At 71.5% G+C, this 49606-nt stretch carries 58 protein-coding genes and 1 pseudogene; 29 read left to right on the top strand and 30 right to left on the bottom strand.

What is annotated here, in order from left to right:
• From CKO43_RS10750 to CKO43_RS10720, 7 genes and pseudogenes are all read right to left on the bottom strand, one after another.
• Positions 1–394: pseudogene (locus CKO43_RS10750) on the bottom strand (alpha/beta hydrolase); the annotation flags it as partial.
• A 103-nt stretch (positions 395–497) separates the two neighbouring features.
• On the bottom strand, positions 498–833 hold the full coding sequence (locus CKO43_RS10745; RefSeq protein ID WP_200230435.1) for a YnfA family protein: 336 nt from the start codon (positions 831–833) through the stop codon (positions 498–500).
• 100 nt (positions 834–933) lie between these two features.
• Positions 934–1401, bottom strand: coding sequence for a GNAT family N-acetyltransferase (locus CKO43_RS10740; protein ID WP_200378625.1), 468 nt, complete (start codon positions 1399–1401; stop codon positions 934–936).
• 12 nt (positions 1402–1413) lie between these two features.
• The gene (locus tag CKO43_RS10735; protein ID WP_200230431.1) at positions 1414–1827 is read right to left on the bottom strand and encodes a GNAT family N-acetyltransferase; all 414 of its coding nucleotides are present in this window, start codon (positions 1825–1827) and stop codon (positions 1414–1416) included.
• Between the two features lie 9 nt (positions 1828–1836).
• Positions 1837–2472, bottom strand: a complete 636-nt coding sequence (locus tag CKO43_RS10730; protein WP_200378624.1) for a glutathione S-transferase family protein — start codon at positions 2470–2472, stop codon at positions 1837–1839.
• A gap of 120 nt (positions 2473–2592) precedes the next feature.
• Positions 2593–3291, bottom strand: coding sequence for an HAD family hydrolase (locus CKO43_RS10725; RefSeq protein ID WP_200378623.1), 699 nt, complete (start codon positions 3289–3291; stop codon positions 2593–2595).
• A complete protein-coding gene (locus CKO43_RS10720; RefSeq protein WP_200378622.1) occupies positions 3288–3860 on the bottom strand; it encodes a GNAT family N-acetyltransferase in 573 nt (190 codons plus the stop codon). Before CKO43_RS10720 ends, CKO43_RS10725 begins: the two co-directional genes overlap by 4 nt.
• Before the next feature lie 182 nt (positions 3861–4042).
• Here CKO43_RS10720 and CKO43_RS10715 point away from each other — a divergent pair, with 182 nt between their 5' ends.
• From CKO43_RS10715 to CKO43_RS10705, 3 genes are all read left to right on the top strand, one after another.
• Positions 4043–4855: an ABC transporter substrate-binding protein gene (locus tag CKO43_RS10715; protein ID WP_200378621.1), complete on the top strand. Its 813-nt coding sequence runs from the start codon at positions 4043–4045 to the stop codon at positions 4853–4855.
• Between the two features lie 92 nt (positions 4856–4947).
• Positions 4948–5706, top strand: coding sequence for an amino acid ABC transporter permease (locus tag CKO43_RS10710; RefSeq protein WP_200378620.1), 759 nt, complete (start codon positions 4948–4950; stop codon positions 5704–5706).
• Positions 5707–5710: 4 nt separating this feature from the next.
• Complete coding sequence (locus tag CKO43_RS10705) at positions 5711–6433, top strand: amino acid ABC transporter permease (RefSeq protein ID WP_200378619.1); 723 nt, start codon at positions 5711–5713, stop codon at positions 6431–6433.
• Positions 6434–6725: 292 nt separating this feature from the next.
• Here CKO43_RS10705 and CKO43_RS10700 read toward each other — a convergent pair whose 3' ends face one another.
• Positions 6726–7229 (bottom strand): cupin domain-containing protein, encoded by a 504-nt coding sequence (locus CKO43_RS10700; protein ID WP_200378618.1) that lies wholly within the window; start codon positions 7227–7229, stop codon positions 6726–6728.
• A 63-nt stretch (positions 7230–7292) separates the two neighbouring features.
• The gene (locus tag CKO43_RS10695; RefSeq protein WP_200378617.1) at positions 7293–7748 is read right to left on the bottom strand and encodes a DUF2721 domain-containing protein; all 456 of its coding nucleotides are present in this window, start codon (positions 7746–7748) and stop codon (positions 7293–7295) included.
• A 156-nt stretch (positions 7749–7904) separates the two neighbouring features.
• Here CKO43_RS10695 and CKO43_RS10690 point away from each other — a divergent pair, with 156 nt between their 5' ends.
• The 4 genes from CKO43_RS10690 to CKO43_RS10675 all read left to right on the top strand — a co-directional run bounded on the left by CKO43_RS10690 (position 7905) and on the right by CKO43_RS10675 (position 13013).
• On the top strand, positions 7905–11081 hold the full coding sequence (locus CKO43_RS10690) for an error-prone DNA polymerase (RefSeq protein WP_200378616.1): 3177 nt from the start codon (positions 7905–7907) through the stop codon (positions 11079–11081).
• Between the two features lie 84 nt (positions 11082–11165).
• Positions 11166–11873 carry an esterase gene (gene ypfH, locus CKO43_RS10685; RefSeq protein WP_200378615.1) on the top strand — a complete coding sequence of 236 codons (708 nt, stop codon included), beginning with the start codon at positions 11166–11168 and terminating at the stop codon, positions 11871–11873.
• A 7-nt stretch (positions 11874–11880) separates the two neighbouring features.
• The gene (yaaA, locus tag CKO43_RS10680) at positions 11881–12666 is read left to right on the top strand and encodes a peroxide stress protein YaaA (protein ID WP_200378614.1); all 786 of its coding nucleotides are present in this window, start codon (positions 11881–11883) and stop codon (positions 12664–12666) included.
• A 32-nt stretch (positions 12667–12698) separates the two neighbouring features.
• Positions 12699–13013: an ExbD/TolR family protein gene (locus CKO43_RS10675; RefSeq protein WP_200230415.1), complete on the top strand. Its 315-nt coding sequence runs from the start codon at positions 12699–12701 to the stop codon at positions 13011–13013.
• Position 13014: 1 nt separating this feature from the next.
• Here CKO43_RS10675 and CKO43_RS10670 read toward each other — a convergent pair whose 3' ends face one another.
• Positions 13015–13851, bottom strand: coding sequence for an endo alpha-1,4 polygalactosaminidase (locus tag CKO43_RS10670; protein ID WP_200378613.1), 837 nt, complete (start codon positions 13849–13851; stop codon positions 13015–13017).
• 164 nt (positions 13852–14015) lie between these two features.
• On the opposite strand from CKO43_RS10670, the gene CKO43_RS10665 reads away from it, so the two are divergent.
• Positions 14016–14858 carry a 2OG-Fe(II) oxygenase gene (locus CKO43_RS10665; RefSeq protein ID WP_200378612.1) on the top strand — a complete coding sequence of 281 codons (843 nt, stop codon included), beginning with the start codon at positions 14016–14018 and terminating at the stop codon, positions 14856–14858.
• 1 nt (position 14859) lies between these two features.
• Here the strand turns inward: CKO43_RS10665 and CKO43_RS10660 are convergent, their stop codons facing one another.
• From CKO43_RS10660 to CKO43_RS10600, 13 genes are all read right to left on the bottom strand, one after another.
• On the bottom strand, positions 14860–16131 hold the full coding sequence (locus tag CKO43_RS10660) for a DUF4010 domain-containing protein (RefSeq protein ID WP_200230408.1): 1272 nt from the start codon (positions 16129–16131) through the stop codon (positions 14860–14862).
• Between the two features lie 10 nt (positions 16132–16141).
• A complete protein-coding gene (locus tag CKO43_RS10655) occupies positions 16142–17497 on the bottom strand; it encodes an MBL fold metallo-hydrolase RNA specificity domain-containing protein (protein WP_200378611.1) in 1356 nt (451 codons plus the stop codon).
• 17 nt (positions 17498–17514) lie between these two features.
• Positions 17515–18198 (bottom strand): NAD(P)H-binding protein, encoded by a 684-nt coding sequence (locus CKO43_RS10650; protein ID WP_200378610.1) that lies wholly within the window; start codon positions 18196–18198, stop codon positions 17515–17517.
• 104 nt (positions 18199–18302) lie between these two features.
• On the bottom strand, positions 18303–20117 hold the full coding sequence (locus tag CKO43_RS10645) for an aminopeptidase P family protein (protein ID WP_200378609.1): 1815 nt from the start codon (positions 20115–20117) through the stop codon (positions 18303–18305).
• 92 nt (positions 20118–20209) lie between these two features.
• Positions 20210–20767: a zinc metalloprotease gene (locus tag CKO43_RS10640; protein ID WP_346014412.1), complete on the bottom strand. Its 558-nt coding sequence runs from the start codon at positions 20765–20767 to the stop codon at positions 20210–20212.
• Positions 20768–20899: 132 nt separating this feature from the next.
• A complete protein-coding gene (gene kynA, locus CKO43_RS10635) occupies positions 20900–21754 on the bottom strand; it encodes a tryptophan 2,3-dioxygenase (protein WP_200228073.1) in 855 nt (284 codons plus the stop codon).
• Positions 21754–23013 (bottom strand): kynureninase, encoded by a 1260-nt coding sequence (gene kynU / locus CKO43_RS10630; RefSeq protein ID WP_200228074.1) that lies wholly within the window; start codon positions 23011–23013, stop codon positions 21754–21756. Before kynU ends, kynA begins: the two co-directional genes overlap by 1 nt.
• Entirely contained in the window at positions 23010–23645 is a 636-nt protein-coding gene (kynB, locus tag CKO43_RS10625; protein WP_200228075.1) for an arylformamidase, read from the bottom strand. The genes kynU and kynB overlap by 4 nt, the downstream gene beginning before the upstream one ends.
• Positions 23642–23986, bottom strand: coding sequence for a YkgJ family cysteine cluster protein (locus CKO43_RS10620; protein WP_200378608.1), 345 nt, complete (start codon positions 23984–23986; stop codon positions 23642–23644). Before CKO43_RS10620 ends, kynB begins: the two co-directional genes overlap by 4 nt.
• Positions 23987–24041: 55 nt before the next feature.
• Positions 24042–25490, bottom strand: a complete 1449-nt coding sequence (locus CKO43_RS10615; RefSeq protein ID WP_200228077.1) for a serine/threonine protein kinase — start codon at positions 25488–25490, stop codon at positions 24042–24044.
• Entirely contained in the window at positions 25480–26223 is a 744-nt protein-coding gene (locus CKO43_RS10610; RefSeq protein WP_200228078.1) for a metallophosphoesterase family protein, read from the bottom strand. The genes CKO43_RS10615 and CKO43_RS10610 overlap by 11 nt, the downstream gene beginning before the upstream one ends.
• Before the next feature lie 125 nt (positions 26224–26348).
• Entirely contained in the window at positions 26349–27209 is an 861-nt protein-coding gene (locus CKO43_RS10605) for a fumarylacetoacetate hydrolase family protein (protein WP_200228079.1), read from the bottom strand.
• Positions 27210–27333: 124 nt separating this feature from the next.
• Positions 27334–28083, bottom strand: coding sequence for an SDR family oxidoreductase (locus CKO43_RS10600; protein ID WP_200378607.1), 750 nt, complete (start codon positions 28081–28083; stop codon positions 27334–27336).
• Between the two features lie 63 nt (positions 28084–28146).
• Between CKO43_RS10600 and CKO43_RS10595 the strand changes: the two genes are divergently transcribed.
• Positions 28147–28530: a cupin domain-containing protein gene (locus tag CKO43_RS10595; protein ID WP_200228081.1), complete on the top strand. Its 384-nt coding sequence runs from the start codon at positions 28147–28149 to the stop codon at positions 28528–28530.
• A gap of 67 nt (positions 28531–28597) precedes the next feature.
• Positions 28598–28936, top strand: a complete 339-nt coding sequence (locus CKO43_RS10590) for an HPF/RaiA family ribosome-associated protein (protein WP_200228082.1) — start codon at positions 28598–28600, stop codon at positions 28934–28936.
• A 48-nt stretch (positions 28937–28984) separates the two neighbouring features.
• Here the strand turns inward: CKO43_RS10590 and argF are convergent, their stop codons facing one another.
• Both argF and CKO43_RS10580 read right to left on the bottom strand, forming a co-directional pair.
• Positions 28985–29920 carry an ornithine carbamoyltransferase gene (gene argF / locus CKO43_RS10585; protein ID WP_200378606.1) on the bottom strand — a complete coding sequence of 312 codons (936 nt, stop codon included), beginning with the start codon at positions 29918–29920 and terminating at the stop codon, positions 28985–28987.
• Complete coding sequence (locus CKO43_RS10580; protein ID WP_200228084.1) at positions 29917–31122, bottom strand: aspartate aminotransferase family protein; 1206 nt, start codon at positions 31120–31122, stop codon at positions 29917–29919. The genes argF and CKO43_RS10580 overlap by 4 nt, the downstream gene beginning before the upstream one ends.
• 176 nt (positions 31123–31298) lie before the next feature.
• Here CKO43_RS10580 and CKO43_RS10575 point away from each other — a divergent pair, with 176 nt between their 5' ends.
• Positions 31299–31604 carry a DUF3579 domain-containing protein gene (locus tag CKO43_RS10575; RefSeq protein WP_200228085.1) on the top strand — a complete coding sequence of 102 codons (306 nt, stop codon included), beginning with the start codon at positions 31299–31301 and terminating at the stop codon, positions 31602–31604.
• Between the two features lie 82 nt (positions 31605–31686).
• Here the strand turns inward: CKO43_RS10575 and rpsT are convergent, their stop codons facing one another.
• A complete protein-coding gene (rpsT, locus tag CKO43_RS10570; protein ID WP_200228086.1) occupies positions 31687–31989 on the bottom strand; it encodes a 30S ribosomal protein S20 in 303 nt (100 codons plus the stop codon).
• A 140-nt stretch (positions 31990–32129) separates the two neighbouring features.
• Between rpsT and murJ the strand changes: the two genes are divergently transcribed.
• The 9 genes from murJ (at position 32130) to CKO43_RS10525 (ending at position 40091) form a co-directional block, all read left to right on the top strand.
• A complete protein-coding gene (gene murJ, locus CKO43_RS10565) occupies positions 32130–33686 on the top strand; it encodes a murein biosynthesis integral membrane protein MurJ (protein ID WP_200228087.1) in 1557 nt (518 codons plus the stop codon).
• 16 nt (positions 33687–33702) lie between these two features.
• Positions 33703–34572, top strand: coding sequence for a SirB1 family protein (locus CKO43_RS10560; RefSeq protein WP_200228088.1), 870 nt, complete (start codon positions 33703–33705; stop codon positions 34570–34572).
• Between the two features lie 13 nt (positions 34573–34585).
• Positions 34586–35266: an HdaA/DnaA family protein gene (locus CKO43_RS10555; protein WP_200228140.1), complete on the top strand. Its 681-nt coding sequence runs from the start codon at positions 34586–34588 to the stop codon at positions 35264–35266.
• Positions 35263–35928 (top strand): histidinol-phosphatase, encoded by a 666-nt coding sequence (locus tag CKO43_RS10550; RefSeq protein WP_200378605.1) that lies wholly within the window; start codon positions 35263–35265, stop codon positions 35926–35928. The genes CKO43_RS10555 and CKO43_RS10550 overlap by 4 nt, the downstream gene beginning before the upstream one ends.
• Positions 35928–37517, top strand: coding sequence for a polynucleotide adenylyltransferase PcnB (pcnB, locus tag CKO43_RS10545; protein WP_200378604.1), 1590 nt, complete (start codon positions 35928–35930; stop codon positions 37515–37517). Before CKO43_RS10550 ends, pcnB begins: the two co-directional genes overlap by 1 nt.
• A complete protein-coding gene (folK, locus tag CKO43_RS10540) occupies positions 37514–38002 on the top strand; it encodes a 2-amino-4-hydroxy-6-hydroxymethyldihydropteridine diphosphokinase (RefSeq protein WP_200228091.1) in 489 nt (162 codons plus the stop codon). The genes pcnB and folK overlap by 4 nt, the downstream gene beginning before the upstream one ends.
• The gene (locus CKO43_RS10535) at positions 37999–38352 is read left to right on the top strand and encodes a DMT family protein (RefSeq protein ID WP_200228092.1); all 354 of its coding nucleotides are present in this window, start codon (positions 37999–38001) and stop codon (positions 38350–38352) included. Before folK ends, CKO43_RS10535 begins: the two co-directional genes overlap by 4 nt.
• Before the next feature lie 61 nt (positions 38353–38413).
• Positions 38414–39061: a DUF47 domain-containing protein gene (locus CKO43_RS10530; RefSeq protein ID WP_200228093.1), complete on the top strand. Its 648-nt coding sequence runs from the start codon at positions 38414–38416 to the stop codon at positions 39059–39061.
• 19 nt (positions 39062–39080) lie between these two features.
• Positions 39081–40091, top strand: coding sequence for an inorganic phosphate transporter (locus tag CKO43_RS10525; RefSeq protein ID WP_200228094.1), 1011 nt, complete (start codon positions 39081–39083; stop codon positions 40089–40091).
• Between the two features lie 12 nt (positions 40092–40103).
• On the opposite strand, the gene CKO43_RS10520 is transcribed toward CKO43_RS10525, so the two are convergent.
• Both CKO43_RS10520 and CKO43_RS10515 read right to left on the bottom strand, forming a co-directional pair.
• Positions 40104–40568, bottom strand: a complete 465-nt coding sequence (locus tag CKO43_RS10520; protein ID WP_200228095.1) for a TM2 domain-containing protein — start codon at positions 40566–40568, stop codon at positions 40104–40106.
• Between the two features lie 16 nt (positions 40569–40584).
• On the bottom strand, positions 40585–41118 hold the full coding sequence (locus tag CKO43_RS10515; RefSeq protein WP_200228096.1) for a GNAT family N-acetyltransferase: 534 nt from the start codon (positions 41116–41118) through the stop codon (positions 40585–40587).
• Positions 41119–41379: 261 nt separating this feature from the next.
• On the opposite strand from CKO43_RS10515, the gene rpsP reads away from it, so the two are divergent.
• The 6 genes from rpsP (at position 41380) to CKO43_RS10485 (ending at position 45216) form a co-directional block, all read left to right on the top strand.
• Positions 41380–41628 (top strand): 30S ribosomal protein S16, encoded by a 249-nt coding sequence (rpsP, locus tag CKO43_RS10510; RefSeq protein ID WP_200228097.1) that lies wholly within the window; start codon positions 41380–41382, stop codon positions 41626–41628.
• 13 nt (positions 41629–41641) lie between these two features.
• A complete protein-coding gene (rimM, locus tag CKO43_RS10505; RefSeq protein ID WP_200378603.1) occupies positions 41642–42217 on the top strand; it encodes a ribosome maturation factor RimM in 576 nt (191 codons plus the stop codon).
• Positions 42218–42229: 12 nt separating this feature from the next.
• Positions 42230–42976 (top strand): tRNA (guanosine(37)-N1)-methyltransferase TrmD, encoded by a 747-nt coding sequence (gene trmD / locus CKO43_RS10500; protein WP_200228099.1) that lies wholly within the window; start codon positions 42230–42232, stop codon positions 42974–42976.
• Positions 42977–43088: 112 nt separating this feature from the next.
• A complete protein-coding gene (gene rplS, locus CKO43_RS10495) occupies positions 43089–43442 on the top strand; it encodes a 50S ribosomal protein L19 (protein ID WP_200228100.1) in 354 nt (117 codons plus the stop codon).
• A gap of 87 nt (positions 43443–43529) precedes the next feature.
• Positions 43530–44198: a CoA pyrophosphatase gene (locus CKO43_RS10490; RefSeq protein ID WP_200378602.1), complete on the top strand. Its 669-nt coding sequence runs from the start codon at positions 43530–43532 to the stop codon at positions 44196–44198.
• A 28-nt stretch (positions 44199–44226) separates the two neighbouring features.
• Positions 44227–45216 (top strand): CobD/CbiB family protein, encoded by a 990-nt coding sequence (locus CKO43_RS10485; protein ID WP_200378601.1) that lies wholly within the window; start codon positions 44227–44229, stop codon positions 45214–45216.
• A gap of 222 nt (positions 45217–45438) precedes the next feature.
• Here CKO43_RS10485 and rsgA read toward each other — a convergent pair whose 3' ends face one another.
• Entirely contained in the window at positions 45439–46272 is an 834-nt protein-coding gene (gene rsgA, locus CKO43_RS10480) for a ribosome small subunit-dependent GTPase A (protein ID WP_200378600.1), read from the bottom strand.
• Entirely contained in the window at positions 46269–47543 is a 1275-nt protein-coding gene (locus CKO43_RS10475; RefSeq protein WP_200228104.1) for a M48 family metallopeptidase, read from the bottom strand. Before CKO43_RS10475 ends, rsgA begins: the two co-directional genes overlap by 4 nt.
• Positions 47544–47598: 55 nt before the next feature.
• On the opposite strand from CKO43_RS10475, the gene orn reads away from it, so the two are divergent.
• From orn to CKO43_RS10460, 3 genes are all read left to right on the top strand, one after another.
• Positions 47599–48159 carry an oligoribonuclease gene (gene orn, locus CKO43_RS10470; RefSeq protein WP_200228105.1) on the top strand — a complete coding sequence of 187 codons (561 nt, stop codon included), beginning with the start codon at positions 47599–47601 and terminating at the stop codon, positions 48157–48159.
• On the top strand, positions 48156–49055 hold the full coding sequence (locus tag CKO43_RS10465) for an AraC family transcriptional regulator (protein WP_346014413.1): 900 nt from the start codon (positions 48156–48158) through the stop codon (positions 49053–49055). The genes orn and CKO43_RS10465 overlap by 4 nt, the downstream gene beginning before the upstream one ends.
• Positions 49056–49119: 64 nt before the next feature.
• On the top strand, positions 49120–49606 hold a 487-nt coding region (locus tag CKO43_RS10460; RefSeq protein ID WP_431191958.1), incomplete at its 3' end, for an alpha/beta hydrolase family protein.

The following is a 49606-nucleotide window of genomic DNA, read 5'->3' as shown; positions in this document are numbered from 1 at the left end:
GTCGCGGATCGCGCGCCAGCTGCGCGGCCCAGGCCGCGGCGTCGTCGACGTAGTCGTCGAAACGCAGGCTGGACTCGTCGCTGCCGGCGCCGGCGCTGGCGGCAATGCCACGTTTGTCATAGCGCAGCGAGGCCACGCCGCCGTCGGCCAGCGCCTGCGCCAGCAGCTTCAGCGCATCGTTGCGGCCGGCGGCCAGCGGCGTGTTGCCGTCGCGGTCGGTCGGGCCCGAGCCGGCGATCAGCAGCGCCACCGGTGCCCGTGGTGCCGCCCGGGCCGGCAGCGTCAGCGTGCCCTGCAGCGTGCCGCTGGCGGTGGCGAGCTGCGCCGCTTCGTCGGCGGCGTAGGTGGAGCCGGCGAGCAGCGCCAGGACGAGGGCGAGCGCAGCAAGGTGCATGGTGTCGTCGTGGGTGATGGTGTGGCGGCCGCAGCCTACGCGCGGCCGCCGCAGCTCGGCCCCGGCTGGCGCCGCGGCTTCCGTCCGGCGGGGGAGCCGCGCCTCAAGCCTGCTGGCGCCAGCCGTAGGCGATCACGGCCATGCCGACGAGTGCGATCGCCGAGCCGGCCAGGTCCCAGGCCGACGGGCGCACGCCGTCGACGGCCCAGAGCCAGCCGACGGCGGTGGCGACGTAGACGCCGCCATAGGCCGCGTAGACCCGGCCCGAGGCCGCCGGGTGCAGCGTCAGCAGCCAGACGAAGGCGGCCAGCGCCGCGGCCGCCGGCAGCAGCACCCAGGCGCCGACGCGGCCCTGCAGCCACAGCGCGGGCAGGAAGCAGCCGGTGATCTCCATCAGCGCGGTGGCGACGAACAGGCCGGCGGTGGTGAACAGGTTCATGCGGGCGGCGGGCGTGATGGGCGTTGGACGCCGCATCCTAGGGCCGCGGGGCGCCCGGCGCGTGCGTGCGCGCCAGCCCGTGGCGGCATCGTCCGCGCGTTCAAAGCCGCAGCGTCATGAAGACGCTGTTCGGGTCGGGCCGGTAGTCGCCGAACGGACCGCAGGGCTCGAAGCCGACGCTCGTGTACAGGCGCTGCGCCGGCACGAAGGCCGGCAGCGAGCCGGTCTCCAGGCTCAGTTGCCGGTAGCCGCGTTCGTGCGCGACGGCCAGGATGTGCTGCAGCATCGCGCGCCCGGCGCCGCGGCGGCGCTGCGCCTGGGGCGTGCGCATGGACTTGATCTCGCCGTGCGCGGCGTCGATTTCACGCAGCGCGCCGCAGCCGAGCAGGGTGTCGCCGTCACGCACGCTCCAGAACGTGATGTCGGGCCGCTGCAGCCGGCCGACGTCGAGCGCGTGCACGCTTTCGGGTGGCGACAGAGCGTGCATGTCGCGCAGGTGTTCTTCGAGCAGCGCGCGCACGTCGGCGCGCGCCGGGTCGTCGGCTTCGATTCGAAGTTCGTGCGTCATGGTGTTCGGGTCTCAGGTGGCGTCCGCCACGTACTGCATGCCCGGCCGCGACGGCGCGCGCGCCACGAAGCCGTGGCGTTCGTAGAAACCGGTCTTGCCTTCGGCGCAGAAGAGCTGGATGTCGGTGATGCCGGCGGCCTGGCAGCGCGCCAGCAGCGCCTGCAGCACCGTCCGGCCGACACCGCGCTGCTGCCAGGCCGGCTCGACGATCATCTCGGTGACGAAGGCGTGCAGCCGGCCGTCGGAGATGACGCGGCCGAAGCCGACCAGCGTGTCGCCGTGCCAGACGGCACAGCAGCACCAGGAGCCGGCCAGCGCTTCGGCATAAAACGGCTCGCCGCGTTCACGCGGCCCCCAGCCGGTGCTGTCGTAGAGCGTCTTGAAGGCGGCGGCGGAGGGCGTCTGATCGGTGCAGCGCAGTTCCATGCGCCGAATCTAGCCCAGGCGCCGCACCGTGCCGTCGCCGTGCGGCGCGGCCTGGAACGCGGGCAGCGCCTCGGCGGCGGCCGACAGCGCCGCCAGCTGCGGGAATCGTGCGGCCGGCAGGTCCTGCGGCAGCGTCTGGCGCATGAACTCCCAGCCGACGGCGATCGTCAGCCCCGACTGGCGCATCGTGTCCGCCGTGCAGGGCAGCGGCGTGGCGGCCAGTTCGGCTTCGATCTGGCCCAGCGCCGCCAGCCACTGGCCGGTGACACGCGTGATCCACGGCTCGTGCTGTTTCTCCGCCGGGCGCAGCCCGCGTTCGTAGACCAGCTGCACGCTCTTCTCGATCGCCGCCAGCGCCAGGCCGGTGAGCCGCAGCTCGTGCGCCAGCGCCTGCGGCGTGGCCGGCAGCAGCGTGCGCGGCCGCGCCAGCGCTTGGGCGTACTGCAGGATCAGCGTCGAGTCCATCAACACCGTGCCGTCGTCGGCGACCAGGGTCGGCGCCTTGACGACCGGGTTGATGCGCTCGAACTCGGCAAAGCCGCGGAAGACCGACAGCGACTGGTGTTCGAACGGCAGCTCCAGCAGCTGCAGCGAAACGGCGACGCGGCGCACGTAGGGGGAGTCGAGCATGCCGATCAGCTTCATCCGGGCCTCTCCTCTGTGAAGGGGCCCCGACTCTAAGCCGGTGGTGCTGACCCATGCCGGCGCGCCGGCATCGCCGGGCCGCGGCGCGGGCCACGGCGTTTGATACCGCGCCGGGCGTGTTCAGGGGCAGGTGGCGCGGATCGCTGCCGGCGCCGTCGCGAACCAGCGCGGCAGATGGTCGAGCGCCTGCTCCAGCGAGTCCAGCACCACGACGCAGCGCGCCGCCAGTTCGGCGCCGGGCGGCACCAGGTCGGGCACGACGACGACATCGGCGCCGGCGGCCAGCGCCGCATGCGCGCCGTTGCGGCTGTCCTCGAAGGCGATGCAGCGCGCTGCCGGCACGCCCAGGCGCTGCGCCGCCAGCGTGTAGACCGCGGGGTCGGGTTTGCCGCGTGCGACCTCGTCGCCGCCGGCGATCGCGCTGAAATGCTGGCGCAGGCCGGCGGCCCGCAGCCGCGCGTCGATCTCGGCCTGCGCCGACGACGAGGCGACGGCACAGGGCACGCCGTGGCGCGCCAGGGCTTCGAGCAGCGCCGCGGCGCCGGGTTTGCAGCCGCTGCCGGGCTGCGCGTGCCGCTGCTCGAGTTCCTGCGCGACGCGCTCGCGCACCTCGGCGAAGCAGCGTTCGTCGCTGAAGCAGCCGATCAGCAGCGCGTCCGACTCGGCGGTGCTCAGGCCGACGATCTGCAGGTAATGGGCCTCGGCGAGCGTCACGCCGCGCTCGCGCGCGCAGCGCAGCCAGGAGGCCATGATCGTGCGCTCGGTGTCGAGCAGCAGGCCGTCCATGTCGAACAGCGCAGCGGCGTAGGTGGCGCTCATCGCGCGCCGGCCCCGGCGTCGCCGGCCAGGCGCGCCAGCATCAGCAGGTCGTGCGGCCGGCCGCCCCACCAGGCGACTTCGCGCAGCCGGCCTTCTTCGGCAAAACCGAGCCGCGCCAGCAGCGCGCGCGACGCCCGGTTGTCTTCGTGCACCTGGGCTTCGATGCGGTGCAGCTGCATGGACTCGTGCCCCCAGGCGAGCACCGCCTGCAGCGCCTCCAGCATCAGCCCCTGGCCGCAGGCCTGCGGCGCCAGCTCGTAACCGAGCGTGCACTTGCGCCAGCTGCGGTTCCAGGCGAAGAGGCCGCAGCTGCCGATCAGCCCGGCCTCGGGTGCCGCACGCCGCACCAGGCCCCAGCGCGTTCCCGGGTTGGCCTGGCGGCGCCAGCCGGCGAAGGTCTCGACCAGGGTCTGAGCCTGCGCCAGCTCGGTCAGCGGCTCGGTTCCGAACCACTTCATGTGTTCGGCGTCGCCGTGGATCGCCAGCAGCGCCGGGGCGTCGTCGGCTGTGATCTCGCGCAGCAGCAGGCGCGGGGTTTCGAGGGTCGGGAACGGGGCTGTCGTCGTCATCGTGCGTGTCGTGGCCGGGCTGTCGATGCTAGGGCACGGTCGGCGCGTTGCCTCCAATCGGGCACATCGATATGCGCAGATCGTATATTGAACGCTCGTAATCAGGGTTTACGATTATTAGGCGCAGCCCCGTCTAGACAAGTTCGTCGAGGCCCGGTTGCGAAACTGAGGAGAACTACACGATGAATCTCAAGCGTCCGCCGGCACTGCTGCTCGCCGCCCTTGCCCTGACCGCCACCGGCGCCTGGGCCGACCGCCTCGACGACATCAAGAAGGCCGGCGTCGTGCGCGTCGCCGCTTTCGACGCGAATCCGCCTTTCGGTTTCGTCGACGCGAAGACGAAGAAGATCGTCGGGCTCGACGTCGATTACGCCCAGGAATTCGCGAAGAAACTCGGGGTGAAACTCGAGATCGTGCCGACGAATCCCGCCAACCGGATTCCGCTGCTGGGTTCGAACAAGGTCGACCTGGTGTTCGCCAACTTCACCATCACCGAGGAGCGGGCGAAGGTCGTCAATTTCAGCATCCCGTATTTCGCCTCGGGCACCCAGTTCATCGCGAAGAAGGGCACGCTGAAGTCGCCGGATCAGCTGAGCGGCCTGCGCATCGGCGTCGACAAGGGCACGACCAACGAGATCCAGCTGCGCGAGAAGTACCCGAAGGCCACGCTGGTGGCCTACGACGACACCCCGTTCGCCTTCACCGCGCTGCGCAACGGCAACGTGCAGGCGATCTCGCAGGACGGCCCGAAGCTGATCGGCCTGCTGGCCAACGTGCCCGACCGCGACAAATACGAGATCCCGCCGTTCGCGATCTCGCAGGACTACATCGGCGTCGGCATTCCCAAGGGCGAGACCGCGCTCACCGAGTTCGTCAACAAGACCCTGGTCGAGCTGGAAACCAGCGGCCGCGCGCAGAGCATCTACGACGCCTGGTTCGGCCCCAAGACCAAGACGCCGCTCAAGCGCATCTTCAAGATCGGCGACAAGAGCTGAGCCCGGCGAAACCGCCGCACTGAACCCGCCGGGGATGGGGCCGGCCGCGATGTCATGCGGCCGGGCCCGGTCCCCGGCTTTCGGCTTTCCGGATGGACTGGATTCCCCCCGCGCTGCGCCAGGAACTGCTGGCGCCCAAGTACCTGGGCTGGCTGCTCGACGGCTGGTGGGTGACGCTGTGGACGACGGCCATCGTCGTCGTCGTGGCGACGCTGCTGGGTGTCTTCGTCGCCGCCGCGCGCGAAAGCGGCCGGCCGGCGCTGACACGCGCCACCGGCGTCTACCTTTCGCTGTTCCGCAACACGCCGCTGCTGGTGCAGCTGTTCTTCTGGTACTTCGGCCTGCCGGCGCTGCTGCCAGAAGGCCTGCTGCCCTGGCTCAACGGCGTGCACGAGCTGGCGCTGGGCGGTGTCGTGCCGCTGCGCTGGCCTTCGTTCGAGTTCCTGGCCGCCGCCGTCGGCCTGGTCTTCTACTCGACCGCCTACGTCGGCGAGGACATCCGCTCGGGCCTGCGCGGCGTGCCGGCGAGCCAGCGCCTGGCGGGCACGGCGTTGGGCCTGACGCGGTTGCAGGTGCTGCGCCACGTCGTGCTGCCGCAGGCGCTGCGCATCGCGCTGCCGCCGCTGCTGGGCCAGTACATGAACATCCTGAAGAACACCTCGCTGGGCATGGCGATCGGGCTGCTGGAGCTGTCCTACCGCACGCGCCAGGCCGAGGCCGAGACCTGGAAGACCTTCCAGGTCTACGGCGTCGCGACGCTGCTCTACATCGTCGCCATCGCCGTGCTGCAGGTGCTGGGCCAGTGGCTGGAGCGCCGGCGCGAGCGCCGCTTCGCTGCCGCCGGGAGCTGAGGCCATGGACTTCTCCTTCCTGCAAGACGACCTCGGCTACCTGCTGTGGGGCACTTTCCCCGACGGTCCGCCCGGCGGCGCGCTGCTGACGCTGCTGCTGTCGGCCGGCTCGGGCGTGGCGTCGGCACTGCTCGGGCTCGGCCTGGGCGTGCTGCTGGTGATGCTGGACGGCGTCGCGCTCGTGCTGCTGAGCACCGTGCTCGGTTTCCTGCGCGCGATCCCGGTGCTGATGCTGATCTTCTGGACCTACTTCCTGCTGCCCATCGTTCTGGGTCTCGACGTGCCCGGCGTGCTGTCGGTGATGGCGGCGCTGGCGCTGGTCGGTGGCGCCTACCTGGCGCACGGCGTCGCCGCCGGCATCCGCGGCGTCGGCTCCGAGCAGTGGGTCTGCGGCCTGGCGCTGGGCTTTACGCGCTGGGGCGCGCTGCGCCACATCGTGCTGCCGCAGGCGCTGCGCATGATGCTGCCGTCCTTCATCAACCAGTGGGTCACGCTGATCAAGGACAGCTCGCTGGCCTACATCGTCGGCGTCGGCGAGCTCTCGTTCCTGGCGACCCAGGTCAACGCCCGGGTGATGGTGCATCCGACCGAGGTCTTCCTCTTCGTCGGCGGCGTCTACTGGCTGCTGTGCAGCGCGCTCGACTGGGCGGCCAGCGCCGCCGCGCGTGCCGGCAGCCCCGAAGCCCGGCAGGCGCGCCACGAACGGCGCCTGGCAGCGGCGGGCTGACACGGCGGCGCCGCGGGCAGCGTTTCTTTACCCTGCCGATACCACCCGCTGCCGGCCTTGCGGCGTTGACCGTACAGGCGCGGGACTCCAACCCGCGTGGACGGAGTTCCGCATGAAACCGGTTCGAGGCGTACGCCTGCTCGTGCTCGTGCTGCTCGCGGTGGCGCTCGGAGGCTGCTGCATCCTGCCTTTCGGCCCCGGGCCGGGCGGTCGCGGGCCCGGTGGTGGTGGCCCTCGCGGCCCTGGCGGGGGTGGCGAATTCAGCGGCCCGGGGCCGCGCGGCTGAGCCGCCTCAGGGCTCGCCTTCCCAGTAGTCGAGCGTCTCGCCGCCGCGCGCGATCGCGTCGAAATGCGTGCCGCGCTCGTCGCGGGCACTCGCGTGGTACTTGCCCGAGTCCGGGTACTCGCAGATCTCGGGCGACTCCATCGTGCTCACCGACAGCAGCTTCAGCGGCGCCTCGCCGCTGTTGATGATCTGGTGCGGGTACTCGGGCCCGGCGGGTATGAAGACCACGTCGCCGGTCTTCAGCGGCAGCAGTTCGCCGGCCACACGCAGCGTGCCGCTGCCGGCGAGTACGACGAACATCTCCTCCTGCGCGTGGTGCAGGTGGTAGGGACAGGCGCGCTGGCCGGGCTCGATGATGTCGATTGACGCGCCCAGCTTGCGCGCCGCGGTGCCCGGCGCCAGGCGCGCGCAGCGGCCGGCGTACAGCGGCTCGCGCCGGTAGCTCTGCATCTCGACCGCGTCGAGGTTGCGGATCAGGCGGCTGGCCAGTTCTTCGGCGCGGGTCGGCATCGCGGGGCTCCTGGGGCGGGCACCGGCGGCCCGGATGCCGACAGCATAGACCGCGGCCGCGCGCTACTGCGGCGGCAGCTGCAGCGTGATGCGCACCGTCTGCGTCGCCAGGTGGACTTCGCGCAGGAAGTAGGCCAGCCCGACCAGCAGCGCCAGCGTCGAGCCGGTGAACAGCATGCCGACGACGCCGCGCAGGCTGATCTGCAGGTAGACCTCGACGAAGAGCGCGGCGATCACGGTGCAGACCAGCAGCGCGGCGCTGGCGCAGGCGGTGATCGCGGCCCCGGCGAAGCGGCGCCGGCGCTCCAGCGTCGCCAGTTCCAGCTCGACGAGCCGGCGGCGCTCGGGCTGGGTCGGCAAGGCGGTCTCGGTCAGCTTGCGCCCGCGGTCGATGATGCGGGCCAGGCGCCCGGCCATCACGTTGAGCATGCCGGCGATGCCGGTCAGCAGGAACACCGGCGCCAGCGCCAGCTGGATCGCGTGCGGCACGTCGCCGAGAGTGACGGTCGGGTCGAGCATGGTGAGGGATGGCAGCCGGGACGCGGCGTGGAGCGGGAGTCGGTGCCGAGTATCCGGGTTCCGGCCGGCGCCGGGGTGGCCCTCGCGGCCGCGGGCGCAGCGCGATGGTGATACTGTATAAAAGCACAGTCATCGCGCCGCTTCGGCGCCGCCGCCGTGTCCGACGTCCTGCCTCCCTACGCCGAGCTGCACTGCCGCAGCAACTTCAGCTTCCTCGTCGGCGCTTCGCACCCCGAGGAACTGGTGGCGCGCGCCCATGCGCTGGGTTACGCGGCGCTGGCGATCACCGACGAGTGTTCGCTCTCCGGCATCGTGCGCGCGCACGCCGAAGCCGAGCGCCTGGGCCTGCGCCTGCTCGTCGGCAGCGAGATGCGGCTGTCGTCGCCCGAGGGAGCCGAGCCCGGCGACGAGCCGCACCTGGTGCTGCTGGCGCAGTCGCGCCGCGGCTACGGCAACCTGTCGCACTGGATCACCGTCGCGCGCCGGCGGGCCGACAAGGGGCAGTACCGGGCCTGGCGCCACGACGTCGAAGGCCGGGTGGCGACCGCGCCGATGCTCGCCGGCCTGCCCGACTGCTTCGCGCTGCTGGTGCCCGACGCGGCGCAGCCGCTGGAGACGGTGTTCGCACACGCGCTCTGGCTCAAGACCTGGTTCGGCCCGGAGCGCGCGGCGATCGTGCTCGAACTGCTGCACCACGCCGACGACGCCGAACTCGCCGACACCGTCAGCCGCGTCGCCGCGCACACCGGGCTGCCGGTGGTCGCCGCCGGCGGCGTGCTGATGCACGCCCGCTCGCGCAAGCCGCTGCTCGACGTGCTGACGGCGACGCGGCTCAAGCGCCCGGTCGCCGACTGCGGCTTCGAGCTCGAACCCAATGCCGAGGCCCACCTGCGCTCGCGCCAGCGCCTGGCGGCGCTCTACCGCCCCGAATGGCTGGACGCGACGCTGGCGGTGGCCGGGCGCTGCGCGTTTTCGCTCAACGAGCTGAAGTACGAATACCCGCGCGAGATCGTGCCCGAGGGCCAGACGCCGACCTCCTGGCTGCGCGCACTGACCGAAGCCGGCGCGCGCCGGCGTTTCCCGGCCGGCGTGCCGCCGGCGGTGCGCTCGCAGATCGAACACGAACTCGCGCTGATCGCCCAGCTCGGCTACGAGCCGTATTTCCTGACCGTGGCCGACATCGTGCACTGGGCGCGCGACCAGGACATCCTGTGCCAGGGCCGCGGCAGCGCCGCGAACTCGGCGGTCTGCTACTGCCTGGAGGTGACCGCGGTCGACCCGGCGCGCTCGACGCTGCTGTTCGAACGTTTCATCAGCGCCGAACGCAACGAGCCGCCCGACATCGACATCGACTTCGAGCACCAGCGCCGCGAAGACGTCATCCAGTACGTCTACCGCAAGTACGGCCGCCACCGCGCGGCGCTCACCGGCGTCGTCATCCGCTACCGGCCGCGTTCGGCGCTGCGCGACGTCGGCCGTGCGCTCGGGCTCGATCTCGAGCGCATCGAAGCCGTCGCACGCAGCCAGCACTGGTTCGACGGCCGCAACATCGACGCCGAGCGCCTGCGCGAGCAGGGGCTGGACCCGGCGGCGCCGCTGTGCCGGCTGTGGGTCGAACTGACCGCGCAGCTGATCGGTTTCCCGCGCCACCTGAGCCAGCACCCGGGCGGTTTCGTCATCGCGCGCGACGAGCTCTCGCAGCTGGTGCCGGTGGAGAACGCGGCGATGGCCGAGCGCAGCGTCGTGCAGTGGGACAAGGACGACCTGGACGCGCTCGGGCTGATGAAGGTCGACCTGCTGGCACTCGGCATGCTGAGCGCGCTGCGGCGTGCGCTGGCCTTCGTCGGCGCCAAACGCGGCGCGGCGCTGGCGCTGCACGAGATCCCGGCCGAGGACCCGGCGGTCTACGCCATGCTGTCCGCCGGCGACAGCGTCGGCGTCTTTCAGGTCGAGAGCCGGGCGCAGATGAGCATGCTGCCGCGCTTGAAGCCCCAGCGTTTCTACGACCTCGTGATCGAGGTCGCGATCGTGCGCCCGGGGCCCATCCAGGGCGGCATGGTCCACCCCTACCTGAAGCGGCGCAGCGGCGAGGAGCCGGTCGACTACCCCAGCGACGAGGTCCGGCAGGCGCTGGAGCGCACGCTGGGCGTGCCGATCTTCCAGGAGCAGGTGATGCAGCTGGCGATCCTGGCCGCCGACTTCACGCCCGGCGAAGCCGACCGCCTGCGCCGCGCGATGGCGGCCTGGAAACGCAAGGGCGGGCTCGGCCCCTTCCACGAGCGCCTGGTCGGACGCATGGTCGCCAAGGGCTACGAGCCCGCGTTCGCCGAACGCATCTTCAAGCAGATCGAAGGCTTCGGCGAATACGGCTTCCCCGAGAGCCACGCCGCCAGCTTCGCGCTGCTGGTCTACGCCAGCGCCTGGATCAAGCGCCACCACCCCGACGCCTTTCTCGCCGCGCTGCTGAACAGCCAGCCGATGGGCTTCTACGCCCCGGCGCAGCTGGTGCGCGACGCGCGTGAACACGGCGTCGCCGTGCGTCCGGTCGACGTGCACCGCAGCGGCTGGGACTGCAGCCTCGAGGACGAAACGCCGCCAGCGCCCGGCGCGCCGCCGGGGCTGCGCGCGGTGCGGCTGGGGCTGGCCCGCGTCGGCGGTTTCCCGCAGGACGCGGCCGAGCGGCTGGTGGCCGCGCGCGCGGCCGGCGGGTCCTTCGCCTCGCCCGAGGACCTGGCGCGCCGCGCCCGGCTCGACCGCCGCTGCCTGACGCTGCTGGCCGACGCCGGCGCGCTGGCCCCGCTGGCCGGCGACCGCCACCAGGCGGCCTGGGCCGTGGCCGGTGTCGACACCCGGGCGACGCCGCTGCTGCAGGCCACGCGCACCCAGGAGGCCGCGGTGGCGCTGCCGGCGCCGGGCGCGGCCGAGTCGGTGCTGGCCGACTACCGCAGCACCGGCCTGAGCCTGGAGCGGCACCCGTTGTCGCTGCTGCGCGCCGAACTCGCGGCCTTCAAGGTCGAGCCGGCGGCGCGGCTGCGCGACTACCCGCAGGGCCGGCTGGCGCGCGCCAGCGGCCTGGTCACGCACCGCCAGCGCCCGGAGACGGCCAAGGGCGTGGTCTTCGTCACGCTCGAGGACGAGACCGGCAGCGTCAACGTCATCGTCTGGCCCGCGGTCGCCGAAGCCCAGCGCAAGGCGCTGCTGGGCAGCACGCTGCTGACGGTCTACGGCATCTGGCAGCGCGAAGGCGAGGTGCGCCACCTGGTCGCGCGCCGCCTCGTCGACCACTCGGCACTGCTGCAGGGGCTGGCGGCGCGCAGCCGCGACTTTCGCTGAAGGGCGCGGCGCGTGCCGCATCGCCGCGCCGGGGCATCACGCCGCCGGTCTGCCGCGGCGGCGCACAACACCGACAATTACGCCATGCATCTCGCGATCGAATCCTTGCCTGCCACCGGGGCACCCGAGCAACTCGTGCTGCTGCTGCACGGCGTCGGCTCCGGCGGCGCAGCGCTGGCCCCGCTCGCCCAGGCGCTGCGCGACGAATTCCCTCAGGCCGCGCTGCTGGCGCCGGACGCGCCGCTGCCTTTCGACGGCGGCACTGCCGGCCGCCAGTGGTTCTCGGTCCAGGGCGTGGACGAGGCCAACCGGCCGGAGCGTGTGGCCGAGGCGCTGCCGCCGCTGTGGCAGTGGGTGCGTGCCGAACAGCGCCGGCTCGGTGTCGGCGCGCAGGCGACGGCGATCGCCGGCTTCTCGCAGGGCGCGATCCTTGCGCTGGAGACCGCTGCCCAGTGCGACGGTCTGGCCGGCCGTGTGCTGGCGTTCTCGGGCCGTTTCGCGCGCCTGCCGGCCAAAGCGCCGCGGCTGACGACGCTGCACCTCTTCCACGGCAGCGCCGACGCGGTGATAGACGCTGCCCACGCCCAGCGTGCCTTCGACACGCTGGCCGGACTCGGCGGCGACGCGACGCTGGACCTCGCCGATGGCCTGGGCCACACGCTGCACCCGGCGCTGCTCGAGCGCGCGATCTACCGCCTGCGCCACCACATCCCGGCCCGCACCTGGGCCGAGGCGATGGGCGCGGCGCCGGCCGGCGTGCTGCGCGACGACGACGACGAAACCCTGCACTGAAGCCGCGATGCTCTTCCTGCTGTCTCCGGCCAAGCGCCTGGACTACGAGACCCCCGTGCCCGCCGCGCTCGCGCGCAAGGCCAGCGACCCGCTCTTCGTCGACCGTGCCGCCGAGCTGATCGACATCATGCGGCGCAAGACGCCGGCCGAGGTCGCGTCGCTGATGTCGCTGTCGGACCCGCTGGCCCAGCTCAACACCGCGCGTTACGGCGCCTGGGAGCCCGAGGCGACGGCGGCCAACAGCAAACCCGCGCTGCTGGCTTTCGCCGGCGACGTCTACGAAGGCCTGGACGCGCTCTCGCTGAAGACCGCAGACCTCAGCTGGGCGCAGCAGCACCTGGTGATCCTGTCGGGCCTGTACGGCGTGCTGCGCCCGCTGGACCGGCTGCAGCCCTACCGGCTGGAGATGGGCACGGCGCTGGCCAATGCGCGCGGCAAGGACCTCTACGCCTTCTGGGGCGATGCGCTCGCCGAACACCTGAACGAGCGCCAGGCCGACGAAGCCGCGCCGGTGGTCGTCAACCTCGCGTCGCAGGAGTATTCGCGCGCGGCGCTGCGCCCGGCGCTGAAGGCGCGGGTCGTCGACTGCGTGTTCGAGGAGTGGAAGCAGGGCCGCTGGCGCATCGTCAGCTTCTTCGCCAAGCGTGCACGCGGGCTGATGGCGCGCTACGCGATCGAGCAGCGCATCGGCACGCCGTCGCGGCTCAAGGGTTTTGCCGCCGAGGGTTACGCCTTCGACGCCGAGGCTTCGGGGCCCGACCGGCTGGTGTTCCGCCGCCGGCAGGCCGAATGACACGCAGCTCGCCCCCCGCCCGGACCTGCACGATGAACCTGCGTTCCCTGCTCCTCGCCCCGGCCGCCGCCGCCTTGCTGGCGCTGGCTGGCTGCTACGTGCCGGCACCGGTGTCGCACGCCTTGCTCGAAGTCGCCGCCGACGGCAGCTACCGCTTCGAGGGCCAGCCGGTCGAGGCCGCGGCACTGCAGCCCAGCGTGCAGGCGCTGCGTGCGGCGGGCCGGCCGCTGGTGGTCGAGATCAAGGTCGAACCGGGCGCCGCGATGACGCGGGTCGACGCCGCGGTGCAGGCGATCGAGGCGGCGCAGGCGCGTGTGGCCTTCGTCGGCAAGACGGCGGTGCGCTGATTCAGTCGCAGCTCAGGCGCAGCGAGCCGTCCAGGTTGGCGGCCATCACCAGCGTGCGGATGTCGGCCGCGCGTGCCGCGGCGCAGAGCTGTTCGCGGGCGCCGGCGGTGTCGTTCACGTAGGCCGCGTCGTATTCGATGTTGAACACCGGCTTGCCGCTGCCGGTGAAAGCGGCGTAGCCGTCGCACTCGGCGTAGAAAAAACACTGCTCGTTGATCGCGAAGTCGAAGTCGGGCGCGAGCGCGGCGAGCTGGCCGACGTCGTTCTTCAGCCCGACCTTGAGCCCGAGCGCGTGCGCCTGGGTGGCGAGGAAGCGGTTGTAGTCGAGCTGGCTGGCGGCATCGAGCGCGAAGCCGGTGTCGTTGCTCCAGCCGTCGACGTTGTCCGGGTCGACCGCGTCGCAGCCTTTGTCGCGCGCCAGCTGCAGCCGCGCGACCATGACCGAGCGCACGTTCGCCGAACGCGTGTCGAGCCAGTTCTCGCCCGGCCAGCCGTCGAGCGCGTTGCCCTTGTCGGCGGCGGTGAAGCTCGCGTAGTCCTCGCGCCAGTCCTCGGCGCTGCCGGCGGAGAAGTAGCAGACGACGGCGCGCCCCTGCGCCTGCAGGCTGGCGATCGTCGCCTGCGGCGTGTCGAACAGGTCCAGGTCGTAGACACGCACCGCGAGCGCGGTGTCGGGCGTGCCGGTGAGCTGGATGGTCCAGCTGTCGGTGGTCGACGGCGTCCAGGCGCTGGTGCCGCCGCCGCTGTCCTCGTTGCCGCCGCCACCACCACCGCAGGCGGCCAGGCAGCAGGTCACGAGGGCGCAGGCGGCGAGGCGCAGGAGTGCTGGCAGTTTCATGTCCGGGGGGCGCACGTCGGCTGCGGGCCCGGCGGGCCGCCGGTCCGGCGAGCGCGGATTCTAGGAAGTGCAGGCCCGGCCGCACGCGATCGCCGCCGCGTGCCGTGAAACGTGTCGCGCCGCGGGCGGTTTCGCGGCCCGTCACACGCGGTCAGAATCACGCCATGAGCCACCAGACCGTCACCGCCGAGCTGCGCCGCTGGATCGTCTCGCAGTCCGAGGCCGGCTGCCGTACCGAGGATCTGATCGCGTCGATGATCCGCAGCGGCTGGTCCGAGGACATCGCGCTGGCCGCGATCGAAGCCGCCGGCGCCGAGCGCGGCCAGCCGGCGGCCACGGCGCTCGCGGCGGCGGCCATGCCCGAACCGGCGCTCGCCGGCGCGCCGACGCTGCTGCGCACCGCCGACCGCGAGCTGCGCGTGCTCGCGACGCTGGCGCTGCCACGCGTTGTCGTCTTCGGCGGGCTGCTCGCCGACGACGAATGCGACGCGCTGGTCGAACTCGCCCGGCCGCGGCTGGCGCGGTCGGAGACGGTCGACAACAGCACCGGCGGCAGCGAGGTCAACGCCGCGCGCACCAGCGACGGCATGTTCTTCGAACGCGGCGAGACGGCGCTGATCGAGCGCATCGAGCGCCGCATCGCCGAGCTGGTGAACTGGCCGGTGGAACGCGGCGAAGGCCTGCAGGTGCTGCGCTACCGCCCAGGCGCGCAGTACAAGCCGCACCACGACTTCTTCGATCCGGCGCACCCGGGCACCGCGGGCATCCTGCGCCGTGGCGGCCAGCGTGTGGCCACCGTCGTGATGTACCTGAACACGCCGGCCGGCGGCGGCGCCACCACCTTTCCCGAGGTCGGGCTGGAGGTGCAGCCGGTCAAGGGCAACGCGGTCTTCTTCAGCTACGAGCGCCCGCTGGCCTCGACACGCACGCTGCACGGCGGCGCACCGGTCGTCGACGGCGAGAAGTGGGTCGCGACCAAGTGGCTGCGCGAGGGCGTCTTCGCCTGAGTCAGGCGCCGGCGCCCAGCAGCGCCCACACGAGCCAGGCCGCAGCGGTCGAGGCCGCCAGCGACAGCGCCACCGTCAGCCCGAAACGCCGGCCGCCGGCGACGAAGGCGGTGATCGAACGGGTCAGCGCGTTCGTCGACACGGCGACCAGCACGCCGTGCGCGGCCGCCTGCAGCTCCAGCCGGCCTTCGCCGGCGAGCGCGCCGAGTGCGGCGCAGGCGGCATGGGCGTCGGCAACCGCGGTCAGCGCGGCCCCGGCGATAACGCCGGCAGAGCCGAAACGCTGCTGCGCCCAACCCACCGCCAGCGACGCGCCGGCCAGCAGCAGCGCCACCAGCAGCGCCTCGCGCGGGCGCAGCGGCCCGGCCTTGGACGACTCGGGTGCGGCAGTACCGGCGCCGCGTGCGTGCCAGAGCCCGCCGGCAGCGGCGACGACGGTCGCGGCCAGCGCCGGCGCCAGCACCAGCGCCATCACCGGCGGCGAGGTCGCGGTCAGGATCACCAGGCCCAGCACCCAGGTGGGCGCGGTCGACAGCAGCGCGCCGGCTTCACAGGCGCGCGCCAGCGCCGGCTCGGCGCGCGCTCGTGTGCCCATCGACGCGATCGTCGCGGTGCTGGAGACGAAACCCGACAGCAGCCCCGACAAGGCCATGCCGGCGGCGGCGCCGAAGAAACGCAAGGCAACGTGGCCGGCAGCCTGCAGCACCAGGATCAGCGTCGCCAGCAGCCCCAGCGTGCGCGGCTGCAGCCCGCCCAGCCAGGCCACCGGTGTCGCCGGCAGCAGCGGCAGCACGACCAGCACCAGCGCCGCCAGCAGCAGCGCGTCGTGCAGCTCGGCTTCGGACAGCACGCGTGTCGCGAAGCGGTGCAGCCGCGCCTGCGCCGCCAGCAGCACCGCGATGACCACCGCCGCGCCGCCGCCGACCGCCGGCATCTGCATCGCCAGCACGCCGACGAGGTAGGTGACGAAGAGCGCGAGCTCGGTCGTCATGCCCGGGTCGGCGCTGCGCTGCACGATCTGGCTGCGCCAGTAAGCGAGCGCGGCCAGCGCGACGATGGCGAGCGCGCCGCAGGCGACGACGAGCGGCTGCTCGATCGCCTGGGCGACGGCGCCGGCCAGCGCCGCCAGCGTGAAGCTGCGGATGCCGGCCGGCTCGCGTTCCGGGCCGCTGCCTTTGCGCCGCTCGCGCTCCAGCCCGATCAGCAGCCCGCCGCCCAGCGCCGACAGCAGGCCCAGCGCCAGCGGCGCCGATCCGGGCTCGAAAGCCGTCACCGCCGCGGCCTCAGACGCTGAGCTGTTCGCCGTGCTGCGGCACGCGCGCGGCCCAGCCGAGTTCGTCGCGGATGCGCACGCGCAAGGCGTCGGCGGCGTCGGGCTCGCCGTGCACGACGAAGGTCTGGCGCGGCGCACGCGGCGCGGTGCGCAGCCAGTCCATCAGCTCGTCGCTGTCGGCGTGGCCGGAGAAACCTTCGAGGTGGCTGACCTCGCAGCGCACCGGCACGTATTCGCCGTGGATCTTGACCTCGGTGGCGCCGGCCACCAGGCGTGCGCCGCGGCTGCCGCCGACCTGGAAGCCGGGGAAGACGACGTGGTGCTGCGGCGACGGCGCCATCGCCTTCAGGTGGTGCAGCACGCGCCCGCCGGTGGCCATGCCGCTGGCCGACAGGATCACGCAGGGGTAGCGGTGGGCGCTGAGGCGCATCGACTGCTGCGGCGTCTCGACCATGCGTGTGCCTTCGATCGCGGCCTTCAGCTCGGCGGGTTTGATGCGCAGCACCTTGGCGAAGCGCAGGTAGAGCTCGGTGGCCTGCACCGCCATCGGGCTGTCGAGGAAGACCGGCAGGTCCTTCGGGATCCGGCCGGCGCGTTTCAGGCGCTGCAGCACCACCATCAGCGCCTGGGCGCGGCCGACGGCGAAGGTCGGCAGCAGCACCGAGCCGCCGCGGTGGATGGTGGTGCGCACGATCTCGCCCAGGCGCGCGGCCACGTCCTCGGTCTCGTGGGCGCGGTTGCCGTAGGTCGACTCGACCAGCAGCACGTCGGCCTCGGGCAGCGGCGCGGGCGGCGGCAGCAGCAGGTCGGCGCTGCGGCCCAGGTCGCCCGAGAACACCAGGCGTTCGCCGCGGCAATCCAGCGTCACCGCGCAGGCGCCCAGCAGGTGGCCGACCGGGCTCAGCGTCACCGCGACGCTGCCGACCTTGAAATGTTTGCCGGTCTCCTCCGGCGTCAGGCGCGCGATCGCACGCGCGGCGTCGGCGCGTGTGTACAGCGGCAGCGCTTTCTCGTGGCGCGAGTAGCCGAACTTGTTCGCGCGCCGCGCGTCCTCTTCCTGCAGCTTGGCGCTGTCCAGCAGCAGCACCTCGGCCAGCGCGCAGGTCGCCGGCGAGGCGTGGATGCGGCCTTTCCAGCCGTGTTTGACCAGCGCCGGCAGGTAGCCGCTGTGGTCCAGGTGGGCGTGGCTCAGCACCACGGCCTCGGCCTCGAGCAGCGCCGCCGGCGGCGTCTGCCAGTTGCGTTCGCGCAGCACCTTGAAACCCTGGAACAGGCCGCAGTCCAGCAGCAGGCGAACGCCGCCCAGGTCGACGCGGTGGCGCGAGCCGGTCACGCTGTCGGCGGCGCCGAGGAAGTGCAGATCCATTTCTTCTTTCTCTCTCTTCAGCGGGGGGACGCACGGCCCGGCTGCAGCGCGGCCGAGTCGAGCACACGGATGCCGGGCGCCGGGGCGGCGAGGGCCTGCAGCAGCGCCGCGGCAACGTCGGCCGCGGCCACCGGGCGCCAGCGCGCCGGGATCAGCACCGCCAGCGGCCGCGCGAGGCGCTGCGCCAGCGCTTCGCCGGCACGCGGCGGCTGGCCCAGGCCGCTGCGCTCGCCCAGCAGCAGCGAGGGCCGGGCGATGACCAGCGTCTCGAAGCCGAGCGTGGCGAGCGCGGCTTCGGCTTCGCCCTTGGTGCGCAGGTACAAGTTGGCCGAAGCGGCGTCGGCGCCGAGTGCCGAGACGAGCGCGAAGCGGCGCACGCCGGCGGCTTTCGCGGCGCGGCCGAAAGCGATGACGGCGTCGAGGTCGACGGCGCGGAAGGCGGCGTCGGAGCCGGCCGCGGCGCGCGTCGTGCCGAGCGCGCAGAAGGCGGCCTCGGCCTGCGGCAGCGCGGCGAAGGCCGCGGCGGCGAGGAAGTCGGGTACGAGGGCGTCGATGCGCCCGGCACGCGCCGGCAGCGGCCGCCGGGTCAGGCGGACCAGCAGCCCCGTTGCGGGCCAGAGGCGGTCGATCTCGCGGCCGACGAGCCCGGTGGCTCCAGCAAGCCACACGGTGGGCCCGGCGCTGCCCTGCGTGTTGGTCACCGGGCCATGCTAGCCGCGGGCTGCGGCCGGCGGTCTGAAGACCTTTGGTCGCAGGTCAAGACAGCGGCGTTTGCCGCCCCCGGCGCGGGCCGGGGGCGAGGGCTTCAGATCGCCTCGGTGCGTGCCTTCAGCCAGGCGAGCGCGGCGCCCGAGAGCTTGGGCGCGAGGCGTTCGCGCACCGTCGCGTGGTAGCGGTTGAGCCAGTCGATCTCGTCGGCGCGCAAGAGCGGGCGTTCGATGCAGCGCGTGTCGATCGGGCACAGCGTCAGCGTCTCGAACTCGAGGAACTCGCCGAAGGCGCCGCCTTCGGCGGTCTCGACCGGCACCGACAGCACCAGGTTCTCGATGCGCACGCCCCACTGGCCGGGGCGGTAGATGCCGGGTTCGATCGAGGTGATCATGCCCGGCTCGATCGCCATCTGCGGCTCGACGACGGCCTTGCTGATGGTCTGCGGCGCTTCGTGCACCGCGAGGTAGTAGCCGACGCCGTGGCCGGTGCCGTGGCCGTATTCGATGCCTTCGGCCCACAGCGGCGCCCGCGCCAGCGCGTCGAGCATCGGGCCCGGCGTGCCGCGCGGGAAACGCACGCGCGACAGCGCGATCGTGCCCTTCAGCACCAGCGTGTAGTCGCGCTTCATCGCCGCCGTCACGGTGCCGATCGGCCAGACGCGCGTGATGTCGGTGGTGCCGCCGGCGTACTGGCCGCCGCTGTCGATCAGCAGCAGCGTGCCTTCGCCGGGTTTGACCTCGATCGCCGCGTGCGACTCCTCGGTGGCGCGGTAGTGCGGCATCGCGCCGTTCGGGCCGAAGCCGGCGATGGTGCCGAAGCTCGGGCCCATCGCGCCGGGACGGCGCGCACGTGCGGCGCCGAGTTTTTCGTCGACCGTCAGCTCGGTGATGCGCTCGTCGCCGAGCGCGCCTTCGAACCAGGCGTAGAACTCGCACATCGCGGCGCCGTCCTCGGCCATCGCTTCGCGCACGAAGGCGGCTTCGTCGGCGGTCTTGCGGCTCTTGGCCAGCGTGCTCGGGTTGATCTGCTCGACGACGGCGCAGCCGGCGCGTTCGCGCAGGCCCAGCGTCACGCGGCGCGGGTCGATCAGCAGCCGGGCGTCGGTGCCGAGCGCGGCGAGCGCGTCGCCGGCACCGGCGTACGGCGCCAGGTCGATGCCGTCGGCGGCCAGGCGCTCGGCCAGTTCGGACGAAACCTTGCCTTCGCCGATGAACAGCGTGCTGCGCTGCGGGCCGACCAGCAGGTGCGCCAGGAACACCGGGTTGTAGGGCACGTCGGCGCCGCGCAGGTTGCTGATCCAGGCGATGTCGTCGACGGTGGAGACGAAGTGGTGCGTGGCACCGGCGCTGGCCATCGCCTCGCGCAGCGTCGCCAGCTTGTCCGTACGCGGTACGCAGGCGTGCGGCGCGGCGTGTTCGACCACAGGCGCGGCGGGCAGGGCGGGGCGCTCGGGCCAGATCGACGCGAGCAGGTCGATGTCGGTGCGCAGCACCACCCCCTTGGCGTCGAGCGCGGTGCGCAGCGTCTTGCCCGCGGCCAGCCCCAGCACCTGGCCGTCGACGGCCACCGTGGCGCCGGCGGGCACCTGGGCGGCGAGCCAGTCGACGTGGGCCGAGGCGTTGCCTGTGGGAATGCGTTCGAGCTCGATGCCGGTGCCGGCGAGTTCGGCCTCGGCCTGCACCCAGTAGCGGCTGTCGGCGAACAGCGCCGCACGTTCGACCGTGACGACCAGCGTGCCCATCGAACCGCTGAAGCCCGACAGCCACTGCCGGCCCTGCCAGCGTTCGGGCAGGTATTCGGAGAGATGGGGGTCGGCGGAGGGCACGAGCAGCGCGTGCACGCCGGCGGCGGCGAGCACTTCGCGCGTGCGCTCGATCCGCAGGCGGATCGGGGAAGTACGGGTATCCATGGGGGAAGGAACTCCAGGGGGGATCGCGGCATTCTAGGAGCCGCACCGCGGCCGCGCCGTCCCTCGGGGGGACGCCCCCGCCGGCGGCCGGTTCAGGCCAGGATCGGCTGGCTGCCCTGACCGTCGGGGTCGGGCAGGTTCAGCCCGAGCAGGTCGTCGGACTGGCGCGGGCGCTCCACCGCCGCCTGGGCCGCCGCAGCCTGGGCCTGCGCCTGCTGCGTCGCCGCTTCGGCCTGGGCGCGCTCGCGGCTGGCGGCGCTGCCGTCGTCATGGCCGCCGCCCTCGGGCGAGTTGGCTTCACGCACCGCCGACGGCGCGGGCATCGCCGCGACCGGGTATTCGATGTCGCCGCCGGCTCGCACCTCGACGAACTCGACGTTGGCGACGGTGGCGTAGTAGCTGAGCGCGTCGCGTACCCGCTGGCGGTCGGCCAGGCTCTGCGACTTCTGCGCGACCGGGTCACCGGCCGCCACGCCCTTGTCGGCGAAGCTGTAGGTGACGGTCTTGGACACCGAGTCGTTGCCGCTCAGCACCCGGTCGACCTGGATGTCGCCGGTCTCGCGGCGCGTGCGTGCGGCGCTGGCCGCCTGCAGGTTCACACGCACCGACGACGAGTCGCTGCCGGCCTGGCTGGTCGCACGTGCCGACACGGCGGCGTCGTGCGACGTCGTCGTGTTCCGGTCGATTGACGAAAGAGGCCCCATCGCTGACGTATCGGCCGAAAAGCGGCGGGCTTTAGGGTCTGATCGGCCGATCGAACCAGGGGAAACCCTAGGTTCGCATCAAAGATCGGTGCGAAGTCTCCAAATCTCAGGGAACAGCACGACGTCGAGCATCTTGCGCAGGTAGCCGACGCCGGAGGTGCCGCCGGTGCCGCGTTTGAAGCCGATGATGCGTTCGACCGTCGTCACGTGGCGGAAGCGCCAGAGCCGGAACGCGTCCTCCAGGTCGGTCAGCTCCTCGCCGAGCTGGTACAGGTCCCAGTGCGCCTCTGGGTCGCGGTAGACGACGAGCCAGGCCTGCTCGACGGCGTCGCTGGCGGCATAGGGCTGGGTCCAGTCGCGTTCCAGCCGGTCGGCCGGCAGCGCCAGGCCGCGGCGCGCCAGCAGGCGCAGCGCCTCGTCGTAGAGCGAAGGCGCGCGGTACGCGGCCTCGACCTCGGCCAGCAGCTCCGGCCGGTGGGCGTGAGGCCGCAGCATGGCGCCGTTCTTGTTGCCCAGGCGGAACTCGATGCAGCGGTACTGCCAGCTCTGGAAGCCGCTGCTGCTGGCCAGGTAGGGCCGGATCGCGCTGTATTCGGGCGGCGTCATCGTCGCCAGCACGTCCCAGGCGTGCACCAACTGCTCCATGATCTTCGAGACCCGGGCCAGCATCTTGAACGCCGTCGGCAGGCGGTCGGCGGCCACCGCCTGGGTCGCGGCGGCGAGCTCGTGCAGCATCAGCTTCATCCAGAGCTCGCTGGTCTGGTGCTGGACGATGAACAGCAGCTCGTCGTGGCCGGGCGACAGCGGCTGCTGGGCGCCGAGCACGCGGTCCAGCTGCAGGTAGTCGCTGTAGCTCATGTCGGCGCCGAAATCGAGCTGGGCGCCGTGGTGGCCGGCGAAGGGGCAGCCGGCGGCCGGCGGGTCTTCTTCCATCAGGTCACCGCCTGGCGCTGGTTGAACTCGGGCCGGCGCCATTCGCCGCTGGCCAGCACCTCGGCCAGCTGGACCGCGGCGTCGAAGGCGTCGACGTGGCGCAGGTACAGCGGCGTGAAGCCGAAACGCAGGATGTCGGGGGCGCGGAAGTCGCCGACGACGCCGCGTGCGATCAGCGCCTGCACCACCGCGTAGGCCAGCGCCGGCTCGTCGCGCGGCGCCAGGCAGACCTGGCTGCCGCGTTCGGCCTCGGTTTCGGGCGAGACCAGCCGCAGCTGCGGGCAGCGCGCGCGCACCTCGTCGGCGAACAGCCGCGTCAGCGCCAGCGATTTGGCGCGCAGCGCGGCCAGGCCGCCCAGGGGTTCGGCGGCGAGCACGCTGTCGACGCCGCATTCGAGTGCCGCCAGCGCCAGGATCGCCGGCGTGCCGCAGAGGTAGCGTGCGATGCCCGCCGCCGGCCGGTAGCCGGGCGTGAACTCGAACGGCGCCGCGTGCCCCATCCAGCCGGCCAGCGGCTGGCGGAAACGTTCGACGTGGCGCGCATGCGCCCAGACGAAGGCCGGCGCGCCGGGGCCGCCGTTGAGGTATTTGTAGCCGCAGCCGATCGCAAAGTCCGCCCCGGCTGCATTCAGGTCCAGCGGCACGGCGCCGGCGCTGTGCGCCAGGTCCCAGATCGTCAGCGCGCCGGCGGCGTGTGCGGCGCGTGTCAGCGCCGCCATGTCGTGCATCCGGCCGCTGCGGTAGTTGACGTGGGTGAGCATCAGCACCGCGGCACTTTCGTCCAGCGCCGCCGGGATGGCCTCGGGCGTGTCCAGCAGCACCAGCTCGAAACCACGTTCGGCGGCCAGCGCTTCGGCGATGTAGAGGTCGGTGGGGAAGTTGCTGCGTTCGCTGAGGATGCGCCGGCGCTGCGGCGCGTCGGCGCGCACGATGTCCAGCGCCGCGGCCAGCACCTTGTACAGGTTGACCGAGGTGGAGTCGGCGGCGACCAGCTCGCCCGGCGCCGCGCCCACCAGGCGCGCGATCTTGTCGCCCACGCGCTGCGGCAGCGTGATCCAGCCGGCGCGGTTCCAGCTGACGATCAGCCCCGTGCCCCATTCGCCGGTCACGACCTCGGCGACTCGCGCCGCGGTTGTTTTCGGCAGCACACCCAGCGAGTTGCCGTCGAGGTAGATCGTGCCCGGCGGCAGCGCGAACTGGTCGCGCAGCGGGGCCAGCGGGTCGGTGGCGTCCAGCGCCAGGGCGTCGTCTCGGGTCATCGGATCTCTCTGAGGATGGCGCGCACCGGCGAGGCGTCGGCGGTCACCAGTTTCAGCGGCAGCGCGATCAGTTCGTAGTCGCCTTCGGGCACGTCGTCTAGCACCAGGTTCTCCAGCACACGCAGCTCGCGCCGGCGCAGCACCTGGTGCGCGTCCAGCGTCTTGCTGTCGGCCGGGTCGACGCTGGCGCTGTCGATGCCGACCAGGCGCACGCCCAGGTCGGCCAGGCGCTCCAGCGCCTCGGGGTCGAAACCGGCGAGCGCCGGGTCCCAGCGTCCGACCGGGGCGCGCTGGTAGCTGCGCACCAGCACCCGTTCGGGCAGGGTGTCGGCCGCATGCGCCAGGTGTTCCCAGCGCACCAGCGGCCGCACGCCGATGGCGTGCACGACGCGGCAGCGGCCGAGGTAGGGCGCCAGGTCCAGCATGCCGATGGCGGCGCCGGCGTCGTCGTAGTGCAGCGGCGCGTCGGCATGCGCGCCGGTGTGCGGCGACAGCGTCAGCGTCTGCAGGTTGACCGGGCAGCCGGGGCCCATGCGCGCGGCCCACTGGTGGCGGTAGGGTGCGTCGCCGGGGAACACCGGCGCGCCGGCGTCGACCGGCGGCGAGATGTCCCAGATGCGCGCGCCGTTCATGCCGCCCCCGCCAGCTCCAGCGGCGCCAGGCCGTGGCGACGGCGCGCGGCGTCGCAGGCCTCGTCGCCGATGCCGAGCGCGGCACGCAGGCCGAACTCGCGGCAGGGCGAAGGGCGCCATTCGTGGATCGCGCAGGACACCTGCACGCCGACGCGGCCGACGAGCGCGGCGCAGCGCGGCGGGCTGCGGTCGGTGCCGCGCATGCGGCAGATCCGGCCGGTCAGTTCGTCGGCCAGGGTCTCGGGCACGCCGCCGCCGGCGCCGGCCCACTCGTCGCGGTCGAAGTCGACACGAAAACTGGCGCAGCAGGCGCCGCAGGCCAGGCAGGCGTTGGCGCTCACCGGGGCACCCTCAGACCCGCCAGGCGGCGGCGGGCCCCGGAGACGTGCCGAGGTCTCATGCGCGCACCACCGTCACCGTGCAGCCGGCCTTGGCGACGACCTGCGAGCTGACACTGCCCAGGTAGCGCCGCAGCACCGAGGCGCCGCGGGCGCCCATCACGATGTGGTCGACCTGGTTGCGCTCGGCGAACTCGAGCAGCGCGTCGGCGGCGTCGGGCGCTTCGAGAACGTGGAAGGTGAGCCGGCCTTCGTCGAGTTCCAGGTTGCGTGTGACCGGCCGCGCCCAGTGCTTCAGGCCGACGAGCTGCTTGACGTGGCGGCTCTGGCCGTTGGCGTCGACCAGGTCGTCCAGGCCGATGCGCGCGACGCGCATCACGCTGACGCAGGCCAGGCGCGCGCCGGGTTCGGTGACGAGTATGCGGCGCACCGACTCCTGCATCTTCTCGAGCAGCAGCGGCGTGGCGTTGTCGACGTCGACCGCGGCGACGACGATCGGGCTGCGCGCCACCTGGTCGGCGACACCCAGCCGCGCCGACGGCCGCGACTCGGAGCCGAGGGCGAAGAACCAGCGCTTGAAGACCTTGACCGTGCCGCTCTGGCGGCTGCGTGCGGCGCGCGAGCCCAGCGCCACCTGGCCGGGGTTCTGCAGGTCCAGCGCGAGCTGGGCCGCGCTCTGGTAGCGGCGCTCCGGGCGCACCTCCAGGCACTTCAGGATGACCTCCTGGAGCCAGGGCGGGCAGTCGGGGCGGATCGCGCGCGGCGGCACCGGGTCGACGAAGAGCCGGCGGCGCAGGCCGCGCACGCTCTCGGGCGAGCCGAAGGGGCGCTGGCCGGTCGTCAGGTGGTAGAGCATGACGCCGAGCGCGAACAGGTCGCTGCGCGGGTCGTTGCGCACGAACTGCACCTGCTCGGGCGACATGTAGGGCGCGGTGCCCATCGGCAGCGTGAACTCCTCTTCCAGCAGGTCGGGCAGCTTGTCGTGGCGCGACAGGCCGAAGTCGACCAGCACCGCGGTGCCGTCGGGGCGAAAGACGATGTTGCTCGGCTTGACGTCCAGGTGCACCAGGTGCTGGCGGTGCAGCTCGTGCAGCGCGGTGGCGACGCGCGAGCCGATCTCGATGACCTCGTCGATCGGCAGCGGCGCGTCGTCCAGCCGCGGGCGCAGCGACGGGCCCTCGATGCGCTCCATCACCAGGTAGGCGTGGTGCGTGAAGTCGCCGCGGGCGACGTACTTCGGCACGTGCGTGCCGGTGAGTGCCGGCAGGATCATCTGCTCGACCTCGAAGCCGACGATGGACGCCGGGTCCTCGCCGCCCTTGATGCGCGGCACCTTCATGATCAGCGGCATCGTCTCGGCGAGCGGCTCGCCGTTGGCGTCGACGCGGATGACGCGCCAGAGGTTGGCCATGCCGCCCTGGTGCAGCCGTTCCTCGAGCCGGAAGCCGTCGATCACCTGACCGGCGGCGAGCGCACTCGGCGCGATGCGCGCCGGCCTATTGCCCATCGCTCAGACGGTCGGCCAGGCGTTGCGGCAACTCGGCGGCGCGGATCTTGGCGCCGGCGCTCTCGGTGTCGTAGGGCACGCGCCAGTAGGTCAGTTCGAGGCTCTCGTCGTCGAAGGTGGCGTAACACGCGGCGGGGTCGCCGTCGCGCGGCTGGCCGGCCGAGCCGGGCACCACCAGCCACTGCCGCGGCGGCAGCAGCGGGATCGCCATGCCCGCGGCGGGCGTGAAGTCGCCGGCCTTGCCGACCGGCGACAGGTGGTAGAGCTGGGGCTCGTGCATATGGCCGCAGAAGGTGATGCGGGCGGCGGTGGCGCTCATGCTGCGCACGGCTTCGCTGCGGCCCTGCACGTAGCCCCACTCGGCGGGCGCCCAGGCGTTGGCGTGCACGAACAGCAGTTCGCCGTGCTGCTGCTCGAGCGGCAGCGAAGCGAGGAAGTCGATCTGCTCGACCGCGAGCTGCTGGCGCGTCCACTCGACGACGTAGCGCGGGTCGGGGCGCATCGTCGGCGACGGGCCCTGGACGACGGCGAGATCGTGGTTGCCCTGAATCGCGATCGCGCCGGCCTGCACCAGCGTGCGCACGCGCTCGACGACCCAGGACGGATCGGCGCCATAACCGACGAAGTCGCCGAGCAGCGCGTAGCGGTCTATGGCTTGTTCGGCGGCGTGTTCGAGCACCGCTTCCACCGCTTCGCGGTTGGCGTGCAGGTCGGTCAGGATCGCGTACTTCATCGGAGGGCTGATGCCCGCCGCGGCCAGCAGGCGCGCGCGGCGGAAGAAACAGCCGATCATCCTCCGGCCCCGACACTGTGCGCAACCGGGAAAGGCCGCGAGCGGCACCCCCGGTCGCGCGTGCCTCAGGCGTCGACCAGGTCCGGGTTCCAGGCGTGCACGGCCTGCTGCTGCTCGCCCAGGCCGGCGACGCCCAGGCGCATCGTGTCGCCCGGCTGCAGGAAACGCGGCGGCTTCATGCCCATGCCGACGCCCGGCGGCGTGCCGGTGCTGATCAGGTCGCCGGGGTAGAGCGTCATGATGCGGCTCAGGTAGGCGATCAGCTGCGCGACGCCGAAGACCATCGTGCGCGTGTTGCCGGCCTGCACGCGCTGGCCGTTCAGGTCCAGCCACAGGTCCAGCGCCTGCGGGTCGGCGATCTCGTCGGCCGTGACCAGCCAGGGGCCGACCGGGCCGAAGGTGTCGCAGCCCTTGCCTTTGTCCCAGGTGCCGCCGCGCTCGAGCTGCAGCGCGCGTTCGGAGACGTCGTTGACGACGCAGTAGCCGGCGACGTGCGCCAGCGCCTCGGCTTCGGAGACGCAGCGCGCGGTGCTGCCGATGACGACGCCGAGTTCGACTTCCCAGTCACCCTTGGTGGCATCGATCGGCAGCACCACCGGGTGTTCGGCGCCGACGGCGGCGCTGGTGGCCTTCAGGAAAACCACCGGCTCGGCCGGCACCGGCTGCCCGGCCTCGGCTGCGTGGTCGGCGTAGTTCAGGCCGATGCAGACGAACTTGCCCATGCCGGCCCAGGGCACGGCGAGGCGCGCGGGTTCGACTTCGGGCAGCGACGCGAGGTCCAGGCCGCGCAGGCGCTGCAGCGAAGCCGGCGTCAGCGCCGCCGGCGTGATGTCGACGAGGATGGAGGACAGGTCGCGCGGGCGTCCCTGGGCGTCCAGGACGGCGGGGCGTTCGTGGCCCTTGGGGCCGTGGCGGAGCAGTTTCATCGGTAGAGCTGGGGCGCGCCGCCGGTGGTGTAGCCGCCGGTCCACGCGCCCTGTGAGGCGGTGATGCCGGCCACTGTAGCGGCTCGCCCGCGGACCGGGTTACGGCACGGTTTCAGCCCTTGTCTCAGCCTCGGCCGACGAAGGGCATCTTCGTCGCCATCACGGTCGTGAACAGCACGTTGGCCGCGAGCGGCAGCCGCGCCATCGCGAGAAAGGTCTGGACGACGCCGTCCATCGCCATGCGCGGCTCGGCGCGCAGGCTGCCATCGGCCTGCGCCACGCCGCGCGCCATGCGCTCGGTCATGTCGGTCTCGACGTTGCCGATGTCGATCTGGCCGACGGCGATGTCGAAGGCGCGGCCGTCCAGCGCCGCGGCGCGCGTGAGGCCCGTGATCGCGTGTTTGGTCGCGGTGTAGGCGATGGAGCCCGGCCGCGGCGCGTGCGCCGAGATCGAGCCGTTGTTGATGATGCGCCCGCCCATCGGCTGCTGCGTGCGCATCAGCGCGAAGGCTGCGGCCAGGCAGTAGAAGGCGCCGTTCAGGTTGACGTCGACCGCCTGGCGCCAGGCGGCGGCGCCGAGTTCGTCGGGTGTCGCCGACGGCGGAAAGGCGCCCGCGTTGTTGAACAGCAGGTCGAGCCGGCCGTGGCGGCGGCGAATGGTGTCGAACAGCGCCGCCACCGAGGCTTGGTCGGCGACGTCGCAGGCCACGGCGCTGGCGCGTGCGGCGTGTTCGCCGGTGGCGGCGATCGCCGCTTGCAGGCGGTCGAGGCGGCGGCCGGCGTATATGACCTGCCAGCCATCGGCCAGCAGCGCGCCGGCGCAGGCCTGGCCGATGCCGCTGCCGGCGCCGGTGACGAGCGCGATGCGGTCCATGGGAAACCTCCTGTGCGACTGGGGTGCAGGCGATTGTGGCGGCGGCCAAGGCGACAATGGGCCATGGCCATCTTCACGAAGACCGTTCTCTACACCGATGCCGACGGCCGCGCGCGTTTCCGCGACGAACCCGTCGAGCTGGCCGAAGGCACGCCGGCCGCCCGCCTGTCGCCGCTGCTGCCGGCCGTCGGGCTGCAGCTGCGCGAGAGCCCGGTGGGCTTTGCCAGCAGCTTCCACTGCACGACCGCGCCGCAGTGGCTGGTCGTGCTGCGCGGGCGCATGGAGATCGGCCTGCAGGACGGCACGTCGCGGGTCTTCGGCCCCGGCGAACACTTCTATTCGGCCGACGTGCTGCCCGAAGGTGCCACGTTCGACGCCACGCTGCATGGCCACCGCAGCCGCCAGCTCGGCGACGAGCCGCTGGTCACGATGTTCGTGCGCGGCTGACGCCGCGTGCGCCCCTGCGCGTGCTGCCGGCTTGCGGCGGGCGCGCCCATTCCCGAGGAGATAGACCATGCAGGTCCAGGTCAACACCGACAACCACATCCAGAACGACGAGGCGCTGGCCGCCTGGATCGAGCGCGAGATCGTGGCCAAGCTCGACCGTTTCGGCGACGCCGTCACGCGCATCGAGGTCCACCTCGCCGACACCAACGCCGGGCGCAGCAGCGATTCCGACAAGCGCTGCACGCTCGAGGCGCGCCCGGCCGGCCGCCCGCCGGTGGCTGCCAGCCACGACGCCGGCCGCGTCGCCGACGCCTTCAGCGGCGCGCTCGACAAGCTGGTGCGTGTGCTCGACTCGACGCTGGGCAAGGCGCGCGACCACGGCCGCGACTCGATCCGCGGCGCCTGAACGAAGAAGGGCCGGCAATGCCGGCCCTTGTCGCGTGCGGCGCGTCGGCTAGGCGCCGATGCGGCCGAGCAGCAGGTACTCCATCAGTGCCTTCTGCACGTGCATCCTGTTTTCGGCCTCGTCCCAGACGACGGATTGCGGGCCGTCGATGACGTCGGCCGCCACTTCCTCGCCGCGGTGCGCCGGCAGGCAGTGCATGAAGAGCGCGTCGGGCTGGGCCGCGGCCATCATGCCGGCGTCTACGCACCAGTCGGCGAAGGCGCTGCGGCGCGCCTCGTTCTCGGCTTCGTAGCCCATGCTCGTCCAGACGTCGGTCGTGACGAGATGGGCGCCGCGGCAGGCTTCGCGCGGGTCGGTGAAGACCTTGTAGCAGGCGCTGTCGCGGATGCCGGCGAGTTCAGGGTCGACGCCGTAGCCGCTGGGCGTGCTGACGTGCACCGTGAAGCCGAGGATCTCGGCTGCCTGCAGCCAGGTGTTGGCCATGTTGTTGCCGTCGCCCACCCAGGCCACCACCTTGCCGGCGATCGAGCCGCGGTGCTCGATGTAGGTGAAGATGTCGGCCAGGATCTGGCACGGGTGGAACTCGTTGGTCAGGCCGTTGATCACCGGCACGCGCGAGTGGGCGGCGAAGCGCTCGATCTTGGCCTGCTCGAAGGTGCGGATCATCACCACGTCGACCATGCGGCTGATGACACGCGCGCTGTCCTCGATCGGCTCGGCGCGGCCGAGCTGGCTGTCGCCGGTGGTCAGGTGCACGACCGAGCCGCCCATCTGGTACATGCCGGCCTCGAAGCTGACGCGGGTGCGCGTGCTCGCCTTCTCGAAGATCATCGCCAGCGTGCGGTCGACCAGCGGCTGGTACTTCTCGTAGTTCTTGAAGCGCGTCTTGATGATGCGCGCGCGCTCGAACAGGTAGGCGTACTCCTCGGCACGCAGGTCCTTGAACTGCAGGTAGTGCTTCATCAGCGAATAACCCGGTTTCATGCTTCGGCCAGGAAGGCCTGGACCAGCGGGACGAGGCGGGCGGCGATCTCGCGCACCTCGTCGGCGCTGACGATCAGCGGCGGCAGCAGGCGGATCACGTTGTCGGCGGTGACGCTGATCAGCAGCCCGGCTTCGGCCGCGCGGCCGATCAGCACGCCGCAGGGGCGGTCGAGCGCGATGCCCAGCATCAGGCCTTGGCCGCGGTACTCGACGACGCCGGTGCTGCCGGCGAAACCGCGCTGGAGCTCGGCGCGCAGCAGCTCGCCCATCGCCTGCGCATTGGCCAGCAGGCCGTCCTCTTCCATGATGCGCAGCGTCTCGACGCCGGCGCGCATCGCCAGCGGGTTGCCGCCGAAGGTGGTGCCGTGGTTGCCCGGGCCCAGAACCTGGGCCGCGCGCGGGCCGGCGACGACGGCGCCGATCGGCACGCCCGAGCCCAGGCCCTTGGCCAGCGGCATCACGTCGGGGCGGATGCCGGCCCACTGGTGCGCGAACCACTTGCCGGTGCGGCCGACGCCGCACTGCACCTCGTCGAGCATCAGCAGCCAGCCGCGTTCGTCGCACAGGCGGCGCAGGCCCTGCAAATAATCGGTGCGCGTGGTGTTGATGCCGCCTTCGCCCTGGATGGTCTCGAGGAACACGGCGACGATGTTCGGATTGCTGCGAGCGACTTCCTCGACCGCGGCGATGTCGTTCAGCGGCACGCGCACGAAACCCTCGACCAGCGGGCCAAAGCCGGCCTGCACCTTGGGGTTGCCGGTGGCTGACAGCGTCGCGATCGAGCGGCCGTGGAAAGCGCGTTCGTAGACGATGATCTCGGGGCGTTCGATGCCTTTGTCATGGCCGAACTTGCGCGCGATCTTCAGCGCCGCTTCGTTCGCTTCGAGGCCCGAGTTGCAGAAAAACACGCTGTCCAGGCCCGAGAGCTCGCACAGCCTGGCGGCGAGTTGCTCCTGCAGCGGCACCTGGTAGTAGTTGCAGGAGTGGATCAGCTTGCCGATCTGGTCGTGCAGCGCCGGCACCAGCTTGGGGTGCGCGTGGCCCAGCGTGTTGACGGCGATGCCGGCGAGCGCGTCCAGGTACTCTCGACCCTCGGTGTCCCAGACTCGGCAGCCTCGGCCATGCGACAGCGCGACGGGCAGGCGCCCGTAGGTGTTCATCACGTGCGGCATCGGCGCGGACGGGGCAGGGGCAGCGGTCATCGAAGAGTCCTTGTCGCTCCAGGAAAGAAGACAAGGCCGGCGCTGACCTGCGAAATGCTGCACAAGGTCGGGCGCCGGCCGGGGCGAACGATTCTAAGGGCCGCGAATTCCTGCTCTATTGCGATAGCCGAACGCCGGTGTCGGAAGGCGAATCCGGGCACAATCTTGCGTTGCCGATGACGCAGATCCAAACGCAGAAGCCTCGCAGGCTTTATATCAAGGGACTCACGACGAGCGGCCGCACCTTCCGCCCCAGCGACTGGGCCGAGCGGCTGGCCGGTGCGATGTCCAGCTTCAGGCCCCGGGGCGCCGGCGGCATCGGTGCCCACATCGGCTACTCCCCGTACTGCGTTCCGCGCCTCGTCGAGGGCGTCAAGTGCGTCTACGTCAGCGAAGCGCTGAAGGACGTCGAGCCGATGGCCTGGGACTTCGTGATGAACTTCGCACGCGACAACGAGCTGCAGGTCGTCGACTGCGAGTGAGGGTGCGGCTGCGGTTTTCGCGGCGCCAAAACGAAAGGGCCTGCTTGCGCAGGCCCTTCGTTCAACACCCGAGAAACCGGTTTTAGGCGGCGAGCGCCAGCGCCTTGACCTTGGCGGCCAGGCGGCTCTTCAGGCGCGCGGCCTTGTTCTTGTGGAAGATGCCCTTGTCGGCGACCGAGTCGATGACGCTCTGCGCGGACTTGAAGGTGTCGGTCGCCTTGGTCTTGTCACCGGCGACCACGGCCTTCTGCACGTTCTTGACGACAGTGCGGAAGTGCGAGCGCAGCGAAGTGTTCTGCGCGTTGAGCTTCACGTCCTGACGGGCGCGCTTGCGGCCCGATGCGAGGCGGACGGTTTTCTTCTTGGCTTTGGACGAAGTGGCCATGCGATGCTTTTGCGGAGTTCGGGTGGTGCAAAGAACCATCGAGTATAGCACGCCATCGGCAGTCCGCCAGCCCATTGTCAGCCCCTGCCTATAATGGTCACCGACCCGGCTTCGGGCTGCCCGCCCACTCGTCGTACCCCGTGAACCTTCTCCGGGCCGCTTCCACCGTCTCGCTGCTGACGCTCGCTTCGCGCGTCACCGGCCTCGTGCGCGACCAGCTGATCGCCGGTTATTTCGGCGCCAGCGCCGCCACCGACGCCTTCAACGTCGCCTTTCGCATCCCCAATCTGTTCCGGCGCCTGTTCGCCGAGGGTGCGTTCTCGCAGGCTTTCGTGCCGCTGCTGGCGGCCACGCGCGAGAAGGAGGGCGACGCCGCGACACACGCGCTGATCGACGCCGTCGCCACCGTGCTCGTCTGGGTGCTGCTGGCGACCTGCGTGCTCGGCGTCGCCGGCGCGCCGGTGCTGGTCTGGCTGATGGCCTCGGGGCTGGAGCGGCTGGACCTGGCGGTGCTGATGACACGCTGGATGTTCCCCTACATCGGCTTCATGTCGATGGTGGCCCTGGCCGCGGGCATCCTGAACACCTGGAAACGCTTCGCGGTGCCGGCGGTGACGCCGGTGCTGCTGAACCTGTCGGTGATCGGCGCGGCGGCGCTGCTGGCGCCGCGGATGGCCGGTTGGGGGCTGGATCCGGTGCTGGCGCTGGCCGGCGGTGTCGCGCTCGGCGGCGTGCTGCAGGCGGCGGTGCAGATCCCGGCGCTCGGCCGCCTGGGGCTGATGCCGCACATCGGCCTGACGCCGGCGCGGCTGCGCGCCGCCTGGCGCCACCCGGGCGTGCACCGCATCCTGACGCTGATGGGGCCGGCGCTGCTGGGCGTGTCGGTGGCGCAGATCTCGCTGGTCATCAACACCCAGATCGCGTCGCACGTCGGTGTCGGCGCGGTGTCCTGGCTGACCTATGCCGACCGGCTGATGGAGTTTCCGACCGCGCTGCTGGGCGTGGCGCTGGGCGTGGTGCTGCTGCCGCAGTTGTCGGCGGCCAAGGGGCGCGACGACGCCCAGGGTTATTCAGACATGCTCGACTGGGGCCTGCGCCTGGTCGTGATGCTGGCGCTGCCGTGCGCGATCGCGCTGATCGTGTTCCCGAAGGCGCTGATCGCGGTGCTGTTTCATTACGGCGCCTTCGCCGCGCGTGACGTCGAACAGACGGTGCGTGCGCTGATGGGCTACGGTGTCGGCCTGATGGGGCTGGTCGGGGTCAAGGTGCTGGCGCCCGGCTTCTACGCCCGCCAGGACACGCGCACGCCGGTGAAGATCGCGCTGCTGGTGCTGGTCTGCACGCAACTGATGAACGCGCTGTTCGTGCCGCTGATCGGCCATGCCGGGCTGGCGCTGTCGATCGGCCTGGGTGCGCTGCTCAACGCCGGGCTGCTGCTGGTCGGGCTGCTGAAGAAGGGCGTCTACATGCCGCGGCCGGGCTGGGGCGCGTTCGCGCTGCGGATCGGCCTGGCCTGCGGCGCGATCGGGATCGGGCTGGCGTGGGCGGCGCACGCGATCGACTGGATCGGCCTGCAGTCGCACTACGGTGTGCGCGCGGGCTGGATGGCACTGGTGCTGAGCTCGGTGGCCGCGGTTTATTTCGCGCTGCTCGCGGCCACCGGGCTGAACCTGCGGCAGTTCGTGCGCCGTGGCTGACCTACACTGGAGGGTGATGGCTGGACCGCTTCATTTCGAGGCACCGACGGCGTTGCAGTATTTCGCCGCACTTGTCGCCGACGACGCGAGCCTGTCGGTCGTCGAGGCCGCCGCGTCGCTGGCGCAGGACGCCGACCCGGGCCTGGACCCGCAGGCGGTGCTCGAGCAGATCGACACGCTGGCCGACACGCTGCGCCGCCGCCTGCCGGCCGACGCCGGGCCGGTGCACAAGCTGCGTATGCTGAACCGCTACTTCTTCGACGAGCTGGGTTTCGCCGGCAACGTCAACGACTACTACGACCCGCGCAACAGCTACCTGCCCGAGGTGCTGCGCACGCGGCGTGGCATCCCGATCACGCTCGGCCTGCTCTATGTCGAGCTGGCGTCCCAGCTGGGCCTGCCGGCCGCCGGCGTGTCTTTTCCGGGACATTTCCTGGTCAAGCTGAAGCTGCCGCGCGGCGAGGTCGTGCTCGACCCGTTCAGCGGCCGCTCGCTGTCGCGCGAGGAGCTGGAGGAGCGGCTCGTGCCCTACCGCCAGCACCACGGCCTGGTCGGCGACTACGACATGCCGCTGGGCCTGTTCCTGCAGGCGGCCGCGCCGCGCGACGTCGTCGCCCGGCTGCTGCGCAACCTGAAGGAGATCCACCGCGACGCCGCCGACCGCTGCCGGCTGCTGGCGGTGCTGGACCGCCTCGTGATCCTGCTGCCCGAGGACTGGATCGAACGCCGCGACCGCGGGCTCGTGCACGCCGAACTCGGCCACGACGCCGCGGCGGCCGAGGATCTGTCCGAATACCTGATCCACTGTCCCGACGCCGAGGATGCGCCGACCGTTCGCGCCCGGCTCGTCCAACTGCGCGGCCGTCGCCGCCCGAGACTGCACTGACATGACGTCCACGATGAAGCAGATCCCGCTGGCGATCGGCTTCGACCCGCTCGCCACTTTCGAGAGCTTCCTGCCCGGCAGCGAAGCCAACCTGCGTGCGCTCGAACACCTGCGCCGGCTGCCGATGCCCACCGCGCCGGTCTACCTCTGGGGCGCGTCGGGCAGCGGCAAGACGCACCTGTTGCGCTCGCTCGCCCACGCCTGCCAGCAGGCTGGCCAGCGTGTCGGCTGGTTCGACCCGTCCTGCCCCTGCCCGTGGGAGCTGGCCGCCGACTGGTCGCTGGTCGTCATCGACCGCTGCGACGAACTCGACGCCGCCGCCCAGCAGTCGGCGTTCACGCTCTTCGTCGAGGCCGCCACCGAAGGCGTGCAGATGGCCTGCGCCGGCCGCCTGCCGCCGGTGGACCTGCCGCTGCGCGACGACCTGCGCACGCGCCTGGCCTGGGGGCCGGTGTTCGCGATGCAGCCGCTGGGCGAGTCGGAAACCCGCGCCGCGCTGCGCCGCGAGAGCGACCGCCGCGGCATCCGCCTCACCGACGAGGTGATGGACCACCTGCTGACACGCTTCCCGCGTGACCTGAAACACCTGATGGCCCTGCTGGACCGGCTCGACGAGTTCTCGTTGTCGCGTTCGCGCACGATCACCGTGCCGCTGGTGCGTGCGATGCTGGCCGAGGAAGGCGACCCCCTTTGAACCTGACGCTCTTCGACCTCGACGGCACGCTGCTGCCGACCGACTCCGACCACGCCTTCGGCGAGTTCCTCGTGCGCATCGGCTGGGCCGATGCCGGCGAATTCAAGCGCCGCAACGACGAGTTCTACGCCCAGTACCTCGACGGCGGCCTGGACATCGAGGCCTACGTGCAGTTCTGCACCTCGCCCTGGCGCGAACGCGACCCGGCCGAGATCGCCGCGGCGCAGGCCCGTTTCGTCGACGAGTACGCGCGGCCCTCGCTGCATCCGCAGGCGCTGGCGCTGGTGCGTGGCCACCTCGACGCCGGCGACCTGGTGGCCGTCGTCACCGCGACCAACGACTTCGTCACGCGCCCGATCGCGACGCTGTTCGGCGTCGACACGCTGATCGCCACCGAACTCGATCGCGACGACAGCGGCCGCGCCACCGGGGCGATACGGGGTGTGCCGTCGTTCCGCGATGGCAAGATCACGCGTGTGCGCCAGTGGCTGGCCGAAAGCGGCCGCACGCTCGCCGACTTCGGGCGCAGCACCTTCTACAGCGACTCGACCAACGACCTGCCGCTGCTCGAGCTCGTCAGCCACCCGGTGGCGACCAACCCCGGCCCCGGGCTGCGAACGATTGCCGAACAGCGCGGCTGGCCGATCCTGGAACTCTTCTGATGATCAAGAAATTCATCGACCGCCTGCTCGGCAAGGCCGCCGCCCCCGAGGCGCCGCCGGCCGCGCCGACCATCCCGCTCGGCCAACGCGTCGAGATCCCGGCCGAGGAGCACCGCATCGACCCGCGGCTGCTGGACGAGAACGCGGTGCGCGTCGTGCGCACGCTCAAGGACGCCGGCTACGAGGCCTACATTGTCGGCGGCGCGGTGCGCGACCTGCTCGTCAACCTGCGGCCCAAGGACTTCGACGTCGCCACCAGCGCCACGCCCGAGCAGGTCAAGTCGCTGTTCCGGCGCGCCTTCATCATCGGCCGGCGCTTTCGCCTGGTGCACGTGATCTACGGCCGCGGCCGCGAGCACGAGGTCATCGAGGTCTCGACCTTCCGCGCCTTCATGGACCCGGCCGCGGCCGAGCCGGTGAGCGGCAACGAGAAGACCGCGCGCCACGAGGTCGCCGACCAGCGCCGTGTCGTCGACGCCAGCGGCCGCGTGCTGCGCGACAACGTCTGGGGCCCGCAGATCGAGGATGCGGCGCGGCGCGACTTCACGATCAACGCGCTGTATTACGACCCGACGACGCAGATCGTCGTCGACTACCACGGCGGCCTGGCCGACTCGCGTGCGCGCGTGCTGCGCATGATCGGCGACCCCGAGACGCGCTACCGCGAGGACCCGGTTCGCATCGTGCGCGTCGTGCGCATCGCGGCCAAGCTGGGTTTCGAGGTCGAGCCGGCGACGCGCGCGCCGATGCGCAAGATGGCCGCGCTGCTGGCCAACGTGCCGCCGTCGCGCATGTTCGACGAGATGGTCAAGCTGCTGCAGACCGGCCATGCGCTCAAGAGCCTGGCCGAGCTGAAGAAGCAGGGCCTCGACCAGGGCGTGTTCCCGGTGCTCGACGCCGCCTTCCGCGCCGACGCGCGCCACCCCAAGCGCGACGAGTTCATCCGCTTCGCGCTCGAGGACACCGACGCCCGCGTCAACGACGGCCGCGCCGTCGTGCCCAGCTTCATGCTGGCGGTGATGCTCTGGCACGACGTGCTCGACCGCTGGGCGCAGCTGAAGAAGGACGGCGAAGCCCCGTTCCCGGCGCTGCAGCAGGCGGTTGACGCCGTCTTCGATGCCCGCATCGGTGACATCTCCGGCCGCGGCAAGCTTGGCGGCGACATGCGCGAGATCTGGCTGATGCAGCCGCGTTTCGAGCGCCGCACGCCGGCGGCCGCACGCTCGCTGGTCGCGCAGGCGCGTTTCCGCGCTGGCTACGACTTCCTGCGCCTGCGTGCCGACGTCGGCGAGATCGAGTCCGGCCTGGCCGAGTGGTGGGAGGACTTCCACCTCGGCGACGACGACGAACGCGAGGCGATGCTGGCCGAGCTGAAGCCGGCCAGCAAGCGGGTGCACCGTGTCGCCAGCGGCAGCACCGAGGCCGCGGCTTCGGCTGCCGAGCCCGAAGGCGACGACGAGGCCACCGACGAGGCCGCCGAGGCCGCCGAGTCCGCAACCGATACGGCTGCGCCAGCGAAGAAGCGCCGCCGGCGGCGGCGGCGCCCGGCTGGCGGCGGTGCGCCGTCGGCCCCTGCTGCGGCCGAATGAGGGCCTGGGTCGGCCTGGGCGCCAACCTGGGCGACGCGTCGGCGACGCTGGCCGCGGCGTTCGCGGCGCTGGACACGCTGCCGCGCACGCGGCTGTTGCGGCGCTCGTCGATCTGGCGCAGCGCGCCTGTCGACGCCGCCGGCCCCGATTTCCGCAACGCGGTGGCCGAACTCGAGACCGGGCTCGAGCCGCCTGAACTGCTCGCTGCGCTGCACACGATAGAGGCCGGTCACGGCCGCGAGCGGCCCTACCGCAACGCGCCGCGCACGCTCGACCTGGACCTGCTGTTCCACGGCACCCAGGTCATCGACACGCCCGGGCTCGTCGTGCCGCATCCGCGGGCGCACCTGCGGGCCTTCGTGCTGCGGCCGCTGCTGGAACTGGAGCCGGGTTTCGAGCATCCGCTGCTGGGCGCGCTCTCGCCTTGGGCCGAAGCGGCGGCCGACCAGGCGATCGAACGGCTGGACGACCAGGAGCCCCGATGAACTCGCTGCCGATATCGGTGCAGACCTTCGGGCTGCTGATCCTGTCCAACCTGTTCATGACGTTCGCCTGGTACGGGCACCTGAAGACGCTGGGTGGCAAGCCCTGGCTCGTCGCCGCGCTGATCAGCTGGGGCATCGCGCTCTTCGAGTACCTGCTGCAGGTGCCGGCCAACCGCATCGGCTACGCCGGCGGCCTGAGCCTGGCGCAGCTGAAGATCGCGCAGGAGGTGATCACGCTCGCCGTCTTCGTGCCCTTCGCCTTCTTCTATATGGACCAGCCGCTGAAGCTGGACTACCTCTGGGCCGGGCTGTGCCTGGTGGGAGCCGTCTACTTCATCTTCCGGTCATAGAACTGTCATCGAACTAGAATCGCGGATTCACGATCCGGCCGGTGATCACACCGGAGCCCGCATGTTTTTTGGCAAGCTGCTTCCGCGCGAAGGCAACTTCTTCGAGATGTTCAACCAGCACGCTGCCTTCGTCGCCGAAGGTGCCCGTGCTTTCATGCAGCTGGTCCAGCACTACTCCGACCCGGTGGCCCGCGAGAAACACGCCGCTGACGTCATCGCCGCCGAACGCGCCGCCGACAAAGTGACCGCCGAGGTCAACCGGGCGCTGCACCGCACCTTCATCACGCCGCTGGACCGCGAGCAGATCCACTCGCTGATCAACTCGATGGACGACATCGTGGACCTGCTCCAGGACTCGTCCGAGGTGATGTCGCTGTACGACCTGCACAGCGTCAGCGAGGACGTCATCCGCCTCACCGAGATCTCGGTGCGCTGCTGCGAACGCGTGCAGCACGTCGTCTCGCTGCTGCCCAATCTGAAGAACGGCACCGTCGCCGAGTCGGCGCTCAAGACCTGCGAGGAGATCGACCGCCTCGAGTCCGACGCTGACCGCGTGATGCGCTCGGCGATGTCGCGCCTGTTCCGCGAGGAGCTCGACACCCGCGAGCTGATCAAGCTGAAGGCGGTGTACGAGCACCTGGAGTCGATCTCCGACCGCTGCGAAGACGTCGCGGACATCATCGAAGGCATCGTCCTCGAGAATTCCTGATCCGCCGGACGTCCCAAAAATGGATGCAATTCCGGTCGGCTTCTGGGTCGTGGCGACGCTCGTCATCCTGGCGCTCGTCTTCGACTTCATGAACGGTTTCCACGACGCGGCGAACTCCATCGCCACCGTCGTGTCCACGGGCGTTCTGAAACCGCAGCAAGCGGTCGCGTTCGCCGCATTCTTCAACGTCGTCGCAATCGCGGTCTTCCAGCTGAAGGTCGCGGCGACCATCGGCAAGGGCATCGTCGAGCCCGGCATCGTCGACCAGCACGTGATCTTCGGCGCGCTCGTCGGGGCGATCGCCTGGAACGTGATCACCTGGTGGTACGGCATCCCGTCGTCGAGCTCGCACGCGCTGATCGGCGGCATCGTCGGCGCGACCATCGCCAAGGCCGGCGGCGGGCCGCTGGTGGCCTCGGGCCTGATCAAGACCGTCGCCTTCATCTTCATCTCGCCGGTGTTGGGTTTCCTGTTCGGCTCGCTGATCATGGTCGCGGTGGCCTGGATCTGCCGACGAGGCTCGCCCTTGAAGATCGACAACGCCTTCCGGCGGCTGCAGCTGATATCGGCCGGCCTGTATTCGCTGGGCCACGGCGGCAACGACGCGCAGAAGACCATCGGCATCATCTGGCTGCTGCTGATCTCCTCGGGCTACGCGAGCGCCAACGACCACATGCCGCCGATGTGGGTCATCTGGTGCTGCTACATCGCCATCGGCATGGGCACGCTGTTCGGCGGCTGGCGCATCGTCAAGACCATGGGCCAGCGCATCACCAAGCTCAAGCCCGTCGGCGGCTTCTGTGCCGAGACCGGCGGCGCGATCACGCTGTTCCTGGCGACCGCGCTGGGCGTGCCGGTGTCGACGACGCACACGATCACCGGTGCGATCTACGGCGTCGGCTCGGTGCGCAGCGCCTCGGCAGTGCGCTGGGGGCTGGCCGGCAACATCGTGCTGGCGTGGATCTTCACGATCCCGGCCACGGCCTTCATCGCCGCGGTCTTCTACGGCATCAGCAACTACCTGTTCTGAGTCTGGACGCGATTACACGCGTGAGGGCTGAGTGCCGGCCGGCGCCATTTCGGCGCCGTCTTCGAGCTGCCACTCGAAGAACCTCTGACCGGCGAAGGCGATGGTGCCCATCAGCACCGCGCCGCCGACCATCAACGAAGCGATCGCGCCCAGCACCGGGCCCCAGCCGGTGGCGCGACCGGGCTCTTTGGGGTTGCGGCGAGCGTCCCAGCGGTCGTCGGGCGTCAGCGCGTAGACGATCGCGCACAGCATCGCCTGCGACAGCATCAGCCCGAGCAGCGGGATCAGCAGCCAGGCCAGGCGATCGTCCTGCCCCAGCTCGCGCATGCGCACGACGCCGGCCAGCCCGGCCAGCGTCGGCGGTGTGTGCAGCCAGCCGAGCGCGTCGCGCCGGCCGTGCAGATAGAAGCGGTGGGCGCCGAAGGCCCCGAGCGCGAACGCGATCCAGGTGGCGACGGTCTTGGAGCGGTAGCCCATCGCCGTCGATGGTCCTTCAGTCCGGGTCGGTCTCGTCGCCGGTGCCGAGTGCACGCTGCATCATCGGCACGTCGAGCCAGCGGCCGTGTTTCCAGCCGGCCGAGCGCAGGATGCCGGCGGGCTCGAAGCCCAGCGCCTGGTGCAGGCCGATCGAACCCATGTTCTCGGCGTCGCCGATGACGGCGATCATCTGGCGCGCACCGGCGGCTTCGCAGTGCGCCAGCAGTTCGGCCAGCAGCAGCCGGCCCAGGCCGCGGCCGGCGGCCTCGTGGTGGATGTAGATCGAGTCCTCGACACAGAAGCGGTAGGCCGGGCGCGGGCGGAAGTGATTCGCATAGGCGTAGCCGACGACGCGGCCGCCTTCCTCGGCGACCAGCCAGGGCAGGCCCTTGCCGGTGACGTCGGTGCGGCGGCGCGCCATCTCGGCTTCGGCGGGCGCCTCGGTCTCGAAGGTGCCGGTGCCGTGCTGCACGTGGTACGCGTAGATCGCGGTGATCGTGCCGATGTCGGCTTCGGTGCTGGGGCGGATGACGGTCGGGCCGGTGCTCATGCGGGGAATGGGATCCGAAAGAGGGGGTAGGGTGGCGTCGCGGGGCGGTGCGTGAACGGCGCCCGGTGCGATACGCGTCGCGAGGGCTGTCGCAAGCAGGCAAGTGAGTTTATAATGCGCGGTTCCCGCCAACGGCGCCGTCAGCACTCGAGCTTGCGGTTGCGTATCTACGGTGTCGGGAGACAAGAACTTGTCTGATTGCCAGCGGCTGGACGTGTCCCCGGCTGTGCGGCGATCGCCTCAACATCAGGAATTCCCGACATGGTCGTGATCCGTCTGGCCCGTGGCGGCGCGAAGAAGCGCCCGTTCTACAACATCGTCGTCGCCGACTCGCGTGAGCGTCGCGACGGCCGCTTCATCGAGCGCCTGGGTTTCTACAACCCGATGGCCGCCGGTGCCGAGCAAGGCCTGCGCGTCGCGCTCGACCGCGTGACCTACTGGGCCGAAGTTGGCGCCCAGCTGTCGCCGACCGTCGCGCGTCTGGTCGTGCAAGCCAAGAAGGCGGCCTGAGGCCGCGCGGGGGGTGGGCACCACGACTCCCCCGCTGCCGGCGCTGGACGCGCCGGCCCGGCCGGCCGACGCGATCGAAGTCGGCCGCGTCGTCGGCGCCTGGGGCGTGAAGGGCGGGATCAAGGTCAAACCTTTTTCGTCCGATCCGCAGGCGCTGTTCTCTTCCAAGCGCTGGTTCCTCGAGCCGTCCGAGGCCAAGCCCGGGCACCTGGTGCCGGCGCTGCTGCGTGTCGTCACGGCACGCGAACAAGGTGAAGTCGTCGTCGCCACCGTGCACGACGTCGCCGACCGCGACGCCGCGCAGGCGCTCTCCGGCGCGCGTGTCTACGTGCCGCGCTCGAGCTTCCCGACGCCCGACGCCGACGAGTTCTACTGGATCGACCTGATCGGCCTGGACGTGCACGACCGCGCCCAGGCTGTGCTCGGCCGCATCGTCGGCCTGATCGAGACCGGCCCGCACTGCGTGCTGCGCGTGCAGCCGGTCGACGCCGAAGCCGACGAGATCCTGATCCCCTTCGTCGCCGCCTACATCGACCGCGTGGACCTCCCCGGCCGCACGGTGCACGTCGACTGGGCCGCCGACTACTGAGCCGCGAAGCCGATGCGCTTCGACGTCGTCACGCTGTTCCCTGAGTTGTTCACCCCGCATCTGGCGGTGGGCATCACGCGGCGTGCGTTCACGACCGGGCTCGTCGACGTGCGGCTGTGGCAACTGCGCGATTACGCTGACGACAACTACCGCCGCGTCGACGACCGCCCCTACGGCGGCGGCCCCGGCATGGTGATGCTGGTCGAGCCGCTGCTGCGTGCGCTCGACGCGGTGCGCGCCGAACGCGGCGAGGTGCCGGTGGTTCACTTCACACCCACCGGCCGGCGCCTGGACCAGGCCGTCGTGCAGGAGTTCGCCACCGGCCCCGGCGCGGTGCTGCTGTGCGGGCGTTACGAAGGCATAGACCAGCGTTTCATCGACCGCCGCGTGACGCACGAGATCAGCCTCGGCGACTTCGTGCTCTCCGGCGGCGAGCTGCCGGCACTCGCCCTGCTGGACGCGGTGGCGCGGCTGCAGCCGGGCGTGATCCCGGCGCCTTCGCACGAGCAGGACAGCTTCGGCGACGGCCTGCTCGAAGGCCCGTCCTACAGCCGCCCCGAGCATCTGCTGCTCGACGGCGAGCCGCTCCCGGTGCCGCCGGTGCTGTTGTCGGGCCACCACGGCGAGATCGCACGCTGGCGGCGCGAGTGTTCGCTCGAGCGCACCGCGCGCCGGCGCCCCGAGCTGATCACGGCGGCGCGTGCCGCCGGGCGCTTGTCACGCGCCGACGAGCGCTTCCTGGCCGCGCTCGGGCTATAATCATCGGCTTTTCGATCCTCTGGCGGGCAAGCGGAGCGTGAGGGCCTTCAAGGCTCTTTCCTTTGCGACACCATCCCACAGCCCCCGCGCACGATCGTCATCGGAGAAAACCTTGAACCTCATCGAGACCCTCGAGCAGGAAGAGATCGCCCGCCTGGGCAAGACCATTCCCGCTTTCGCCCCCGGCGACACGGTCATCGTCAACGTCAACGTCGTCGAAGGCACGCGCAAGCGCGTCCAGGCCTACGAAGGCGTCGTCATCGCCAAGCGCAACCGCGGCATCAACAGCAGCTTCATCGTGCGCAAGATCTCCAGCGGCGAAGGCGTGGAACGTACGTTCCAGCTGTACAGCCCGCTGATCGCCTCGATCGAAGTCAAGCGCCGCGGCGACGTGCGCCGCGCCAAGCTCTACTACCTGCGTCAACGCAGCGGCAAGAGCGCGCGCATCAAGGAAAAGCTGGCGTGATCTCCGGTCGTTCCGGCCCTGCCGGACGGCCCGACCGCCAAGGGGCGCCGCATTGCGGCGCCTTTTTCGTTGTCGGGAGCTGAAACGATGGTCGCCCGCATCCTGCACGCCGAGGCGATCCCCGTCGCCGGTGTCGACTCGCACCTGCCACCGGTGCCGCGTTCGCGGCTCACGCCGGCGGCCTTGCGCGCGCGTTTCGCCGCGGCGGGCGACTGGCAGCCCGAGTTCGCCGGCGACGGCCGGCTGGTGGCCGACCGCCCGAGCGCTGCCGCCGCGGTGCTGGTGCCCATCGTCGCCCACGGCGACGCGGCCAGCGTGCTGCTGACGCGCCGCACCGACCATCTGCGCGACCACGCCGGGCAGGTCAGCTTCCCCGGCGGCCGTGTCGAGCCCGACGACGCCGACGCGGTGGCCACCGCGCTGCGCGAGGCCGAGGAGGAAGTCGGGCTAGTGCGCGACCGGGTCGAGGTCATCGGCTGCCTGCCGACCTACACCACGGTCACGCACTTCGTCGTCACGCCGGTGGTCGCGATCGTCACGCCGCCGTTCGAGCCGAGGCTGGACCCGTTCGAGGTCGCCGCCGCTTTCGAGGTGCCGCTCGAGTTCCTGATGGACCCGGCAAACCACCGCCGCCACGTCGTCGAAGCCGCTGGCGCCAGCCGCCAGTTCCTGTCCATGCCCTGGGGCGAGCACTTCATCTGGGGCGCGACGGCGGCGATGCTGCGCAACCTCTACCGCTTTCTCTCCCGGGCTTGATCGACGACACCCTTATCATCGCCAGCCGATGAGTTTTTTCGCCGTCCTGTCCGCGCTGCTGATCGAGCAGTTGAAACCGCTGCCGCGCGACAACTGGATCCATCACGCCCTCGTCACCTGGGTCCGCTGGGCGAGCCGCAACTTCGACGCGGGCAAGCCGCACCACACGGTGGTGGTCTGGTGCGTCGCGGTGATCGGGCCGTCGCTGGCGGTGGCCGGTGTCTATCTCGCGATCAGCCACTTCAGCGTCATCCTGGCACTGACCTTCGACGTCGTGCTGCTGTATCTGACGCTGGGCTTTCGCCAGTTCAGCCACTACTTCACCGACATCCGCGACGCGCTCGACCGCGGCGACGAGAACCTCGCGCGCCAGCGCCTGGCCGAATGGCGCCACCTGGACGCGAGCGAACTGCCGCGCACCGAGGTGCTGCGCCACGTGCTCGAACACGCGCTGCTGGCGGCGCATCGCCACGTCTTCGGCGTCTTCTTCTGGTTCGTCGTGCTCTCGGCGCTGGGGCTGGGGCCGACCGGCGCGGTCTTCTACCGCATGGCCGAGTTCGCGTCGCGCTTCTGGGCCTACCGCCACCGCACGCTCGAGGCGCCGACCAGCGAGAGCCTGATGGACCTGTCGCTGCGCTGGTTCGCGCTGATCGACCACGTGCCGGCGCGGCTCACGGCTTTCGGCTTTGCCGTCGTCGGCAACTTCGAGGAGGCGGTGGGCGGCTGGCGCCGTGACGCCGCGCTCTGGCTGCATCCGAACGAAGGCATCATCCTCGCCGCCGCGGCCGGCGCCGTCGGCGTGCAGCTGGGCGGCAGCGCCGCACCCGGCGTCACGCCCGACCGCTCCAAGACCTTCGCTGCCGGCGCCGAGCCGGGTGTCGTCGCGGCCGAAGGCTCGACCGCCGGCGCGCCGCCGCAACTGGGCCATCTGCAGAGCGTCGTCGGCCTGGTCTGGCGTTCGGTCGTGCTGTGGATGCTGCTGCTGGCGCTGCTGACGCTGGCCAACGTCGTTGGCTGAGACCGGACGTGCGACGCCGGAAGGCGTCGCTCGCCAGTCGAAGGCCAGAGCACGATTTCACGTGTGATGGCTGAGACCGGACGTGCGACGCCGGAAGGCGTCGCTCGCCAGTCGAAGGCCAGAGCACGATTTCACGTGTGATGGCTGAGACCGGACGTGCGGCGCCGGAAGGCCTCGCTCGCTCGTCGGAGGCCGCAGCCACGTGCTCCCGCTGGGCGCTGCTCACCAGCGTGTCGTCGACAGCTCCGCGAACAGTTCTTCGTAGATGCGCTGGCGCGAGGGCGAGATCTCGCCACGTTCGATCGCCGCACGCACGCCGCAGCCGGGCTCGTGGCGGTGGCTGCAGTTGTGGAAGCGGCAGTCGCCCAGCGCGGCGGCGAAGTCGGGCATCAGCGTCGCCAGCTCGGTCGGCAGGATCTGGCGCAGGCCGAATTCCTGGAAGCCGGGCGAATCGATCAGCGCGCCGCTGCGGGCTTCGTCCAGCCAGTACCAGCTCGTCGTCGTCGTCGTGTGGCGGCCCGCCTTCAGCGCCTTCGAGATCTCGCCCACCTGCGCCGCCGCCTGCGGCACCAGCAGGTTGATCAGCGTGCTCTTGCCCATGCCGCTGGGGCCCAGCGCCAGCTCGACCACCTCGACGCCCATCCTGCGGTAGGGCGCCAGCCGCGAACGGGCATCGGCGGCGGCCGGCAGGTCGGTCTTGTTCAGGCCGATCCAGCAGGGGATGCCGGCCTGGGCCGCGGCGATCAGCGCGCGCGTGAGCTGCGACTCGCTGAACATCGGCTCGCCGGCGACCAGCATCAGCACGCCGTCGAGGTTGGCGGCGAAGGACTTGGTGCGCCACTCGTCCTGGCGGAACAGCAGGTTGCGCCGCGGCTCCAGGTGCTCGATGACACCTTCGTCGCCGGCGGGCAGCCAGCGCACGTGGTCGCCGACGACGAGCTCGCTCTTCTTGCCGCGCGGGTGGCACAGCACGCGCTCGCCCTCGGGGGTCTCGACGACGACATGGCGGCCGTGGGCCGCGACGACCAGTCCCTGGTCCAGTGCTTCGAAGCTCAAGATGCGACCGGTGCGGGCAAGGCGGCCAGGCGTTCACCGGCCGGCGGATGCGAGTAGTAGAAGCGCGCGTACAGCGGGTCCGGCGTCAGCGTGGACGCGTTGTCCTCGTGCAGCTTGAGCAGCGCGCTGGCGAGCGCGCCGCCGTCAGCCTGGGCGCAGGCGTAGGCGTCGGCTTCGAACTCGTGCTTGCGCGACAGCGAGGCGGCCAGCGGCGAGACGAAGAAGGTGAACGGCGGCAGCGCCAGCATGAACAGCAGCAGCGCCAGCGCGTCGTTCGGCGCGTCCAGGTTGGGCATCACGCCCAGGCCCATGTAGAAGCCCGGCTGGCCCGCCAGCCAGCCCAGCAGCGCCAGCGCCGCCAGGCTCAGGCCGAAGATGCCGGCCATGCGCTTGATGACGTGGCGGCGCTTGAAGTGGCCGAGCTCGTGCGCCAGCACTGCCTCGACTTCGGCCGGCGCCAGGCGCGACAGCAGCGTGTCGAAGAACACGACGCGTTTGGACGCGCCCAGCCCGGTGAAATAGGCGTTGGCGTGCGCCGAACGGCGGCTGCCGTCCATCACGAACAGCCCCTTGGCGGCAAAGCCGCAGCGCTGCATCAGCGCCTGCACGCGGCTTTTCAGCGCCTCGTCGGCCAGCGGCTCGAACTTGTTGAACAGCGGTGCGATCACGGTGGGGTACAGCACCAGCAGCACCAGGTTGAAGCTGACCCAGGCGCCCCAGGCCCAGAGCCACCACAGGCCGCCGGTGGCGCCCATGATCCACAGGATCAGCGCCGCCAGCGGCAGCCCGATCACGGCGCCGACCGCCACGCCCTTGGCCTGGTCGGCCAGCCACAGGCCGGTGGTCATGCGGTTGAAGCCGAAACGCTGCTCGATGCGGAAGCTGCTCCACCATTCGAAAGGCAGTTCCAGCAGCCCGCCGATCAGCGCGAAGGCCGCCAGCAGCGCGAGCTGGTAGCCCATCGTGCCCCAGGCGGGCAGCAGGGCGTCGTGCAGCACGAGGTTGAGCGTGTCCAGGCCGCCGAGCAGCGTCCAGCCCAGCAGCACGACGGCCGAGAACGCGGTCGACAGCAGGCCGAAGCGGCTCTTGGCGAGCGTGTAGTCGGCGGCCTTGCGGTGCGCCTCGGGCGTGACGGTGCCGACGAAGGCGGCCGGCACCGCGTCACGGTGGCGGGCGACGTGGCGCACCTGGCGGGTCGCGAGCCAGAACTTGAGCGCGAGCGAGAGCAGCAGCGCGGCCGCGAACGCGGCCGTGACGACGAGGGAATGCATGGGGCGCGAGTGTAGGCTTGGGTGAGAATCGCCGTTTCCCCCGAAGAACCCGACCATGAGCGACACCGTGCTGGCCCCGAGCGATCAGAACCTGATCTGGATCGACCTCGAGATGACGGGCCTGTATCCCTCCACCGACCGCATCATCGAGATCGCCGTCGTCGTCACCGACCCGCAGCTGACGGTGCGTGTCGAGGGCCCGGTGTTCGCGGTGCACCAGAGCGACGCCACGCTGGACGCGATGGACGCCTGGAACAAGGGCACGCATGGCCGCAGCGGCCTGACCGAGCGCGTCAAGGCCTCGAGCATCGACGAAGCCCAGGCCGAGGCGCAGACGATCGAGTTCCTGCAGCGCTACCTGCCGCGTGGCAAGAGCCCCATGTGCGGCAACACGATCTGCCAGGACCGGCGTTTCCTGGCGAACTACATGCCCAAGCTGGAAGCCTTCTTCCACTACCGCAACCTCGACGTCAGCACGCTCAAGGAGCTGGCGCGGCGCTGGAAGCCCGAGGTGCTCGACGGTTTCAAGAAGGCCCAGGCGCACACCGCGCTGGCCGACATCCACGAGTCGATCGACGAGCTGCTGCACTACCGGCAGCACTTCCTCGCCGTGTGAGCAGCCCGCGCGCGGATTTCGAGCGCCGCATGCACCGCGTGCTGGCGCACGTCGACGCGCATCTGGCCGGCACGCTGGACCTGGCGACGCTGGCCGCGGTGGCGAACTTCTCGCCGTTCCACTTCCACCGCCTGTTCGCTGCCTGGACCGGCGAGACGCTGGCCGACTACGTGCGCCGGCGGCGTGTCGAGACCGCCGCGGTGCAGTTGCTGGCGCAGCCGCGCCTGTCGGTGCTGAACGCGGCGCTGGGCGTCGGCTTCGGCTCCGCCGAGGCCTTTGCGCGCGCCTTCCGCGCCCGCTTCGGCGCTGCGCCCTCGGTCTGGCGCGCGGCGCAGCGCAAGGACGATCAGGCGGATCGCAAGATCGGTCAGGCCGGGCGGCCGGCGCCGCACGACGATGGCAGCACGATGAACACCTCGCCGCCCGCCGATGTCCGACTGCTCGACCTGCCTCCCGTGCGCATCGCCTATCTGCGCCACCTGGGCGCCTACGGTGCACCGCTGCAGCGCTTCTGGGCGCGCAGCGTCGCCCCCTGGCTGGTGCTGCACGGCCGCGACGGCCGCATCACCTACGGCATCAGCCACGACGACCCCGGCGTCACCCGGGCGCCGGCCTGCCGCTACGACGCCGGCGTGGCGCTGGCCGACGGCGAGACGCCGGGGCGCGACGAACTCGTCGCCGAACTGCCCGGCGGCCGCTACGCCGTGCTGCGCTTCGACGGCCCTGTCGACCGCATCGGCGAAGGCTGGACGCTGCTGCTGCGCGACTGGCTGCCCGGCACCGGGCTGCAGCTCGACGCCCGGCCGTGTTTCGAGCGCTACCCGCCCGACGGCGGCTACGACGCCGACAGCGGCCGCTTGCGCTGCGAGATCTGCGTCCCGGTGGCGCCGCTGTAGCGCCGCGCTGGCGCTCGCCTGGGCCGCCGTCGGCGCCGCCGCGGCGCCGGTCGGCATCACCTCGTTGCGCTGGGACGACCCGGCGCGGGCCGCCTGGGGCGCCGATGGCCCGCGTCCGGTGGTGGTGCTGCTGTGGTATCCCGCAGCGGACACCGCGGTCGAGCAGGACTGGCTGGTCCCGCCCTTCGAATCGCTGCGCGTGGCCGTCGGCGCCGCCCCGGCGCCGGGGCGCCGGCCGTTGCTGCTGCTGTCGCACGGCACCGGTGGCTCTGCCGCCAGCCTGGGCTGGCTGGCGCACGAACTGGCGGCGGCCGGCTACCTGGTCGCGGCGCTGAACCATCACGGCAACACGGCGGCCGAGCCGCAGACCCGGCTGGAAGGTTTCGTCGCCTGGTGGGAGCGGCCGCTGGACCTGCGCGTGGCCACCGACCGGCTGCTGGCGGATCCCGAATGGGGGCCGCGCATCGACGCCGGCCGCATCGGCGTCGCGGGTTTTTCGCTGGGCGGGCTGACGGCGCTGGCGAGCGCCGGTGCGCGCCCGCGCTGGGCGG

This window comes from Rubrivivax gelatinosus (assembly GCF_016583785.1).
Classification (GTDB): Bacteria; Pseudomonadota; Gammaproteobacteria; order Burkholderiales; family Burkholderiaceae_C; genus Rubrivivax; species Rubrivivax gelatinosus_B.
The sequence above is the reverse complement of the archived record's forward strand: the minus strand, read 5'-3'. Positions and strand labels throughout refer to the sequence as shown.

Coding starts and splice junctions, on each gene's coding strand:
- CKO43_RS10745 (WP_200230435.1), bottom strand. CDS start 833: ATGAACCTGTTCACCACCGCCGGCCTGTTCGTCGCCACCGCGCTGATG.
- CKO43_RS10740 (WP_200378625.1), bottom strand. CDS start 1,401: ATGACGCACGAACTTCGAATCGAAGCCGACGACCCGGCGCGCGCCGAC.
- CKO43_RS10735 (WP_200230431.1), bottom strand. CDS start 1,827: ATGGAACTGCGCTGCACCGATCAGACGCCCTCCGCCGCCGCCTTCAAG.
- CKO43_RS10730 (WP_200378624.1), bottom strand. CDS start 2,472: ATGAAGCTGATCGGCATGCTCGACTCCCCCTACGTGCGCCGCGTCGCC.
- CKO43_RS10725 (WP_200378623.1), bottom strand. CDS start 3,291: ATGAGCGCCACCTACGCCGCTGCGCTGTTCGACATGGACGGCCTGCTG.
- CKO43_RS10720 (WP_200378622.1), bottom strand. CDS start 3,860: ATGACGACGACAGCCCCGTTCCCGACCCTCGAAACCCCGCGCCTGCTG.
- CKO43_RS10715 (WP_200378621.1), top strand. CDS start 4,043: ATGAATCTCAAGCGTCCGCCGGCACTGCTGCTCGCCGCCCTTGCCCTG.
- CKO43_RS10710 (WP_200378620.1), top strand. CDS start 4,948: ATGGACTGGATTCCCCCCGCGCTGCGCCAGGAACTGCTGGCGCCCAAG.
- CKO43_RS10705 (WP_200378619.1), top strand. CDS start 5,711: ATGGACTTCTCCTTCCTGCAAGACGACCTCGGCTACCTGCTGTGGGGC.
- CKO43_RS10700 (WP_200378618.1), bottom strand. CDS start 7,229: ATGCCGACCCGCGCCGAAGAACTGGCCAGCCGCCTGATCCGCAACCTC.
- CKO43_RS10695 (WP_200378617.1), bottom strand. CDS start 7,748: ATGCTCGACCCGACCGTCACTCTCGGCGACGTGCCGCACGCGATCCAG.
- ypfH (WP_200378615.1), top strand. CDS start 11,166: ATGCATCTCGCGATCGAATCCTTGCCTGCCACCGGGGCACCCGAGCAA.
- yaaA (WP_200378614.1), top strand. CDS start 11,881: ATGCTCTTCCTGCTGTCTCCGGCCAAGCGCCTGGACTACGAGACCCCC.
- CKO43_RS10675 (WP_200230415.1), top strand. CDS start 12,699: ATGAACCTGCGTTCCCTGCTCCTCGCCCCGGCCGCCGCCGCCTTGCTG.
- CKO43_RS10670 (WP_200378613.1), bottom strand. CDS start 13,851: ATGAAACTGCCAGCACTCCTGCGCCTCGCCGCCTGCGCCCTCGTGACC.
- CKO43_RS10665 (WP_200378612.1), top strand. CDS start 14,016: ATGAGCCACCAGACCGTCACCGCCGAGCTGCGCCGCTGGATCGTCTCG.
- CKO43_RS10655 (WP_200378611.1), bottom strand. CDS start 17,497: ATGGATCTGCACTTCCTCGGCGCCGCCGACAGCGTGACCGGCTCGCGC.
- CKO43_RS10645 (WP_200378609.1), bottom strand. CDS start 20,117: ATGGATACCCGTACTTCCCCGATCCGCCTGCGGATCGAGCGCACGCGC.
- kynA (WP_200228073.1), bottom strand. CDS start 21,754: ATGGAAGAAGACCCGCCGGCCGCCGGCTGCCCCTTCGCCGGCCACCAC.
- kynU (WP_200228074.1), bottom strand. CDS start 23,013: ATGACCCGAGACGACGCCCTGGCGCTGGACGCCACCGACCCGCTGGCC.
- kynB (WP_200228075.1), bottom strand. CDS start 23,645: ATGAACGGCGCGCGCATCTGGGACATCTCGCCGCCGGTCGACGCCGGC.
- CKO43_RS10615 (WP_200228077.1), bottom strand. CDS start 25,490: ATGGGCAATAGGCCGGCGCGCATCGCGCCGAGTGCGCTCGCCGCCGGT.
- CKO43_RS10610 (WP_200228078.1), bottom strand. CDS start 26,223: ATGAAGTACGCGATCCTGACCGACCTGCACGCCAACCGCGAAGCGGTG.
- CKO43_RS10605 (WP_200228079.1), bottom strand. CDS start 27,209: ATGAAACTGCTCCGCCACGGCCCCAAGGGCCACGAACGCCCCGCCGTC.
- CKO43_RS10600 (WP_200378607.1), bottom strand. CDS start 28,083: ATGGACCGCATCGCGCTCGTCACCGGCGCCGGCAGCGGCATCGGCCAG.
- CKO43_RS10595 (WP_200228081.1), top strand. CDS start 28,147: ATGGCCATCTTCACGAAGACCGTTCTCTACACCGATGCCGACGGCCGC.
- CKO43_RS10590 (WP_200228082.1), top strand. CDS start 28,598: ATGCAGGTCCAGGTCAACACCGACAACCACATCCAGAACGACGAGGCG.
- argF (WP_200378606.1), bottom strand. CDS start 29,920: ATGAAACCGGGTTATTCGCTGATGAAGCACTACCTGCAGTTCAAGGAC.
- CKO43_RS10580 (WP_200228084.1), bottom strand. CDS start 31,122: ATGACCGCTGCCCCTGCCCCGTCCGCGCCGATGCCGCACGTGATGAAC.
- CKO43_RS10575 (WP_200228085.1), top strand. CDS start 31,299: ATGACGCAGATCCAAACGCAGAAGCCTCGCAGGCTTTATATCAAGGGA.
- rpsT (WP_200228086.1), bottom strand. CDS start 31,989: ATGGCCACTTCGTCCAAAGCCAAGAAGAAAACCGTCCGCCTCGCATCG.
- CKO43_RS10560 (WP_200228088.1), top strand. CDS start 33,703: ATGGCTGGACCGCTTCATTTCGAGGCACCGACGGCGTTGCAGTATTTC.
- CKO43_RS10555 (WP_200228140.1), top strand. CDS start 34,586: ATGAAGCAGATCCCGCTGGCGATCGGCTTCGACCCGCTCGCCACTTTC.
- pcnB (WP_200378604.1), top strand. CDS start 35,928: ATGATCAAGAAATTCATCGACCGCCTGCTCGGCAAGGCCGCCGCCCCC.
- folK (WP_200228091.1), top strand. CDS start 37,514: ATGAGGGCCTGGGTCGGCCTGGGCGCCAACCTGGGCGACGCGTCGGCG.
- CKO43_RS10535 (WP_200228092.1), top strand. CDS start 37,999: ATGAACTCGCTGCCGATATCGGTGCAGACCTTCGGGCTGCTGATCCTG.
- CKO43_RS10530 (WP_200228093.1), top strand. CDS start 38,414: ATGTTTTTTGGCAAGCTGCTTCCGCGCGAAGGCAACTTCTTCGAGATG.
- CKO43_RS10525 (WP_200228094.1), top strand. CDS start 39,081: ATGGATGCAATTCCGGTCGGCTTCTGGGTCGTGGCGACGCTCGTCATC.
- CKO43_RS10520 (WP_200228095.1), bottom strand. CDS start 40,568: ATGGGCTACCGCTCCAAGACCGTCGCCACCTGGATCGCGTTCGCGCTC.
- CKO43_RS10515 (WP_200228096.1), bottom strand. CDS start 41,118: ATGAGCACCGGCCCGACCGTCATCCGCCCCAGCACCGAAGCCGACATC.
- rpsP (WP_200228097.1), top strand. CDS start 41,380: ATGGTCGTGATCCGTCTGGCCCGTGGCGGCGCGAAGAAGCGCCCGTTC.
- trmD (WP_200228099.1), top strand. CDS start 42,230: ATGCGCTTCGACGTCGTCACGCTGTTCCCTGAGTTGTTCACCCCGCAT.
- CKO43_RS10490 (WP_200378602.1), top strand. CDS start 43,530: ATGGTCGCCCGCATCCTGCACGCCGAGGCGATCCCCGTCGCCGGTGTC.
- CKO43_RS10485 (WP_200378601.1), top strand. CDS start 44,227: ATGAGTTTTTTCGCCGTCCTGTCCGCGCTGCTGATCGAGCAGTTGAAA.
- CKO43_RS10475 (WP_200228104.1), bottom strand. CDS start 47,543: ATGCATTCCCTCGTCGTCACGGCCGCGTTCGCGGCCGCGCTGCTGCTC.
- orn (WP_200228105.1), top strand. CDS start 47,599: ATGAGCGACACCGTGCTGGCCCCGAGCGATCAGAACCTGATCTGGATC.